At 37.0% G+C, this 40876-nt stretch carries 43 protein-coding genes and 1 pseudogene (1 of these 44 running past the window's edge); 15 read left to right on the top strand and 29 right to left on the bottom strand.

The genetic code is table 11. The features are described from left to right. On the top strand, positions 1–306 hold a 306-nt coding region (locus tag ACIP9W_RS16190; RefSeq protein WP_400791428.1), incomplete at its 5' end, for an integrase core domain-containing protein. A gap of 222 nt (positions 307–528) precedes the next feature. Here the strand turns inward: ACIP9W_RS16190 and ACIP9W_RS16185 are convergent. From ACIP9W_RS16185 to ACIP9W_RS16170, 4 genes are all read right to left on the bottom strand, one after another. Next, positions 529–999: a hypothetical protein gene (locus ACIP9W_RS16185; protein ID WP_400791426.1), complete on the bottom strand. Its 471-nt coding sequence runs from the start codon at positions 997–999 to the stop codon at positions 529–531. A gap of 77 nt (positions 1000–1076) precedes the next feature. After that, a complete protein-coding gene (locus ACIP9W_RS16180; protein ID WP_400791424.1) occupies positions 1077–1469 on the bottom strand; it encodes a hypothetical protein in 393 nt (130 codons plus the stop codon). Positions 1470–1482: 13 nt separating this feature from the next. Continuing rightward, positions 1483–3537, bottom strand: coding sequence for a ribonuclease YeeF family protein (locus ACIP9W_RS16175; protein WP_400791421.1), 2055 nt, complete (start codon positions 3535–3537; stop codon positions 1483–1485). A gap of 335 nt (positions 3538–3872) precedes the next feature. Continuing rightward, entirely contained in the window at positions 3873–4043 is a 171-nt protein-coding gene (locus ACIP9W_RS16170) for a hypothetical protein (protein ID WP_282245487.1), read from the bottom strand. 209 nt (positions 4044–4252) lie between these two features. On the opposite strand from ACIP9W_RS16170, the gene ACIP9W_RS16165 reads away from it, so the two are divergent. The 6 genes from ACIP9W_RS16165 (at position 4253) to ACIP9W_RS16140 (ending at position 10645) form a co-directional block, all read left to right on the top strand. Continuing rightward, positions 4253–5443: a branched-chain amino acid ABC transporter substrate-binding protein gene (locus ACIP9W_RS16165; protein WP_400791418.1), complete on the top strand. Its 1191-nt coding sequence runs from the start codon at positions 4253–4255 to the stop codon at positions 5441–5443. A gap of 79 nt (positions 5444–5522) precedes the next feature. After that, on the top strand, positions 5523–6509 hold the full coding sequence (locus ACIP9W_RS16160) for a branched-chain amino acid ABC transporter permease (protein ID WP_400791415.1): 987 nt from the start codon (positions 5523–5525) through the stop codon (positions 6507–6509). 9 nt (positions 6510–6518) lie between these two features. Further along, positions 6519–7799 carry a branched-chain amino acid ABC transporter permease gene (locus tag ACIP9W_RS16155; protein ID WP_400791412.1) on the top strand — a complete coding sequence of 427 codons (1281 nt, stop codon included), beginning with the start codon at positions 6519–6521 and terminating at the stop codon, positions 7797–7799. Between the two features lie 10 nt (positions 7800–7809). Continuing rightward, entirely contained in the window at positions 7810–8586 is a 777-nt protein-coding gene (locus ACIP9W_RS16150; protein WP_400791409.1) for an ABC transporter ATP-binding protein, read from the top strand. A gap of 14 nt (positions 8587–8600) precedes the next feature. Continuing rightward, positions 8601–9308 (top strand): ABC transporter ATP-binding protein, encoded by a 708-nt coding sequence (locus ACIP9W_RS16145; protein ID WP_400791406.1) that lies wholly within the window; start codon positions 8601–8603, stop codon positions 9306–9308. Between the two features lie 146 nt (positions 9309–9454). Continuing rightward, positions 9455–10645 (top strand): M14 family metallopeptidase, encoded by a 1191-nt coding sequence (locus ACIP9W_RS16140; protein WP_400791403.1) that lies wholly within the window; start codon positions 9455–9457, stop codon positions 10643–10645. A gap of 106 nt (positions 10646–10751) precedes the next feature. On the opposite strand, the gene imm47 is transcribed toward ACIP9W_RS16140, so the two are convergent. The 11 genes and pseudogenes from imm47 to ACIP9W_RS16085 all read right to left on the bottom strand — a co-directional run bounded on the left by imm47 (position 10752) and on the right by ACIP9W_RS16085 (position 17943). Beyond that, positions 10752–11546, bottom strand: coding sequence for an Imm47 family immunity protein (imm47, locus tag ACIP9W_RS16135; protein ID WP_400791400.1), 795 nt, complete (start codon positions 11544–11546; stop codon positions 10752–10754). A 73-nt stretch (positions 11547–11619) separates the two neighbouring features. Further along, the gene (locus ACIP9W_RS16130; protein WP_400791436.1) at positions 11620–11751 is read right to left on the bottom strand and encodes an Imm70 family immunity protein; all 132 of its coding nucleotides are present in this window, start codon (positions 11749–11751) and stop codon (positions 11620–11622) included. Positions 11752–11801: 50 nt separating this feature from the next. Then, positions 11802–12040 (bottom strand): annotated as a pseudogene (locus tag ACIP9W_RS16125) (Imm70 family immunity protein). 10 nt (positions 12041–12050) lie between these two features. Further along, positions 12051–12467, bottom strand: a complete 417-nt coding sequence (locus ACIP9W_RS16120) for an immunity 70 family protein (RefSeq protein WP_400791397.1) — start codon at positions 12465–12467, stop codon at positions 12051–12053. Positions 12468–12720: 253 nt separating this feature from the next. After that, on the bottom strand, positions 12721–13041 hold the full coding sequence (locus ACIP9W_RS16115) for a DUF6572 domain-containing protein (protein WP_400791394.1): 321 nt from the start codon (positions 13039–13041) through the stop codon (positions 12721–12723). A 214-nt stretch (positions 13042–13255) separates the two neighbouring features. After that, positions 13256–13492 (bottom strand): hypothetical protein, encoded by a 237-nt coding sequence (locus tag ACIP9W_RS16110; RefSeq protein ID WP_400791391.1) that lies wholly within the window; start codon positions 13490–13492, stop codon positions 13256–13258. Between the two features lie 606 nt (positions 13493–14098). Further along, positions 14099–14494 carry a hypothetical protein gene (locus tag ACIP9W_RS16105; protein ID WP_400791388.1) on the bottom strand — a complete coding sequence of 132 codons (396 nt, stop codon included), beginning with the start codon at positions 14492–14494 and terminating at the stop codon, positions 14099–14101. A 112-nt stretch (positions 14495–14606) separates the two neighbouring features. Continuing rightward, entirely contained in the window at positions 14607–15434 is an 828-nt protein-coding gene (locus ACIP9W_RS16100) for a MetQ/NlpA family ABC transporter substrate-binding protein (RefSeq protein ID WP_400791385.1), read from the bottom strand. 16 nt (positions 15435–15450) lie between these two features. Further along, positions 15451–16113: a methionine ABC transporter permease gene (locus ACIP9W_RS16095; protein WP_400791382.1), complete on the bottom strand. Its 663-nt coding sequence runs from the start codon at positions 16111–16113 to the stop codon at positions 15451–15453. Further along, on the bottom strand, positions 16106–16855 hold the full coding sequence (locus tag ACIP9W_RS16090; protein ID WP_400791379.1) for a methionine ABC transporter ATP-binding protein: 750 nt from the start codon (positions 16853–16855) through the stop codon (positions 16106–16108). Before ACIP9W_RS16090 ends, ACIP9W_RS16095 begins: the two co-directional genes overlap by 8 nt. Before the next feature lie 149 nt (positions 16856–17004). Further along, complete coding sequence (locus tag ACIP9W_RS16085) at positions 17005–17943, bottom strand: Gfo/Idh/MocA family protein (protein WP_400791376.1); 939 nt, start codon at positions 17941–17943, stop codon at positions 17005–17007. 148 nt (positions 17944–18091) lie between these two features. Here ACIP9W_RS16085 and ACIP9W_RS16080 point away from each other — a divergent pair, with 148 nt between their 5' ends. The 4 genes from ACIP9W_RS16080 (at position 18092) to ACIP9W_RS16065 (ending at position 22226) form a co-directional block, all read left to right on the top strand. Next, a complete protein-coding gene (locus ACIP9W_RS16080) occupies positions 18092–18364 on the top strand; it encodes an alpha/beta-type small acid-soluble spore protein (RefSeq protein ID WP_282245508.1) in 273 nt (90 codons plus the stop codon). Positions 18365–18479: 115 nt separating this feature from the next. Next, positions 18480–19289, top strand: a complete 810-nt coding sequence (locus tag ACIP9W_RS16075; protein WP_400791373.1) for a YgaP family membrane protein — start codon at positions 18480–18482, stop codon at positions 19287–19289. A gap of 201 nt (positions 19290–19490) precedes the next feature. After that, on the top strand, positions 19491–20879 hold the full coding sequence (locus ACIP9W_RS16070) for a TldD/PmbA family protein (protein ID WP_400791370.1): 1389 nt from the start codon (positions 19491–19493) through the stop codon (positions 20877–20879). A 3-nt stretch (positions 20880–20882) separates the two neighbouring features. Next, positions 20883–22226 carry a TldD/PmbA family protein gene (locus ACIP9W_RS16065; protein ID WP_400791368.1) on the top strand — a complete coding sequence of 448 codons (1344 nt, stop codon included), beginning with the start codon at positions 20883–20885 and terminating at the stop codon, positions 22224–22226. Between the two features lie 100 nt (positions 22227–22326). Here the strand turns inward: ACIP9W_RS16065 and hprK are convergent, their stop codons facing one another. Then, complete coding sequence (gene hprK, locus ACIP9W_RS16060) at positions 22327–23244, bottom strand: HPr(Ser) kinase/phosphatase (protein WP_400791365.1); 918 nt, start codon at positions 23242–23244, stop codon at positions 22327–22329. Positions 23245–23404: 160 nt separating this feature from the next. Between hprK and ACIP9W_RS16055 the strand changes: the two genes are divergently transcribed. Continuing rightward, positions 23405–24079 carry a DUF421 domain-containing protein gene (locus ACIP9W_RS16055; protein WP_400791363.1) on the top strand — a complete coding sequence of 225 codons (675 nt, stop codon included), beginning with the start codon at positions 23405–23407 and terminating at the stop codon, positions 24077–24079. Between the two features lie 49 nt (positions 24080–24128). Here the strand turns inward: ACIP9W_RS16055 and ACIP9W_RS16050 are convergent, their stop codons facing one another. Continuing rightward, positions 24129–25019 (bottom strand): LysR family transcriptional regulator, encoded by an 891-nt coding sequence (locus tag ACIP9W_RS16050; protein ID WP_400791360.1) that lies wholly within the window; start codon positions 25017–25019, stop codon positions 24129–24131. Between the two features lie 122 nt (positions 25020–25141). On the opposite strand from ACIP9W_RS16050, the gene ACIP9W_RS16045 reads away from it, so the two are divergent. Together ACIP9W_RS16045 and ACIP9W_RS16040 are read left to right on the top strand one after the other, a co-directional pair. After that, positions 25142–26332, top strand: a complete 1191-nt coding sequence (locus ACIP9W_RS16045; RefSeq protein WP_400791357.1) for a coenzyme F420-0:L-glutamate ligase — start codon at positions 25142–25144, stop codon at positions 26330–26332. Between the two features lie 174 nt (positions 26333–26506). Next, on the top strand, positions 26507–27040 hold the full coding sequence (locus ACIP9W_RS16040; protein WP_282245529.1) for an ECF transporter S component: 534 nt from the start codon (positions 26507–26509) through the stop codon (positions 27038–27040). 134 nt (positions 27041–27174) lie between these two features. On the opposite strand, the gene ACIP9W_RS16035 is transcribed toward ACIP9W_RS16040, so the two are convergent. From ACIP9W_RS16035 to ACIP9W_RS16020, 4 genes are all read right to left on the bottom strand, one after another. Then, entirely contained in the window at positions 27175–28245 is a 1071-nt protein-coding gene (locus ACIP9W_RS16035) for a sensor histidine kinase (protein WP_400791354.1), read from the bottom strand. Next, positions 28242–28919: a response regulator transcription factor gene (locus ACIP9W_RS16030; RefSeq protein WP_400791351.1), complete on the bottom strand. Its 678-nt coding sequence runs from the start codon at positions 28917–28919 to the stop codon at positions 28242–28244. Before ACIP9W_RS16030 ends, ACIP9W_RS16035 begins: the two co-directional genes overlap by 4 nt. A gap of 20 nt (positions 28920–28939) precedes the next feature. Then, a complete protein-coding gene (locus ACIP9W_RS16025; RefSeq protein WP_400791349.1) occupies positions 28940–30688 on the bottom strand; it encodes an ABC transporter ATP-binding protein in 1749 nt (582 codons plus the stop codon). 392 nt (positions 30689–31080) lie between these two features. Next, positions 31081–31668 carry an NAD(P)H-dependent oxidoreductase gene (locus ACIP9W_RS16020; protein WP_400791433.1) on the bottom strand — a complete coding sequence of 196 codons (588 nt, stop codon included), beginning with the start codon at positions 31666–31668 and terminating at the stop codon, positions 31081–31083. Positions 31669–31787: 119 nt separating this feature from the next. On the opposite strand from ACIP9W_RS16020, the gene ACIP9W_RS16015 reads away from it, so the two are divergent. Then, positions 31788–32216, top strand: coding sequence for a MarR family winged helix-turn-helix transcriptional regulator (locus ACIP9W_RS16015; protein WP_400791347.1), 429 nt, complete (start codon positions 31788–31790; stop codon positions 32214–32216). Between the two features lie 74 nt (positions 32217–32290). Here the strand turns inward: ACIP9W_RS16015 and ACIP9W_RS16010 are convergent, their stop codons facing one another. The 8 genes from ACIP9W_RS16010 to ACIP9W_RS15975 form a co-directional block, all read right to left on the bottom strand. Then, positions 32291–32599: a hypothetical protein gene (locus ACIP9W_RS16010; protein WP_400791346.1), complete on the bottom strand. Its 309-nt coding sequence runs from the start codon at positions 32597–32599 to the stop codon at positions 32291–32293. A 362-nt stretch (positions 32600–32961) separates the two neighbouring features. Further along, entirely contained in the window at positions 32962–33594 is a 633-nt protein-coding gene (gene pyrE, locus ACIP9W_RS16005) for an orotate phosphoribosyltransferase (RefSeq protein WP_400791343.1), read from the bottom strand. Further along, a complete protein-coding gene (gene pyrF / locus ACIP9W_RS16000) occupies positions 33591–34301 on the bottom strand; it encodes an orotidine-5'-phosphate decarboxylase (RefSeq protein ID WP_400791340.1) in 711 nt (236 codons plus the stop codon). Before pyrF ends, pyrE begins: the two co-directional genes overlap by 4 nt. Beyond that, entirely contained in the window at positions 34298–35212 is a 915-nt protein-coding gene (locus ACIP9W_RS15995) for a dihydroorotate dehydrogenase (protein ID WP_400791337.1), read from the bottom strand. The genes pyrF and ACIP9W_RS15995 overlap by 4 nt, the downstream gene beginning before the upstream one ends. Next, positions 35209–35985 carry a dihydroorotate dehydrogenase electron transfer subunit gene (locus ACIP9W_RS15990; RefSeq protein ID WP_400791334.1) on the bottom strand — a complete coding sequence of 259 codons (777 nt, stop codon included), beginning with the start codon at positions 35983–35985 and terminating at the stop codon, positions 35209–35211. The genes ACIP9W_RS15995 and ACIP9W_RS15990 overlap by 4 nt, the downstream gene beginning before the upstream one ends. Beyond that, positions 35982–39179, bottom strand: coding sequence for a carbamoyl-phosphate synthase large subunit (gene carB, locus ACIP9W_RS15985; protein ID WP_400791331.1), 3198 nt, complete (start codon positions 39177–39179; stop codon positions 35982–35984). Before carB ends, ACIP9W_RS15990 begins: the two co-directional genes overlap by 4 nt. After that, a complete protein-coding gene (locus tag ACIP9W_RS15980) occupies positions 39172–40272 on the bottom strand; it encodes a carbamoyl phosphate synthase small subunit (RefSeq protein ID WP_400791328.1) in 1101 nt (366 codons plus the stop codon). Before ACIP9W_RS15980 ends, carB begins: the two co-directional genes overlap by 8 nt. Further along, positions 40272–40876, bottom strand: the final stretch of a protein-coding gene (locus ACIP9W_RS15975) for a dihydroorotase (RefSeq protein ID WP_400791325.1). Its footprint extends 673 nt past the window's final position; 605 of the gene's 1278 nt are visible here — the last part of the coding sequence; the start codon falls outside the window, past its right edge; it ends in the stop codon at positions 40272–40274. The genes ACIP9W_RS15980 and ACIP9W_RS15975 overlap by 1 nt, the downstream gene beginning before the upstream one ends.

Raw genomic sequence — 40876 nt, 5'->3', positions numbered from 1 at the left:
ATTTTACATACAGATTTAGGCAGCCAATACACTAGTGCAGACTTTGGAAAAGCAGTGAAAGAAGCAAAAATCAACCATTCCTTCAGTCGTAAAGGATGCCCATATGACAATGCTTGCATCGAGTCTTTTCATGCGATTTTAAAAAAAGAAGAAGTTTATCAAACTTCTTATGTCGACTTTGAAACTGCCCGATTGGCCCTATTTCACTACATTGAATCATGGTACAACCGAAAACGGATTCATGGAGCGATTAACTATTTAACGCCTCAACAACTAGAGGACTTATGCCGGAGTGAGGCAGTTTGATAGAAAGGTAGCTTGGCTATGAGATTTACCCTACCTATACATTTTTTCAGGACGACATCCATGGGTTATATTTCCTGTATCCAGCGAAAGCTGTCAAGTGCGGTCTATCACTTGACTGGTTTCGCTGGATGCAGGACACTCCAGAAATGGATGCCGTTCTGAAACGGACTTAACTTTTTTGTGTCCAAGATATTGACGTAAATCCATTGGATATATTATTCTTTAACTAAAATTACCTAAGTACTCCTTAACTTGATTACTCGGTATCACTTTTCTTTCTTCTGGAAAATTGAAGAATTCCAATATTGGCTCCATAATTTCTACTAATGCATCAATCTCATATATACTGACTTCTTTCGTAAAAACAAATTGCTCTTTTTTTTCAAAACCATTACTTTCATAATCTTTGTAATCACTACTAAACAAAGTAATTTTTCCATCATCAATTACTAGTTCTCCTATTGAAAAGGCTTCATATTCCTTTCCTTTAAATATTATCCTATGTCTTAACTCAAATAAAAAATCGATTTCATCTAATGTTACTTCTTTTATAAAGATATCATGATGAACATTTCCACCTAAATCAATTAATTCTTTAAAACCATTTTCCTGTTCTTTACTCTTTAATCTATACTTATCATTACGAATATTTAATGAATAAATTTTATTATTATGTTTAGCATATTTCCTCAAAGTAACACCACTCCATAAACTTTCCTGTTTAAAAACAATTCAGAATAGTGTCTTGCACAGGGTCCATTCATAAATGTTTATAAGTCTTCTGGATTAATAGGCGTTATCTCTTCAATGAGCATAACCTCACTTTTTGATACCCACCCAAGCCATGAATCCCTATCTATTCTAGGTAGATTTAATTTACTTCCCACCAGTAATGAACCAGTGGCAACTTGGTATTCGTTTTCTTTTTCTTGTAAAATTTGGACTTTCTCCTCTTTAATAATTCCAAATGGAGTAATACTTACACAATCCTCTATTTCGTTTGGTTTCACTATCTTAGTGTATACTCCATTTTGATAAGTATCTTCAAAAGTTGCATCTATTTTCTCTTTATTTTCTGTCATGATTTTCAAATTATTATCCATATCAAAAGTTATACTAAACTCGACTCCACCATAAATTCCATATAAGCCTTTTCTCAACACACTATTCACCTCATTAATCTTTCAAAATAAATTCTTTACCGTTAAATATTCCTATAACCTCATCTTTCCCATCAACTACTCTGTGTAATTTTGCTCCTACCTCTAATTCAATAAACTTTTTAGATGTCCATTCTGGTATAACATCACCATTTCTAGAAGCGGTAAACCCATTTCCAGTCCATGGCCACTCGTTATTTTCCCAGCCACTATACGGTTTTTTCATATTATGGCCGTAAGGAATCTCTAAGTTTTCAGGAGAAAGCAATTCTGGGTTTTTTACTTTAAATTCAATATAACCATAACTATTGCCATCCTCAGGATAAGGTTTTACTACTTTTCCATTATATTCATCGTAATAAGAGTAATCTAATCTCATAGACTCTCTAACATGAGAATAATCATGTATATGGGAACTATCTTCAGCTTTTGCCACAAAACCTCTAACAGTGATATACTCTCCATCAAGATATTTTTGAATATCATTGGCATGAATGTTTTTTATTAAAGTTGTTTTATTATCTGGCCTTGGGACAGATTCTCGAAAATCTTGAATTATCATTCTTTCACTGTCATTTAGCTTGTAGTATGGTTTTAATCGTAAATCTCTAAATTGATCGTAACTTAAATTATGCTCTTTTAATTTGTTTGGAAGGATACTATTCATAAAACTATTGATGTCCATTCTACTAGCTGCAAATCGAGCTTCTCTATCCATTCCTACAGCAACTTTATCACGAAATTGAGCGTATCGTTTTGCATCATCAAAGTCCATTAATTCATTTAAATCGCTAATTTTTCCTACGTTTCTAGTACTTACACCAATTTCCGTTTCCCTAGGAATTCCCACACTAGACTTAGTTGGCGAAGTTATCAATTTTCCACCCCCCAAAATGCTTGTAGCTAACCCGAAGCTATTTTGCCAATGTTCTTTGGAAAAAGCGTCTTCTGGTAGAACGGCTTCTTTAACCATACCGCTAAAACCGAATGTAGCATAGTTAGCAAAATCAGTTTTGGAGTCGAACATTTTGTCTGCTCTCTCTTTGGCCCCTGACCAGATTCCATCTGTAGCCCCGAGTGTTACATAATTTACAAAATCATATGGTGAATCTAATGACTTATCAGCTCGAGTTTGTAGTCCATTCCAAAAATCTTTTCCCATTTCTGTGAAGCTATTAATCGACTTCATAAATGGATTTACATCTTCTTGTTGATCGTCATCAGGCTCAGGTACTGGACATGAAAGGGCGATCATATCAGAACCAACAAAGGGACTTTCTTTGCTAATAGTACCACCGAAGCCAAACTTAATTGGTTTTGCATAATCCAATAATGTTTGATAAATCGACTGTAACTTTTCCCAACTAAGTACATGGGAAAGGTTTTTAAGACTGGCTTGCCGTGCCTCCAGCTCTACTTTCAATCTACTTTGAGAAGTTAAAGCTGCCCAATTATTTTGTTGGAAATGGACATCCGTTAATCCCCCAATAAACAATCCTTCTATATCTGACAACCATTTATCCATCGCATGTATATCCATTTCTATCGGATTCAATGCAATCGTCTGATTCGCATCAAATTCGTAAAGCCGTGAAATCGTATCATCCCGTTTCCTTTTTGAATGATGGACCCCTTCTTGCACTCCGCTATCATCAAGATGCGGTAACCCAATAATGTCACTTACCTCATCCATCACACTGTTTGTCTCATCCGTCAAACTGGCTGTGAGCCGACCGATGAACGTCAACCCCTGTTCCAGTTCACCCTCTAGAAATTGTTCTAGTATGTAACCTGCTGGATCAGGTTCGAGGGAGAAAAGGGCTGCCTCCATTTGGTGAAGCACTTGTTTAAATTGCATGGAAAACAACTGAAAAAATTGAAGGAATGGCAAATGACATTCTCCATAAAAGGAGCGAATCGCATTTCCTCCTTCCCCTTTCAGCATTTCATCCATTTGAACAAGTCCTTCGACTGAACGAAGAATAACTTCTGTTTCATATCTTAATCTTTCTAGCATTGCTTTATTTCGCTGTAGTCCAGCTTGAAATAAATCTACATCTAAAATTTTCATATGTAATACCTCAACGAGGAACTAGAAATTATAACTTTATTAAGTTCTTTATTATATAACAATACTCCAAAAGTGAACATTCTTCTCCTCCTCTAGTAAACTATCCATAGTTATAATATTCCATTTTTACATATGAAGGTAAAGAGAGAAGTAATAATATTTATAAAAATGAACCCTAAGCAACGATTATAAATAAATATTTTATAACTCTTATCCTAATACATCATGAAAATAGTAGTTATTTAGATAGGAGTGAGCATTTATTCAACTAGTATGTATCTATATGTTTTTTGAAAAAAGGTGAGCATTCATACACTCACCTTTCATTTACCGACCTAATCTCTTTTTTTAGGTTTATTTTTATTCAATTCTTTGGTCACCTTGTTTTTAGATATCTCCACAAATTCTTCTCCAAATTCCTCGTCAGGATTATTCGTAGGATTTTTATACAGTTCGTAACTATTATGCGTTCGAACATTCATGGTCCTATTATTATTTTTACTCATTGATCATCACCTCCTAAATTCTAATTTGCTCTATATATAGGTTTTTATTCTTCAGAAATCCATCTAGCAATAGACATGCCAAAGGAACTAAAGATAAATAGTATGTTAGAATACCTAATATTTTTTCTGTTTTTTAGTAATTTTAAATTTATAAATTAATATACTAAATCTAGTAGCTAAACTAGTGCTAAAAAATAGGGAGGGTAAATATGCGTCTAAAAAAATCGGTTGTCTTGCTTTTAAGTAGTGTGCTGAGTATTGGAATGTTGGCAGCTTGTTCATCTAAACCTAAAGGAAATGAATCAGCAAGTGGATCAAATGTTATCAAAATTGCTACACAAACACCTTTATCTGGTGGATCAGCAATCATTGGTGAATCCATTCGACTAGGTGCACAAATGAAATTAGAAGAACAAGCAGAGAAATTTAAAGAATTAGGTTATACATTACAGCTTGAATCTTATGATGATCAATCGGATCCAAAAAAGGGTGTATCCAATGCCAATATAATCGGGGCTGATAAGTCGATTTACGCAGTAGTCGGTCACTATAATTCTGGCGTTGCTATCCCTTCTTCTGAAGTGTACGAGAAATACAATGTTGCTATGGTGTCACCCGGAACCACCGCTGTTACGGTAACTGATCGTAAGTTAAAAACAGTGAATCGCATCGTAGGACGAGACGATGCACAAGGTCCAGCCGGGGCAAAATATGCGATTGAAACTTTAGGGGCAAAGCAAATCTTTATTATTCAGGACAAAACAGCTTATGGCTCGGGTATTGCAGATGCATTCAAAGTAGCTGCTGAAGAAGCAGGTGCTGAAATTGTAGGATATGAAGGAATTACGGTTGGAGAAAAAGACTTTAATGGTGTGATCAATCAAGTATTAACAAAAAATCCTGATTTAATTTATTTTGGTGGAATATACTCCGAAGCAGGAATCATTATTAAACAAGCTCGAGATAAAGGCATTGATGTACCAATCATGGGTGGAGATGGAATGGACGCTTCAGGTTTAGTTGATATTGCAGGTGATGCGGTGAAAAATACGTATATCACATCAGTTGCCGGTGATAGTACAGCAACAGAATCTGGTCGGAAGTTCGTAGCGGATTATAAAGCCAAATTCAATAAAGATGCAGAGGCTTTCTCAGTCTATGGTTACGATACTATGGGCGTAATCCTTCACGCTATTGAGAATTCTATTAAAGAAAATAATGGTAAAATTCCTTCTAAAGAAAAAGTAGCGGAAGCTGTCCGATCCGTTAAGGACTATGAAGGTGCATTAACAAACGTTACATTTGATGAAATAGGTGATAACACGAACGCTAAGATTTATTTATACAAATTTAGTGAAGCGAGTTATCCAGGTGTTCTAGAAGGCGAAGTTGGAAAATAGGTTAAAGATTTTGATAGAGTGTTGGGACTTATTTTTCTCAACACTCTTTCTTTACTATTAAAAATTTGGGAGGGTTAATATGCTTCTAGAAATGTTACAAAGTTTACCCCAGGTACTAATTGATGGACTTGCATTAGGTGCTGTGTATGCTGTTGTAGCCCTCGGTTATACAATGGTTTACGGAATCTTACAACTCATCAATTTTGCACACGGAGAAATTTTTATGACGGGTGCATTTATCGGCACCGCATTTTTTATCTTGTTAATGGGAATGAGCTGGGTTTCTTCTGTTCCTCAAATTGTCGTGCTTATAGTAGTTTTAGTTGTCACTGCTTGTTTAACCGGACTTCTTGGGATGGGTATTGAAAGAGTGGCATATCGCCCTCTTCGAAATGCTCCGAGGCTTATACCGCTTATTACAGCTATAGGTATTTCTTTTATCTTACAAGACGTTATTCGTTTTATCGCTGAACTATCTTCTGGAAACTATATTGTTACAGGGCCATCTTTATTTACAAATCAATTGACGATCAATTTCTCTTCCCTATCCAGTATTTTTAATGATGCTAGCTTCAAAACTTCCTTCCTTATCGTATTAGTTACTGCTGTTATTTTAATGATTTCGCTAGATTACTTTATTAACAGAACAAAATGGGGAACGGCGATGCGCGCAGTGGCGTTAGATCGTGAAACTGCCTCCCTTATGTCCATTAATGTCAATAAAACAATCTCTATTACATTCTTTATTGGGTCTGCTTTAGGTGGTGCAACAGGCGTATTATTTGCTGTTCAATATGGCACAATCGATCCATTTATCGGATTCATCTTAGGCATGAAGGCATTTATCGCTGCAGTTTTAGGTGGGATTGGTAATATTCGTGGAGCCATGCTTGGTGGGATTTTGTTGGGGTTACTAGAAATGTTTGCATCTGCAAATTTATCCTTATTAACTGGTGGCGTATTTGGAGCAGAATATAAAGATGTTTTTGCGTTTTCTATATTAATATTAGTTCTTATTTTCAAGCCAGAAGGTTTATTGGGTAAACCTACTGCTGAGAAAGTGTAGGTGGATATCTTGAAGGAATCTTTAGCGAAGTTTTTACAATATAAATGGTCGCAAGTTATCTTATTTACTGTTTTCGTAGCGGTATCATCCGCTGCATTATTTTTCTCCCAAAAATCTGTCACCGCCTTTTTACTATTATTATCTTCTTTGTTAATACTACATTATATGAAATTAAAGAACATCACAAAATGGATGATTGCTCTCGGATTATTATTTATACTCATTCCGTTAGCATCCAGTGGAGGACCTGCTTTCCAATCGTATATGGATGTAGCTACGATGGTAGGAATCTATGTATCTATGGCATTAGGTCTTAATATTGTTGTTGGTATGGCTGGATTGTTAGACTTAGGTTTTGTTGCTTTTTTTGCAGTCGGTGCCTATTCCTACAGTATTTTTGCAACACCACAAGCCGCAAACTTTATGCCGTTTGGAACTTACCCGCTTGGTGGAGAAAGTTTCTGGATTTTCTTAATCATTGGCGGGGTAGTTGCTGCAATCGCTGGAGTTCTTATTGGGATCCCGGTCCTTAGAGTGAAAGGCGATTACTTAGCTATTGTTACATTAGGGTTTGGAGAAATTATCCGAATTTTATTTAACAATGCGGACAAGCCGGTCAATATTACAGGTGGCGCAATGGGTATTCCATCTGTAACCCCTCCTGAAATTTTTGGAGTTCCACTTATCTTTCCAAATCAATTTTATTTCGTAACGCTTGTTATCTTAATTTTCACCATTTTTACCGTGTTACGATTGGAACGCTCTAAACTTGGTCGCTCATGGAAAGCTGTTCGGGAAAATGAAATAGCAGCGCAAGCGATGGGTATCCCTCTTGTCAAAACGAAATTGTTGGCTTTCGCTCTTGGTGCTTCGTTTTCAGGAATGATGGGCGTTGTGTTTGCAGCAAAGCAAGCGTTTATCGATCCGACAAGTTTTACTCTTTTAGAGTCATTCACGATTCTTGTAATGGTTGTACTAGGTGGAATGGGCAGTGTCCCTGGAGTTATTCTTGGTGCTGCAGTTATCACCATTTTAAATTTGCAAGTATTAACAGAATTAGCGACTTGGGTGAATCAGCTATCCTTTAGCGGAATCATTTCAATTCCAGAAGCCTTATCCCCCGCAAAAATGCAAAAATTCATATTCGGCGCTTTACTGGTAGCATTTGCTTTGTATAGACCAAAAGGGTTAATTCCTGCAAAAAATAAAATCTTTGATGAAAAGAGATTAAAAGAAACGCAGGCCCATTCAGACATGAACGCTACTGATCAGAAAAAGATGCAATCGTAGGAGGATATAAATGTCGATACTAGAAGTCACAAACTTAACTAAAAAATTTGGTGGGTTAACTGCCAATCAAGATGTAACGATGAATATTGAGGCTGGCTCTATTACTGCAGTAATCGGACCAAATGGAGCAGGTAAAACAACTTTTTTCAATATGATAACAGGCGTTTATCAACCTACTTCAGGTGACATAAAATTAGAAGGAAAATCACTGCTAGGGCTAAAACCTGATGAAGTAGCCAAAAGAGGTATCTCAAGGACCTTTCAAAATATAAGATTATTTGGTGAAATGTCCGTGATCGAAAATGTACTAGTGGGAATGCATACTGGATTGAAAACGGGTCTATTAGGTATCTTTTTAAATTTACCTACTACTAAAAAAGAGGAATTATTAGCAGAAAAGGAAGCATATCGTTTACTAGAACATTTCGAGCTTGCTCCCTTTTTAAACGAAAAAGCTTGTAATCTCAGTTACGGTGCCCAAAGAAAACTAGAGATTGCTCGTGCCCTTGCAACGAAGCCGAAGTTACTATTATTAGATGAGCCAGCAGCGGGGATGAATCCTGCTGAAACGAGAGAATTAACGGAAATCATTAAGAATATGGGCAAAGAATTCAATGTCTCTGTCCTATTGATTGAGCATGACATGAAATTAGTAATGGAAATTTCAGAGCATATCTTTGTTTTAGATCATGGAGAAAAAATTGCAGAAGGAAATCCAGAAGAAATTAGAACGAATACAAAAGTAATTGAAGCATACCTAGGCTCAGGTGCTGTTCAAACGGTCTGAAGGAGTGAAACGAGATGCCTATACTAGAGGTAAATAATATCGAGACATTTTATGGTGGAATTCAAGCATTAAAAGGAATTAATGTTCATGTAAACGAAGGTGAAATCGTTACCCTAATAGGAAGTAATGGCGCTGGGAAATCTACCACATTGAAATCAATAAGTGGACTGGCAAAGGTAAAGACAGGTTCCATCCTTTTTAAAGGAAAAGAAACAATGAATAAACCGGTTCACGAAACAACCTTACTCGGTATGGCACATGTACCAGAAGGAAGAAAAATTTTTTCTACTTTGACGGTAAAAGAAAATCTATTAATGGGTGCTTTCTCTGTAAATAATAAGCAGTTAATAGAAGAAAGAATGGAAATCGTGTTTGGTCATTTTCCAATCCTTAAGAAAAGACTCGAGCAAAAAGGCGGAACAATGAGCGGCGGAGAACAACAAATGCTTGCTATTGGACGAGCTTTAATGATGGAGCCAGAATTATTAATGCTGGATGAACCATCGATGGGACTCGCTCCAATAATTGTGGAACAAATTTTTGACATCATTAAAAAGTTAAATGAAGACGGGATTACCATTCTATTAGTGGAACAAAATGCGTATCAAGCATTAAATATCGCACATCGTGGTTATGTTATACGAAATGGCGAAATTGTACTAAGTGGAAAAGGTTCCGAGCTCATTGAAAATAGCGAAATTCGAGATGCGTATTTGGCATAACTCTCCCCTGCCTCTTGTACAGTAGACAAACTAGTAGTGAGCTTGTCTACTGTCTTTTGCTAAGGTCGAGTTCAATCTATTAATAACAAGCTTAAAGCACACATATACTTTTATATTTGGAGTCTTCAATGACGAGGAGGAAGTACATGGAAGTTCATGTAAGACGTGGTGATTCCCTCTATTACTATAGCCAATTATTTATAATTCCGTTGCAATTAATTATTCATTCGAATCGTAATGTTAATGCACAAAAATTGTCAGTTGGTCAACTCATTCAAATTCCTGGATTTGTTACGGTCACTTATCAAATAACACCAGGTGACACCCTATGGAGATTGGCTGGTAGTCGTGGACTTCCTTTAGATGCCATTTTACTTCTAAACCCCAATCTGAATCCGAACTTTTTGCAAATTGGGCAGACGATTCAGCTTCCACTAAGAGTGGACTGGCGAATTGTTAGCGGGAAACAAGATTATGATTACGATACGATGATATTCGATATTAGACGGTTACAGGCTATCTATCCATTTTTGCGAGTTTCTTCTATAGGCAATACTGTTTTAGGTAAGGATATCCCGGAAATAGAAATTGGAAATGGAGAAAAACGAGTGCATTACAATGCCTCCTTTCATGCTAACGAATGGATTACAACTCCAATCCTTTTAACCTTTTTAAATGATTATTTACTGTCCTTAACGAATCAACGTCCAATCCGCGGACTCGCTACTTCTCCGCTGTATATTCAAACAACTCTTTCCATTGTTCCGATGGTTAATCCGGATGGTGTGGACTTGGTATTAAACGGTCCTCCTATTGAAGAGCCTTCTAGAAGCAATGTGATTGAATGGAATAATGACAGCTTAGACTTTTCAGGATGGAAAGCAAATATTCGCGGAGTAGATCTGAATGATCAATTTCCAGCTGAGTGGGAACGGGAACGGGAACGAAATCCTAAAACACCCGGTCCAAGAGATTATGGTGGTGAAAGTCCTTTATCCGAACCAGAAGCGATTGCGATGGCCGATTTAACAAGAAATAAGGATTTTGCAAGAGTATTAGCTTTTCATACACAAGGAAGAGTTATTTATTGGGGATTCGAAAACCTCGAACCACCGGAGACCGAAGCGATGGTCACTGAATTTAGTAGAGTTAGCGGATACGAACCCGTTCAAACAATCGAAAGCTACGCCGGTTATAAAGACTGGTTTATACAAGACTGGCGAAGACCCGGTTTTACGGTGGAACTTGGATCAGGAACAAATCCACTACCACTTACCCAGTTTAATGAAATCTATGAAGAGGCGTTGGGGATATTCTTAGCGGGGTTATATTTATAAATATTTATATAAAAAACAGCTGCTTTCGGATTCTCCTAATCCTTTAGCGGCTGTTTCTTTTTGCGTTTTGTATTTGGTTTTTACACCCGTTACCATTTTCTAATGTCTAAAGCTTATATCCGTAAAAATATTTATTTCCTTTACCCCATTCTTTGGTTGAAAATCCATCTATATAGTCGATAAAACTTTTATAATTGCTATTAGTAATGTTTGTATTATATTCCCAAGGTACTTTTTCACCAGACCAAATGGATAATAAGAATGGTATAAACTCCATTCTTAATGGCTCTTGCTTATTTGCTGCAATTATCACTCTTTGTAATAATTTTTTGGCTAAGTCTCCAGGAAAAGCTAAGTTTTGTTGAAAGTAATAACTTTCCGTATCATTCTCATGAAAATATTTAATATAAAATTCGCCTATTTCATCCAGGGTTGCCTCTTCCCCCAATTGCTCTTCAAAATCAAGAAAAAAATCAAGAGAATCTCTTATAATAAGAGCGGTATCACTAACTTCCTCCCACTCTTCCAGCAATGCCAATAAGTAAGGAATTACATGAAGAGAAAGTGATATAATAGCCGCTGATGCAAAGGTATTTACCGTTTCTTCTTTTCCGTCACTAAGAAACCGAAGATTATTTGAATCCTTAAAATCATCATGAGTTGCGATAGATAAAAATACTCTAATACATAAATTCAAAACAGCGTCATCTTTCGTCTGATTCATTAACTGAATCAATAAGGTTTTTTGAGTAAAATCCCCTATTTTATATAACTCTATTAAGTTAAATAAAACTTCTTTTTCTGTAACAGCATTTAACATGTTTTCTTTAATTTCAGATTGGGATAGCGTTGATATTTCTCCAAACCATTTACTTTTCATGAGATTTTCTGTTCCATTCATGCTTCCACCTACTTTCAATCCTTTGGCTGTACTCCGATATTATCCTGCTCAAAAAACGTTAAGATTCTCATGGTTATAATTTATGAACTTTTAAATCACATTTATCTTCCGCCGCAATATTCATCGCAGTATGTATTACTTCAAAAAATGTTTTTCCTTCAGTTGTTGCAAAATAATTCGCTAGACTTGTTACTTTCGGATTTATTTTATTCCCCCAAGGAGCTTTTTGTAATAAGTTTTTTATATCCCATATTACTAGATTGCTAGATTGCTAGAGTGTTTTGATAATTTCCGCTCAACCTCAATTAAATTAGCTTTTGCTACAGAAACATCATTCCAATTTAGTTTGTTATTATATAAATTATCAACAAAGGGGATCTTGTTCCCCATCCTTCTTTTTCTAAATGATAGGAGATAGTAGAAAAAAAGGAATATACAAAGTCCCTATGCCCTAGTTCATAGTAAAAACAATCTACCAATATTCCAACTGCCATCTAATATTGTTTACAAGTTTTCTATATAAACATCTGAATTAGTTTTCAGCCCTTTCCTCAAAACCTTCATTAACATATCTATTAAATCTTCGCCCTCACTTGTTATAAAGTAATTAGATAAGTTGCTGATCTCCTTACTAATATTATCCTCCCAAGGTGGTCTTTTAGATAAGTCATCAATATCCCATATTACTTGAGATGGATTATAGTTTTTTAGCTTATTTTTAATTATTTCTAATTCATTTATTGCAATATCAATATTCTTATTCTCAAGTTTCCCGCTGTAGAGTTCATTTAATAAGAAGGGATACTCAGTTCCCCATCCATTTTCCTCTAAATGATAACTTATTGTAGAGAAAAAAGAATGTAAGAAATCGCCACATCCGACTTGATACCAGTAATATTTCACTTTAAATCCCACAGCCATTCTTCTCACCACTGTTTTAGATTTTTATAATAATGAATCTGACAATATTTTTTCAAGCATTCCTTGAAACTATTAAACTCAACCATTTCTCGTCCTGACGGATTATCCAACTCAATATATTGCTCTCCTGGACTTCATTTCCCTCCGAATATTTCCAAAACAGTTCTTGCTATCAGTTTATTCTCCGTCGTAATTGTAATAGTGGACCTCCTAAATGAAATAGTTCTCTAGCTTTCTTGTTGCGCAGAAACTATTAATCTTCATTTTTCAATACACGGATTTTATACTCACTTAATTGGGGATTAATAACTGCAAAAAAGTTCGAACAACTTTCTGGAGTTTCATATTTAAACCTTACATCAATAACGTAATATTTAAATGTTACACCTGGATAGATATCTGCATATTGTTTCATTTCAATAAAGCCTAAATACGCATTAATTTTATCTTGTAATAGAGTTAGATGCTTTATTTCATTTTCCCAGTCCAAATGGTCTGCAAGCATTAACTTCAAGCCCTTCCCGTCTTTACTTATTCCCAGAGCATCTATTTTATCTGTTTCTATTATAGACATATCGATCTCCTCTCTATTCCATTCTAACAATCTCAATATTTGCAGGAAATAAAGGTGTACCTCCTTAACTATTTTGAAAAGCTGCCTCCGTTTGCTAAATCATCTATTCGAATTATTTGTTAAGAATATGATGAAATACCAACCGAAAAATTCACAAAAAATAAGGGGTGCAACGTGAGTGTAAAGGTTCTATTCTCAATTCTTAGGATAAGCCCTATCTCCACCTCCAATTAATTTCATCATTCGGATAAACAGCCGGTATGTATATTCCCTTTTTTCTATTTTCATCATCAACAATGAACCAATTGCTATCATCTAACCATTCTGGACTAAAACAAGCTTCATCAAAGTCATTTTCTTCATTAATAATTGCAGTAAAAAAACTCTGGAATTTCTTCATATTTTTTGAAGGGCTAATCTCAGCATATATCCACGTTCCTTCAACATTCATATTACGGATCACTCCTAAAAACTCGTTTAATAAGTATAGTTCCAAATTATCTCTCCTAAAGTGAAACCTTCACCATTTATGTTCAACCCAAGCACCATGATTTACACTATCCCATCGAATAGTCTTTCGTCATCTGAACTAACTATTAATATAAATTCTTACGCCTATTAACCGAGCATTTAACACATTATGGTCGTACGACGACATTGTCTCTCCACCCCCGCCATAAAAAATCATAATAAACGAATAGCTGAATTTCATAAAAAACACCAAATTGAAATACAACGTGGTGTAAATTGCCATAGGTGAACATTCTACTCCACCTCTTGTAAGCGATCGACAGTTATAATATTCCATTCTTTAACCAGAAGGTAAAGATAAAAATTATAACTTTCAAAAAATAATTCCTACGAAGTAATATGCAAAATTAAAATAATGACTCTTAACCTATCATTCAAGTAAATAAATAGTTATTAAGATAGGTAGGAAATTATATTATGAATTATTACAGATCAATAATTAATTACACGACAAATACCCTCAAGTGCATAACACTGAGGGCTTTAATTTTGCATACTTACTGTTACTTGTGAAATCAGAATTATATTAACTTCTAATCTTCTTGAGAATACCACTAGGCATTTTGAATTTAAATTTTTTCTTTATATTTTCTGATGTTATTGCTTTTCTTAATGCTGTATAACCCTTCCCAAATAGTTCACTGTTTTTTACAATATCAATAATCACTGTCTCTAATAAAGCAATACTACCTACAACAATAAGTATAATAAATGCAATCATATCGTAAATACCATCAAATGAATTCGGTTTATAAGAAATAAAATTAAGTTTGATATAATAAAAAATAACACCAGAAATAAAAGAAAAGACGGGAATATACTTTATTAAACTATAAGCGAATTTTCTGCCCAAATAATAAGTAATACCAGCTATAAAAATCATGATGATTAAACAAATGAGAATACCAATCTTAAAGCTCATTTCTTCACCTCTTTCATTTTAACAGTATATTCATATTCCCTGTTTAATATACAAATAAGACACAATTCAGAATCGTTTCCGAATTGCGTCTTATACAGGGAATGTATTTTATTTAAAATGCTGGAATTGCCGTTTCCTCATAATTTTCTTCTAAAAATTTGCGTACTTCTGGACTTGTCATCGCTTCGGCTAATTTTTGAATCGGCTCCCAGTCCTTGTTGTCTTCTCGTGCAATTAACGTAATCGCAAAATCATTTTCTGTTCCTTCTGTAAGGAGTGCATCACTTTTTGGCGTCAATCCTAGTGGTGCCGCATATGCAGGCGTCATGACTACTGCATCTGCATCATCGTACATTCTCGCTAACATTAACAAATCTACCTCTTCAAACTTCAAGTTTTTAGGATTATCCATAATATCCGCAAGCGTATAATATGTATCTGTTTTTTCTTTTAATGTAATGACATCATGTTGTGCTAACAAAGTCAAAGAACGATCAATATTCGAAATGTCATTTGCGATTGCTACAACAGCACCTTCTGGCAGTTCATCCATTGAATCATATTCCTTCGCGTATACACCGTAATTTGCAAAATAAATTGGTACAATCGGAACTAGTTCCGCATTATTGTTGGCATTGAATTGCTCCATATATGGGACATGTTGAAAGAAGTTTGCATCTACTTCATTTGCTGCTAGTGCAGTATTTGGTTGCACATTATCACCTAATACAACCATTTCTAGATTAATCCCTTCTTCAGCAAGTTTTGGTTTTACTAGCTCCAGAATTTCTGTCATCGGTGGTATTAAGGAAGCTACTTTCAGTGTCACTTCTTCATTGGCATTATTTTGCGGGTTTTCATTTGTCGCCTCTTTATCTTCTTTCCCACAACCAGCCAAAATAAGTAGTAGAGTGGTGATTAAAACGAGTATTTTTTTCATAACTATTTTCCTCCATTTATCTTTTATCTATTTTTCTTGATACAGTAGTTCCGATAAACTGAATGAGCTGCACAAGGATGACCATAATAATGATCATATACATCATTAAGTCTGTTTTAAATTGTTGATAGCCATACCGTATTGCGAAGTCTCCTATTCCGCCGCCTCCTACCACGCCCATTATAGTCGAATAGGAAATAAAACTAATGATAGAAGTTGTCAAACCTAGAACGAGACCAGACCGAGCCTCTACATAAAGGAATTTATAAATTATTTCTTTTACAGACGCACCCATTGAAATCGCTGCTTCCAGTACCCCTTTTGGCACGTCCAGTAAAGATTGTTCGACCAATCGAGAATAATGCGCAATAGCTATTATCGCTAATGGAATGGTAGCTGCCGCTGTGCCAATCGCAGTCCCAATGATAAATCTTGTGAATGGGATTAAAAACACAACTAACAATAGGAAAGGAAAAGACCGTATTATATTTACCAATAAATTCAAGGATGAGAAAATCACTTTATTCTCTAGTATTTGTCCCTTCCTACAAAGGAAAAGTAATGTTCCAACTGGGAGTCCCAATATAATCGCAGCTAAAATAGAAACACCAACCATTACAAAAGTTTCTCCAATAGACGACCAAATTTCGGCTTCATATTGAACTAATATTTCAGGCATGCTCCATCCCTCCATCCTTTGTCAGTTGTTCCACAAAGTACTTTGGATTATTGTCTGTACCTAGCATCCTTGTTGGTTCAATTGAGATTGTGTCATATATTTCTCCATCCGCCATTACCGTTACACGATTACATATACTCTTAATCACGTCCATTTCATGACTTACGAGAACAATGGTCACACCAAAACGTTTGTTCACTTTTTCTAATACATCTAATATTTCCGAGGTTGTATGAGGATCAAGTGAAGAGGTTGGTTCATCACATAACAAAACCTGCGGGTTATTCGCTAGTGCCCTTGCAATTGCGACACGCTGCTTTTGGCCACCACTTAATTGCGCTGGATATTTGGAAATAAAATTTTCTAGCCCAACAAATTGAAGACATTCCATTACGCGATTTCGAAGATCTTTTTTCGGAAACTTTGCCAGTTCTAAAGACACGGCTACATTTTCAAAAACGGTTTTATTTGCCACTAGATTAAAATGTTGAAAGATCATTCCAATCGATTTTCGTGCTTCTCGTAGATGTTTGTTTGTCAAATTAGTTAAGACTTGACCATTTACTTCCACTTCTCCTTCATCGGGAGTTTCCAGCAAATTCATTAGTCGCAGTATGGTGGACTTTCCCGCTCCACTTGCTCCGATAATTCCATAAATTTCTCCTTTATTGATCTTCAGAGTCACGGAGTTAACAGCCCGAAAATGTGCAAAATTTTTCGTTACCTTATGTAATTTAATCATAAAAAAATCCCCTTTCTATTATTTGAAGGGCGATTGCGACGTTACTTATTATAGCTTAAAATATTGAGGCTGTCATGGTTGTTGTTCCCTGTATGATGGACAATTTAGACATTACTTCATCTAAATTGTCCGGTACACAAGGTAAGTATTTAATACAATAACTGGTCAATCCATTCTTGCACCTTTAATCCTTCTTCAAACGAAACGATGAATGATTCTTGACCGTTTACTGTTTGATGACATGCATCTAACAGACTATTGGGTTGGAGCTCCGTGTTGATCCGAAAAGCTTCTTGATCTTTTTCACTAACCCAAAGTTCTGACCAATTTCGGATAGTCATTACTTTCTTTGTTCCGAAAACTTTAAACTCGAGACGTTCCTCCTGCCCGATTCCTGACAAACCATTTAGAACAATTGGTATTCCATTTTCTGTTTTAGCTAATGCAGATACACCCGTCTCACACAGCTCTACCTCTGCCGGATAAGTCGTCGTATGAGAAGTAATTGTAAAGCTTCCGAAAAGATGATACATAAGTTGAACATAATGTGGAAATATCTCTCTTATAAAACCACCTTGTTCCCTTGTACCAATCCAAGGATTTTGTTGCCATTTTCTCGGCCAGTTTGGTAAGTATGTATGTAATTCAATACGAACGATATCACCGAGTTCTTCTGCAGCCAATGCATTCTTGAGACTATGTACAACCGGACTATACATTAACGGAAAATGCATTGCTGTTTGAACTTTTGTCTCTGCTGCTACTTTTACCATCCGTATACCATCCAACACATCATGAGCGAGTGGCTTTTCTGAAAGAATATTTAATCCGTGTGCTGCTATTTGTTCTGTTAGCGGCGCGTGACTGACAGGTGGAGTACCCACATAAACCCAATCTGGACGTGTTTGTAAAAGAGCTTCTAACGATTCTGCAACCGAAAGCTGATACTTAGTGGAGATTTCTTCTAGCCTTATTTTATTTTCATCAAATACCGATACAATTTCGCAATTAGGATGAGCTAAAATTTGATTGATAATACGTTCTCCCACAACTCCTGTGCCGATTATTGCAAATGTCGTTTTCGTCATTTTTTGCACTCCTTAAACATTCTATTTTTCAAGCTATGTAACTAGTTAATCATAATCATCTGTAGAATGAAAGATTATTCATTCCCTGATAAAAATACGCGTAACCATTCATTTTTCGGAAATACTAACAGGCAAAGGAGTGAATAAAATGGCAAACAGAAATAAAATATTAGTTCCCTCTGCTCGAGAAGAATTAGACAAACTTAAAGCACGAGTGATGAAAGAACAAGGCTATGCTGTAAATATGGACAAACCGAATGATGTTAAATATGAAATTGCAGAAGAACTAAGTATTCCATTAAAAAAGGGATATAACGGCAAGCTTACATCTGAACAGGCTGGCAAAATCGGCGGACCAATTGGCGGTAGCATGGTAAAAGAAATGATTAGAATGGCACAAGAGCAGATGTTGAAAAAATAATTGACCTCATTATTCACAAAGTGAAAACACATAATTTATTTAGGTTGGGGGATTCTAAAGTTGAAACGGAAAAGGAAAAAACATTGTTAAACTACAGATTGGAGGATTTACACAGATGACAAAAAGTCAACAAAACCTGAGTCCTAGTGCTGCCTTTGCCCGTTTCATGTTGGGCTCTGTCCTAACCGCTTATGGTACGGTTAGAATGTTACGTGAACCAAAGAGCAGAAGCGGAAAAATGCTTGTTCTATTTGGTTCCATGAAAGTAGCGGAAGGTGCCACTAAATTTTGCCCTACTAAAGCGATGAGTAATGTGATGGACAAAATGATGAGTGAGAACACTTCGCAAGCATCTTCTACAGGTACCAGTGCATCTATGAGTAGTGGATCAGGGTCTCAACAAAATGCTTCCAGTAACAGTTCGGGTCAAATGGGTGGAAACCTTATGCAGATGGTTGGTAGTCTTGCTCAAAAGCTAACCGGTGCAAGTGCGACTCAACAAATGGCTAGCGGAACAAACGCTCAAACTATTGGCAACATTGCTCAAACGGTAGCACCTAAAGTTGGTCAATTCGTGACCGATGTAGCATCCACCATGGCGGGATCACAAAACGCTGCTGGAGGAAATAGCAACGGAAAACAAGCTACTGCGACAAGCGGAGCATCGAGCAAAGCAACAACTTCTAATGCGAATGCGAATACCCAGAATGCTACAAACGGATCCGCAAACGGGAACAAAAATGCTTCTGCAAATGCAGACAATACGAAAACGGCTTCGGCTACAAACAGCACGAAGAAGCAAACCACCTCAACAAATAGCAAAAGCACACAAAAAACTGACACTGCAACAGTTGATGCTTCTGTAATTAACGCTACGTCCAAATCAGCTGCCAATAACTCAAATATCCCCAATATTCTTCAGTAAGCAAAAACATGTCACCGTAATTGCGGTGGCATGTTTTTTATCCTTAGAATAACAAGGAAGCCCCTTCTATCGATATTAGCTATACTACTGAAAAAAATTAACTTAATCAGAGGTAAATGACTGAAAATACTAAATCATTTTTCTAGTAAGTGTATTCTTAAAAACCTTAAGCTATAATTATTAGTTGAAGGGGGAAAAAATATGATTAAACAATCCATTATTGAAAATGTGTTAGAAGCCGCACTCTCGAATGGCGGTGATTTTTCAGAAGTGTTCATTGAAGATAAATATGTAAACAGATTGGAATTACAAAGCGGAAAGATAGAAAAAAGTATATCCGGTCGAGATTTTGGTATTGGTATCCGTATTTTTTCAGGTTTGCAAAGCATTTATACTTACACGACCGATTTTACAGAAGAAGGCTTGTTACGAGCTGCGAAACGAGCTGCGCATGCTATTAAAAATGGAACAAATGGAACTATCCATCCGCTTCGAAAAGAAATGGTCCTTCCTATTCATCAAATTGGACAAATGCCAAAAAATGTAGAGCATGCTCGAAAAGTAGCCGTTCTGAGAAAGGCAAATGAGATTGCTAGAAATTATGATGAACGAATCCGACAAGTCGGACTACGTTATATCGACGAAGAACAGCATGTGCTAATAGCCAATTCAGAAGGCAAATTTGTGGAAGATACTCGTGTCCATAGTAGGCTATCCATACAAGCGACCGCTTCTGACGGTGTGGAAATGCAAACTGGATTTTATGGACCGGGAGCGCATGCAGGATTTGAATTTATTGAGAATTTAAATTTGGAACATTATGCAGGTGAAGCTGCACGTATTGCTATAACAATGCTTGGTGCGGATGAATGTCCAAGTGGTAAATTCCCTGTCATTATTGATAATGAATTTGGCGGCGTTATTTTTCATGAAGCATGTGGACACGGACTGGAAGCCACTTCTGTCGCCAAAAATAATTCTGTTTTCGCAAATCGAATAGGCGAAAAAGTTGCACCTGATATTGTGACATATATCGATGACGGTACTCTACCAAATGAATGGGGTTCCTTAAATATCGATGATGAAGGCGAAAAAACACGCAAGAATGTCTTAATAGAAAATGGGATTTTAAAAGGTTATCTGATCGATAAATTTAATGCCCGTCGTATGAATGCAGAAGCAACAGGATCTTCTCGACGTGAGTCTTACCGATTCAATCCAACTTCTCGTATGACAAATACGTATATTGCTCCGGGGACGTCGACACCAGAAGAAATTATTGCATCGACTGAAAATGGCCTATATGCAAAATATATGGGTGGTGGTTCTGTTAATCCAGCTACAGGCGATTATAATTTCGCTGTTTCGGAGGCTTACCTCGTGAAAAACGGAAAAATTGACCGACCTGTTCGAGGTGCAACCCTTATTGGAAATGGGGCAAAAACATTGCAGCTTGTAGATAAGGTCGGCAATAACTTAGCCCATGGAGCAGGAATGTGCGGCTCTATAAGTGGGAGCTTACCAGTTAATGTCGGGCAGCCCATGATCCGTATCAGTGAAATTACAGTCGGTGGGACAAAGGGGGAATAAAACATGCAAATCACTGAGTTTCAAGAAGAACTACTAAGTAAGGCAATAGATGCTGGTTTCCAGGAAGCGGAAGTGTATTATGAGCGTTCGGAATCATTCCAATGTATGATTTTTGAAGGAGAAATTGATAGCTACGAAACGTCTGAAGAAGGCGGTCTTGGACTTAGAGGTCTTTACAACGGAAAAATGGGCTATGCCTATACGGAAAAAATCGATGAAGATTCCATCCCTTTTTTAATTGAAAGTGCAAAAGCAAATGCAAATGTCCTTGATGAAGATGATGGTTCGGATATTTTCGGTGGGAGTAAAGATTATGCTAATCATACGTTTTTTAGCGAAGAGCTTGCAAATATTCAAGTCCCAGAAAAGATTGAACTCATTAAATCTATTGAAAAGAAAGTGCTCGCATACGATCCACGGATTGTAACGCTCAATTACTGCGTTCTACAAGATTTTTCTGGTGACCGTATACTAGCTAATAGTAAAGGCCTTTCATTGAAAGAAACAAAGAATGGTATAGTTATCTTCATTTCCGCGGTTGTCAAAGATGGTGAAGAAATGAAAACAGGTAGTTTTATTAAGTTAACTCGTGATTTCGGTTCTCTCGATGCCGATAAAATTGCAAAAGAAGCAGCAGAAGAAGCATTGTCTTATCTCGGTGAACAGTCCATTCCAACTAGAAGGTACCCGATTATTATGCGACATGATGCAGCAGCGTCGTTACTTGCGACATTTACACCCATTTTCTCAGCTGAAAATACACAAAAGGATCAGTCGCTTTTGAAAGGCAAAGTCGGGAAAAAGGTCGCGTCGGATATCTTTACCTTGCTGGATGATCCCTTCCACCCTGACGCCGTTGCGGGATCTAATTTCGATGGTGAAGGTGTTGCAACTAAAACAAGAAGCATCGTTTCAAACGGGACTCTTGAAACATTACTTCATAACCGAAAAACGGCAAAAATCGATGGTGTAGAGACAACAGGTCATGCACATAAAACATCTTATAAAAGCACACTTACTATAGCACCACTAAATATGTTCATTGCACCAGGTGAAAAAAGTCAGGATGACCTAATTGCTTCTTTAGATAACGGGGTCCTCATTACGAACCTGGCCGGACTTCATTCCGGAACAAATACGATTTCCGGAGATTTTTCGGTTGCGGCTACGGGCTTTCATATAAAAGACGGAAAGATTTCCTCTCCCGTTAAACAGATGACGATTGCTGGTAACTTCTTCGACCTTATAAATGATATTGAAGAGATTGGATCCGATTTACATTTCCGTCCAGGCGGTTACGGTTCTCCTTCATTACGAGTAAAAGAACTCTCCGTTACAGTCGATTAAGTAAAATACGGGACACCCTCCACTTTCGAGGATGTCCCGTATTTTAAAGAATAGATCGACTTTTTCTAAAAACTCTTACCGTATCAAAGATAGATTCACTTTAATTATCAAAATCCTGCTCCAGCCGTTTCACGAATTCTTCAGCTGCACTATAGCCTTGCTGCTTCAAATACCAGTTATTTGCCGCGGCTTCTATTAAACCAGCAACATCTCGACCTGGCTGTAATTGGATTTGGATATGTGGAATTTGTACACCCATATATTCCGTAAATTTCATTGCTAATTCAAGCTCGTTATTGAGTGTATTGTCCTCCCATTTGGTTAACTCGATATCTAGTGCAATTCTTGTTTCATCTTGAAATGCGGCTCTTCCGTATAACCGCACGACATTTAATAAGCCAATACTTCGTAAAGCAAGAAATTCTTTGTTTTTTTCATTATGCGAGCCTAGCAATGTTTGGGGGCTCAGCTTTTTCAAAACGACAATATCATCTGCTACTAAACGATGTCCGCGCCCGATTAAAATATGGGCAGTTTCGCTTTTTCCGACACCTGATTTACCGCGCAACAAAATCCCGATTCCAGCTACATTCACACAAACACCGTGGATTGCGATTTCTTCTGCCATTGCTTTTACCACATAAGCATCTAACTTTGCGCTTACCTCACTTGTTGAGTCCTGGGTACGCAATACTGGAATCTTTTTTTCCACGCAATATTGGATTAATCCAAGTGGCTCATCTTGATTGGATGTGATGATAATACATGGTGGATCATATTGAACAATGTTACCGATACGTAATTTGCACTCTTGATCTGAAAGGGTATGTAAATAATTTATTTCATTTTTCCCTAAGATTTGGACATGCTCAGTCGCAATAAAATCAAATTTATCCATAAATTCTAGTCCAGGTCGACGAACTTTCGATTTTTTCAGTACACGATGTAACTGATCCTGCCCTGTTAACACATCAAATGAAAATGTACGGACGATATTTTCAACTGTTATGATTTTCATATTATCTCTCTCGCCTTCTAAATTCCCCGTTAAATATTAGTAATAATACCTTATTAAAGTATACTTCACAAGTGTACAAAACATGAATATTAAACAAGTGCTTACTTAGAAGAGAAAGAGGGTATACCATTGTATACTATCCGAATGGAGGAGATCTTAAGTGTATTTAGATACATTAGTGAAACTTACAGTCGGACTTGCCGCATTAATGATTGTTATCCGCCTTCTTGGTAAAAAAGAGCTTGCTCAACTGACACCGTACGATTTTATATACACACTCGTGCTTGGTGGAATACTAGAAGAAAGTTTATTTGACGAGAAAATAAAAATCACTCATTTTCTGTTTGCAATCGCTTTGTGGGCAGTCCTTATATTTCTTATTGAAAAAGCAGCCAAACAATGGAACCCTGTTCGGATACTACTAAAAGGAGAACCCGTTCAGCTGATAAGTAATGGTGAGTTAGACATGAAGAAATTTAATAAGCATAATCTCGAAATGGAACAGCTTCGTTCTGCGCTAAGAAAACAAGGTGTCTTCTCTCTTCGTGAAGTACGCGATCTGTTTCTGGAGCCCGGAGGAGATATAACGATTAATAAATATGCGGATTATGAAGCAGTAAAAAATGGAGATATCCAAACAGATGCAAGCGATCAGGAACCGACTTCACTATTGATCGATGAAGGGGAAGTAAAAGATGATATATTAACTTCAGTCGGAAAAGATCGTACATGGTTAATAACCAATCTATCTGAGCAAGGGTATACAAATCTTAAAAACATCGCTTATTGCGATTGGTCCGAAACAGAAGGATTTTTTGTAAGGCTTTATGAATAGAGGCTATCAAACAATTAAGTTTGATAGCCCATTTTCTTCCCTAACTTTATTAAGCTTGCCCATTTTCAATAATCTCTACAAATTTTTTGGACGCTTGAGATAAGGATACACTCTTTAAAAAACATACCCCAACACTTCTCTTTGGTATTTCTTCTACTAAAGGCACTTCATATAATAACCCTTTTTTTATATATTCTTGTGAGAATTCCTTTGTAACACATGCAATACCTAAATTTATTTTAGCGAATTCTAATAACAAATCATGAGAGCCTAATTCAAACTCAGGAGCTATCTTTATCCCTTTAGAAAATATATAATCCTCTACGTACTTTCTAGAAATCGAACTGGGCTCCAATAATATGAGTGGAAGTTTCACCACTTCTTCTAGGTTTGTTGGCTGAGAGAATAGATTTTTATATTTTTCACCACAAACAAATACATCGTGTATATCCATACATGGAATTTGTTCTAATGTTGGATCATCGATTGGAAAATTACAAATCGCAATATCAATTACACCTGATTTTAGCATCGAACAAAGCTCTAGTGTTGTACCGTTCTCAATCTTGAATTTTATATTCGGATACTTCATATGAAAGGCTTCTAAATAGGGAAGTAAATAATATCGCGAGATCGTATCTCCTACCCCTATTGTCAATTGCCCAGCTGTTAAATGCTTAAATTCAAGCATCTTCTCTTCCCCAACATCGATTAAATTCAAAGCTGAGCTCACATACTCAAAAAGTAGGCTTCCTTCATTTGTTAAAGAAACCCCTCTTGGTGTTCTATTAAAAAGACGGATGTCTAACTCTCTTTCTAGCTGCATGATCGACTGGCTAACAGCCGGTTGTGTCATATAAAGTTCCTTTGCAGCCTTTGAAAAACTTTTACTAAGGGCAACCCTCCAAAACACTTTGTATAAATCTAATTTACTTACCATATAAGCACCTCTTATACCAGCTATTTGATATATTCATTTTACTTATACCATTAATAACCTGTATAGTACAAGTAGGTACGATTTTAAAATAAATTTTTTGTGCTTATTAAGGAGCGATCATTTTGGAAAGAGTTGTAGGAACAGTTGTAAGAGGACTTCGTTGCCCTATCATCAATCAAGGAGATAACATCGAAGAAATCGTTGTAGATAGCGTATTAAAAGCTGCAGAGGTAGAAGGATTTACAATTCAAGACAAAGATATCGTTACGTTAACAGAATCCATCGTTGCACGTGCGCAAGGAAATTATGCAACGATTGAACATATCGCAAAAGATGTGGAAGCAAAATTTGGAGAGGAAACTGTTGGCGTTATCTTCCCTATATTAAGTCGTAATCGCTTTGCAAACATTCTTCGCGGTATAGCAAAAGGTGCTAAAAAAGTTGTATTAATGCTAAGCTATCCATCGGACGAAGTTGGCAATCACTTAGTAGACATTGATTTACTTGACGAAAAAGGAGTAAATCCTTGGACAGATGTTCTAACAGAAAAACAATTCCGTGATCATTTTGGCTATATTAAACATACGTTTACTGGAGTCGATTATATTGAGTACTATAAATCATTAATCGAAGAATTTGGTGTGGAATGTGAAGTAATTTTCTCTAATAATGCAAAAACTATTTTAGATTACACGAAAAATGTTCTTACTTGTGATATCCATACAAGATTTAGAACGAAAAGAATTTTGAAAGCAAATGGCGGAGAGAAAATTTACGGCCTGGATGATATCTTATCTACATCTATTGATGGTAGTGGATTTAATGAGGCATATGGTCTCCTTGGATCAAACAAATCAACAGAAGATAGCGTGAAACTTTTCCCACGTAATTGTCAGCCTCTTGTTGATAAAATACAACAGATGCTAAACGAAAAAACAGGTAAAAATGTAGAGGTTATGGTATACGGAGATGGAGCTTTCAAAGACCCAGTCGGTAAGATTTGGGAACTTGCAGATCCAGTTGTATCTCCTGCTTATACAGCCGGACTTGATGGCACACCAAATGAAGTGAAGTTAAAATACCTTGCGGATAATAACTTTGCTGATTTAAGAGGCGAAGAACTGAAACAAGCTATTTCAGAGTTTATCACAAATAAAAATGAAGATCTTGTCGGTGCAATGGAAGCACAAGGGACAACTCCGAGAAAACTGACAGATCTAATCGGCTCTTTATCTGATTTAACTTCTGGAAGTGGCGACAAAGGAACACCAATTATCTTCATTCAAGGTTATTTTGATAACTATACAAAATAAAACATACTGCTTATAAGATGAGATATTCGACAAGTTAATTGTCGGATATCTCATTTTTTAATCCTAGAACAATAAAACTGACCCTTAAGTTTTGTCCTAAACTGACGCTTTTACAAGTGCCATAATTTTGATAAAGTTATCGACAAATACATAAAGAAAGACAGGTATAAAATTATGAACTCAATTAATAGTTATTCGAGAACGAATACGACCGATTTAATCATCACTTCGATGTTAATTGCGCTCGTGTTTGTTGCAACAGTTCTTCTAAATATTAAACTACCTATCTCAGCAAACGGCGGTTTAGTTCATCTTGGTACAGCTATGCTCTTTATCGCTTCTATTTTATTTGGTCCTAAAAAAGGGGCAATTGCCGGAGCTGTTGGTATGGGGTTATTCGATTTAATGATGGGATGGACTTTGTGGGCGCCATTCACAATTGTTGCTCGAGGTCTACAAGGATATATTGTTGGAAAAATTGCTTGGTCAAATGGTCGTAAAGGAAACAGTTATGTCTTCAATCTAGTTGGAACAATCTGTTCAGTTCCTGTTATGTTAGCTGTGTATTATATTTGTGAACGGGTTATATTTGGTAGCTGGATTATTCCATTAGCTTCTATTCCCGGCAATCTCGTTCAGATTGTTGTAGGTATGGTTATAGCTCTTCCAGTTTGTGTTGTGTTGAAAAAAGTGCCTATTTTTAAATAATCATTTTAAAATCCCTCTTCAAAATAGGAAGAGGGATTTACCTATTGTATTAACCATAAAATTCTTTGATTGCTTCTAATTGAAGTAACCAAAGACTTTTACCGCCGTAGTCTATCGGAAAATGACTAGAATAATCACACCAAATCGCTTGGACGCTGCTTTAAAGGCATTATTGTAATAAATTCTGTGCTTTCCGCAAGCTTACTTTGAACCGTTATACTTCCGTCATGCATATCTACTATTCTTTTCACTATGGAAAGCCCTAAGCCGCTCCCTCCATTTACCGCTGTTCTCGATTTATCCGATTTAAAAAATCGTTCAAAAACATGCTTCTGATCTTCTTCTGTCATTCCTATTCCATTGTCTTTGACAGAAATAATCGCTGTTTCGTTTTGTTTCCTCATATGAATGCGAATGGTTCCTCCATTTGGCGTAAACTTAATACTATTATTAAGTAAATTCATCCATACCTGATTCATCAAGTCTTCATCCGCTACTATAGTCACTTCATCTAGCTGTATATCCATTTCAATATTTTTACTTAACCAGCTTGGCTCACAAGCTAACACAACGCTTTTCAATTGTTTATCTAGCCTATATGATTTCGGTTCGAATGGATGATGCTGCGATTCTAATGACGTTAGTTTCAATAAATTATCACTAATCTTTGATAATCTACTACTTTCCATTTCGATGATTGTTAAATAATGAAGTCGTTTTTCATCGGTCATATCAATATTTTTCAACGCTTTCGCAAAACCATTAATAGATGTTAACGGAGACTGAATTTCATGCGAAACATTGGAAATAAATTCTTGGCGCATCTTCTCCATCTCTCCTAGTTCAACCGCCATATTATTTATCCCACTAATGAGCTGGCCAAACTGATCACGTTCATTTGCTTTAAAATCTAATTTTACATTAAAATCACCAGTGGCCATTTGTCGCAAAGCCCCTACAATCGAATCCCAATAAACCCGCTGTCTTTTAGAACCGAACAGAAAAGTAATGATGGCTGTACACCAAAAGAAAATTATTACCCCTATTACAGTGATGAGTTGCTGCCAGTACCCTTGAGGATACTTTCCAATCCAATCATAAAGAAAAGAGGTTAAATGAAAAGAAAAGAACGAAAAAACAGTAGTAGCGACAAGAAATATTACAATCACCGCTAGAATTTTCCCAATGAACTTCCAATCCTTCATACTTCTAGCTCCAATCGATAACCCAGGCCGCGAATCGTGCGTATCGTAAATCCACTTTCTTCTTCCGGGAATCTTTCACGGAGCCTTTTAATATGCACATCTACGGTTCGCTCATCCCCTTCATAATCGAATCCCCAGATTTCTTCTATTAATTGCTCACGTGAAAATGTTTTTCCAGGGTAACTTGCTAATGTAAATAAAAGCTCAAATTCCTTTAATCGCAGCGTAATATTTTCATCCAAATACACTAGCTCATACGTATTGCGATTCATCTGAAGATGGCCAACTTCAACTGTTTGTGATAAAGAAATACGGTAACGCTTTAAAATGGATTTTACCCGTACGATTAACTCCGCTGGTTCAAAAGGTTTCACCATGTAATCATCTGTACCAAGATTAAATCCTTTTACTTTTTGAGTCGTTTCTCCTTTTGCCGTCAGCATAAGAATCGGTAAATCCTCCTGATACATTCGTATTTCCTTACACAACTCCCATCCGTCCATGTTCGGCATCATAATATCCATAATAACCATATCAATCTTTTCCGACTCAAGCTTGGACAGTGCATCCACACCATCCACCGCTTCTAGTACGCTAAATCCCTCATTTTGCAAAAACACTTTTATCAGCTCTCTAATATGTTCCTCATCATCTACAACTAATAGCTTTGTCATAGCAACAAATCCCTTCGCACTTATTCCTCAATTCGCAATTGTTGTTTGGCAAACTCTCGGTACATGGCATGTGTTTGAAATAGTGTATCATGTGTACCACTTCCCGTAATATGCCCTTTTTCCATAAATAAGATATTATCCGCATCCACAACCGTAGAAAGACGATGAGCAATTACTAGTGTCGTTCTGCCTTTCATTAAATTATCGAGTGCTTTTTGCACATAAATTTCTGATTTACTATCCAGGCTTGAAGTTGCTTCATCCAGCATTAAAATTTGAGGATCACGTAATAACGCTCTGGCAATTGCAATTCGTTGTCGTTGGCCACCGGAAAGTTTAATCCCTCTTTCCCCTACTTCTGTATCAAATTTATCTGGAAGCGCTTCTATAAATTGATCGGCATATGCCATTTTCGCTACTCTTTCAAGCTCTGCATCATCCACATCCTTTTCAATTCCATAACAAATATTTTCGCGTATTGTCCCAGATAATAGAGCACTTTCCTGTGCAACATATCCAATTTTACTTCTCCAAGAATGTAAGGAAAACATATCAACTGGAGTGTCCCCAAGTTTAATACTTCCTTTTGTCGGTTGATAATACCGCTCTAAAAGAGAAAATGTTGTCGTTTTCCCACCACCACTTGGTCCTACTATAGCCGTTACTTTACCCGGTTCAATCGTAAAATCGATATCCGATAAAATGTTCTCTTCTCCGTATGCAAAGTCTACATGATGCACATGGATTGGTTCATTAACTACTTCTAGCTTCTTACCTGCATGTACATTTTCTTCTTCATGTTCTAGTACTGTACTAATGCGTTCCGTTGCCCCCATTGCTTTTTGAAGCTGCGTAAAGAACATCGTTAACTGTGTCATCGGAATAATTATTTGGATTAAATATAAAATAAACGCGACCATATCACCAGCAGTTAGCTCTCCTGAAGAGACACGTACACCGCCATATCCAATTATTGCAACGAGTACAATCATTAGAACGAAGGAAATTAAAGGACTGATCAGCGCATGTATTTTCGCTTCTTTTAATCCAAATTGAAATAGATTGGTAATCCCTTTTTTTCCTCGCTTATATTCCAAATCCTCTGCATTGGAAGCTTTCACTAAGCGTGTTTCCGGTAAAACTTGATTCAACACAGCAGTAAATTTTGCTGTTTCGTCTTGCATCCCTTTTGAAATTACATACATCCGTTTACCGAGTAGCATTAAAATAACCATCGCAATCGGGACTGCGATCAGCATTACTAATGTCATTTTCCAATCCAAAAATAGTAAAATCGTAACAGAACCGATAATTGCAATAATTCCTGTTAAACAATTCGCAAGATGTTCTGTAATAAGCTCTTTCACAACAAAAGTATCATTGGTCACACGACTTAACGTCTCACCGGTATCGTTCTCGTCATAATAAGGTATCGGTAAATGGAGTAATTTTCTCCATAATCGATCTCTTAAATTGGCGACGACATGATGCCCAACACGATTTAATAAATAAATCGAAAGACCACTTGCGATCGCTTGCGCAACAAATGCAATCACTAACAAAATAATTTGCCAATAGTTTAGAGAATCAATCGAAAATCCGTCTACTAATTGCTTGGTGAATAATGGGACGATAAATCCTACCCCCGTTGTTGCAAAGCTCATACAAAGTGCAATAATTAATAGAAGCTTAGGTGGTTCCGTTTCTTTTATTAATTGAAAAAATTGTCGCCAATTTTTTAATTTGTTTTCACTTTTTTCTTCTTTCATTGTTTTCTTCCTCCTAACAAACTCTTTTACAAAAGTTACTTTAACATCTCTTTATGAACTGAATATGAAATATAAAAAAGAAGAGACATCTTCGTTGCATGATGTCTCTTCTTGTAGTTGTTTTTATTAAAGAATATTACAGTTGAGTTCATATCCTAACGGCAGCCAATGTACTTCCTGTTTCAACAACGAGTGAATGTCTTTTCTTTTTATTTCCCCAATCTTTCTTTTAAGTATAACATAATGAAAGTTTTATAAATCTCCTTCTACAATAGTTCCTACTACTCTTTTAATAATAGGTTTTTAAAAGTACCTCTCGCTTCAAATATTCCATAATAAAATATTAATTGAAATTTATTTTTAAATGTACTTATTTTAAACAGTAATATTATTTAATCCTTCACTTTTTTAAAATATCGATATATCTTGTTTAGTTTTTTAATTTGCTTTCCATTGGCATTTTCCATGTTACCGAATTCAAAAAACTTCACTTTTTTTATTCCAACAAAACTGAATAGGGCCCGTTTCATTAATATTTTATGTGTATTATTTAACCAAACAAATATGTAGTTTGTAGGTCCCTTCATAGTGGATACACATACTACTGATTTTCCTTTTAATAGCTCCTCGGGTATGAGACCCTTCTTATCCCTGTAGGCAAAATTTGCAGCGAATAATTGATCAATATATCCCAGTAGCATCGCTGGAGGTCTACCCCACCAAATCGGATAAATAAAAACTATCTTGTCGGCCCAAGTAATTTGGTTTCTATATTTTTCAAGTTTCGGATCACAGTACATGTCACGTCTACGTTTATGCTCATTAAATTTGAGAAGTGGATCAAAGCCCTCTTCATACAAATCTAATAACTGTAACTCTTTTATATTAGGATTTTCATTACTACCTTCCATTACTTTCTGTAAGAATGCATAATTTAAACTTTTATGATTGGGATATGTGTAAATCACAAGGGTATTCATCATTACACTCCTTTTACTTATCATTTGATAAGTAAATGATAGCACGATTTTTTTAGTTGTCAATTGATAATTGTTTTTAGATAACCTTTTTGTTATGTTAGCATTACGAGGTGAAAATTATGGACAAAAAAATTCTTTTTAATAAATGTATAACATTATTAACTTCTGTACATCGTGTGACCCATGAGTTAACACAAAACGCCAAATCGGAGTCCATCACACCAGTTCAATATAAAATTCTTGAATATATAACCGTTAGTCAGCCTGTTACTCCTAGCGATATTAGCGATTGTCAGCATATGTCTATGTCTAATACAAGTCGTGAGTTGAAAAAGTTAAGTGAAAAAAACTTAATCGAAAAAATAAGTGATACGGAAGATCGTCGAAAACAATATATTTGTCTTTCAAAAGATGGGGAGGCGCTGATGAATGAAGCCTTTGCAAAAGTTGAGTTACGTTTTCTAGATCGAATACGAAATGCTTCCAAAGAAGATTTACAAGAAATTGATCGAGCTCTCGATATACTTCAAACAAAATTATTTTATTAACCGAATATAAAAAAGTCCATCAGAAATCGATGGACTTTTTCTTTGTTTATAAGATTCGTTTTTCTATCACTAAGTTATACAAAATCAGTTTTGTTAATTTCCGGTTTTGCAGCATCAATCATTAGAAAAATTGCTGAAATGATATGCATAATCATCCCGACAAATGGGATCCAAGCAATGCAAGAGGTAACAATCCCTAATACACTGCCAGTAATTGAACCCCCTTCGTTCTTAGTAAGTACAAGTGTAGTAATATGTAGTATCAGCATTACAAGTAAAGGCAACCATAAGAAGCTAATCACTATAGTGGCTCCTAATATTGGTACACCTAAAATCGCCTCTAAACCACCAGTTACCCACTTTAACACTCTGGATGACGACATCCTCATACATCCCCTTTTAGATAATATTTTTAATCGGATATAATTTCCATTAAACATACCATATATTAACCATTATGTCTGTAAACTTTCATAATTTTAGCGTCCAAAAAGTGTTTATGAACAGATACAGAAAATGGATAAGGGCAATTAAACTGTCAAGCAAAGCAACCAGTATTAGACGGAAAGCAATCAGTTTAGCGTAAGAGCAACCAAATCTTAAAATAACAAGCTTACTTGGCGTGAGACGCCTATGACTGTGACTCGTTTTTTTGTTTGGTGTTTTGGCGAGAATTTGCTGCGCTCTCCTAACCAAAAAAACACAAGCAAGTAAATTTATCGTTTACCTGCTTGCGTTTTCACTTTTATTTCAACAATCCTTCTTTTAAATCATTATGCCACTTCGAAAGCATTGGCAAATCTGTTTCTGCAATAGTTCCCGCTTCTTTTGCTGCATTTGTCAGTGCATCATAATTCGTTAAACTTACAAAGGAAATGCCTGCTTCTTTAAATGCTTGCTCTGCTTTCGGAAGTCCGTATGTAAAAATGCTTACTACTCCTAATACTTTAAAGCCTTCATTTTGCAATGCTTCTACAGCGACTAAGCTGCTTCCACCTGTGGAGATTAAATCTTCGATAACTACTACTTTTTGTCCCTCGACAATTTTACCTTCGATTTGATTGCCACGACCATGTTCTTTTGCTTTTGAACGAACATACATCATTGGAAGTTCAAGGACGTCACTTACCCATGCAGCATGTGGTATACCTGCTGTTGCCGTTCCAGCCACAGCTTCTGTGCCTGGGAAGTTTTTTTCGATTGCTTCTGCTAGTCCTCTTGCAATTTCTTTTCGAATTGCTGGTGATGACATCGTAATGCGGTTATCACAGTATATTGGTGATTTGATGCCGGATGCCCATGTGAAAGGATCATTTGGTTTTAATTCGACTGCTCCTACTTCGAGCAATGCTTTTGCGATTGTATTTTCTAATGTCATGCTAGTTCCTCCCACATTTTGAATATGTTTTTATAAGATTCTACTGGGTTTTCTGCTTTTGTAATTGCTCGTCCTACGACGATATGTGATGAACCTAGCAATCTTGCATTAGAGGGAGTTGCTACACGAATTTGATCGTGTGCCTCTCCTTCTGCTAAGCGAATGCCTGGTGTTACTCGCAAAAATTCATTGCCGCATGCTTCTACGATTTGCTTAGCTTCAAGCACTGAGCAAACAACTCCGTCTAAGCCAGCACTTTTTGCTAGTTTTGCATAATGGACAACAGATGCATCGATAGACGTTTGGATCAGCTGCTCTTCCTGCATTTGTTTTTCTGACGTAGAGGTTAGTTGTGTTACAGCGAGTATAGAAGGTCTTTTATTGCCAGCAGATGTTCCTGCTTCTAATCCTTCACGTGCGGCAACCATCATTGCCGCACCTCCTGCAGCGTGGACATTAACTAAATCTGCTCCTAATCTTGCTAGTCCTTTCATGGCCTGCCCGACTGTATTAGGAATATCGTGCAATTTCAAATCCAGAAATACATCATGTCCCATTTCTTTCAATCTATAAACAATAGCAGGTCCTTCTTGTAAATAAAGCTCCATTCCTACTTTCACAAATAGAGATTGTTCAAAAGGTGATAAAAAGCTGTAAGCATCATTTGCTGAAGCAAAATCTAACGCAATAATTGGGCTATTTTTCATAATCGATGACTCCTTCCAATTAGTTCTGAAACTGTTTCAAATCCAAGTTCATCCAGCTTTTCTGGAAGCTGCTCGATTAAATTTGGGCAAACAAATGGATCCACGAAGTTTGCCGTACCTACAGCAACTGCACTAGCGCCAGCAGATAAAAAGTCAATTACATCATCAATCGTTGAAACACCGCCCATTCCTATAATTGGAATTGACACTTGTTTTGCCACCTCATAGACCATACGCAGGGCAACGGGTTTAATCGCTGGACCAGATAATCCGCCTGTTACGTTTGCGATGACAGGTCGACCTGTTTTCGTATCAAAACGCATACCAAGTAATGTATTAATCATCGTGATTCCATCTGCTCCGCCTGCTTCTACTGCTTTTGCGATTTCATTTACATTTGTGACATTCGGAGAAAGTTTTACGTATATAGGTACAGAAGAAACTTCTTTTACAGCACGAGTTAACTCTTCTGCAACTACTGGATCTGTTCCAAATGTAATGCCACCTTGCTTCACATTTGGACAAGAGATGTTTAATTCTAGAGCATGCACATTTGGTGCTTGTGAAATGCTTTTGGCAACTCCCACATAGTCTTCCATTAATGTTCCAGCAACATTTGCGATAATTGGCACATCATATTGCTCTAACCAAGGGAGTTCATTTTCCATTACTTTCGTTAAACCGGGATTTTGTAGCCCTATGGCATTTAACATACCTGCAGGTGTTTCCGCTACACGAGGAGTCGGGTTTCCTAATCTTGTTTCTAATGTTGTAGCTTTAATCATAATAGCTCCAAGTTGCGATAGATTATACAATTTCGCATATTCTTTCCCAAAACCGAAGCAACCAGAAGCCGGCATGATGGGATTTTTCAATGAAAGTCCTGGTAATTCAACCGCTAATCTATTCATACACGAACCACTCCTGACTCGAACACTGGACCATCTGAACATACCTTCACATAATCAGCTTCCGTTTTTTCTGTCGTTTCACATACGCATGCAAAACAAGCGCCAATTCCGCAGCCCATTCGCTCTTCGAATGATAAGTATCCTTCTTTTTCTGGATACATTTTTTCTAAAGCAGAAAGCATTGGCGTTGGTCCACAGCTATAGTAAACAGCAAAATCTTCCTCTAAGTTTTCTAGCACATTTGTAACAAAACCTTTGTATCCATGTGATCCATCTACCGTGACAATATATGTATTTCCCAGCTGCCCAAATTCCCTTTCGTAAAATACAACATCCTTTGATTGGAATCCAAGCACATGAATTGGTTTTACTCCTTTTTCTACAAGTCGTTTTGATAACTCATAAAGTGGTGGTACGCCAATTCCTCCTCCAACAAGTAACGCAGTTTGACCTGCTTCTATCTTATCTATCGGAAATCCATTTCCAAGAGGACCAAGTACATCGACTTGGTCTCCTGGTCTCTTTTCAGAAAGAAGTGTAGTTCCTCTACCATCTGCACGATAAATCATTTTAAACTCCAACGTTTCTTTATCTATTGACGAAATACTAATCGGTCTTCTAAGTAATGGCTCCATTTGATCAGACAATCGTAGATGGACAAATTGACCTGGTTGCTTCATCTCTAATACTTGTTGTCCAATTAATGTTAGCTCGAAAATGTTCGTCGCGATTTGTTGTTGATTTACTACTTGCATTTGTTCCTGTCTAATCATGAACGAACCTCCTCACGTTTCATCGTATTTGTTGAAAAAGCCATTGATTCAATAACTCGTAGCATTGCTTCTGCAGTATCTAAGGATGTAAAACATGCAATGCCATTTTCAACGGATTCTCTTCGGATACGGAAGCCGTCGCGTTCTGGCTGCATCCCCTTTGTTAGTGTGTTGATAACAAATTGTGCGTCGCCTTTTTGTATCACATCTACTATTGTCGTACCTTTTGATCCAATTTTATCTACGATATCTACTGGAATTCCTGCTGTTTGAAATGCTGCTGCAGTTCCGGCTGTGGCAATTATGCGGAAGCCGATATTATGGAATCGTTTAGCAATTTCCGTTCCTTCTGCTTTATCTTTATCCGAAATAGTCATTAATACAGAGCCATGATCCTTTATTTCCATTCCAGCAGCCACTAAGCCTTTGTATAATGCTTTTTCTAAAGTGATGTCTTTCCCCATCACTTCCCCAGTCGATTTCATCTCTGGACCAAGTGTAATATCTACACGACGAAGCTTCGCAAAGCTAAATACTGGCACTTTCACGTATACGCCTTGACTATTCGGAGCGAGTCCTGGTTTGTACCCTTGCTCTATAATAGATTGACCTAAAATTGCTTTGGTTGCGATATTTGCCATTGGAATAGAAGTGATTTTACTTAAAAACGGTACTGTTCGGCTGGAGCGTGGATTTACTTCAATCACATATACTTCATCTTTTGAAATGACGTATTGGATATTCATCAATCCTACAATTTTCAATCCTTTTGCAAGTCTAGTTGTATAGTCCACAAGCGTATCAATATGCTGCTGCGAAAGTTTCTGTGGTGGATAAACTGCAATCGAGTCACCAGAGTGCACTCCTGCGCGTTCAATATGCTCCATAATTCCTGGTATTAATACGTTTTCTCCATCACAAATGGCATCTACTTCAACTTCCGTTCCAGTTAAGTAACGGTCGATCAACACTGGTTTTTCTGGACTTGCCTCTACTGCATGCTCCATATAATGTTTAATCTCTTCTTCGTTATAGACGATTTGCATTGCTCGACCACCTAGCACATAAGAAGGTCTAACAAGTACTGGATAACCGATTTCGTTTGCAATTGCTACTGCTTCTTCTATTGAAACTGCCGTTTTACCAAGTGGTTGTGGAATATCAATTTCATGTAGAGCAGCCTCAAATTCGTTGCGATTTTCTGCACGGTCGATATCCTCTAGTTTAGTACCTAGAATCTTAACGCCTCTTTCTTCTAAAGCAGCCGCTAAGTTGATCGCAGTTTGACCGCCAAATTGTACGACTACCCCTTTTGGTTGTTCTAGGTCTACGATATGCATTACATCTTCCACCGTTAAAGGTTCAAAGTATAATTTATCGGAGATAGAGAAATCAGTCGAAACCGTTTCTGGGTTGTTATTTATAATAATCGCTTCGTACCCAGCTTCTTTAATTGCCCAAACTGAGTGAACCGTTGCGTAGTCGAATTCCACCCCCTGACCGATACGAATAGGACCTGATCCAAGCACGATAACACTTTCTTTGTTTGTACGGATGGATTCGTTTTCTTCTTCATACGTTCCGTAGAAGTATGGCGTTTCTGATTCAAATTCTCCTGCACAAGTATCAACCATTTTATAAACTGGAACGATGCCATTTTCTTTCTTAAAGTTGTATACTTCTATCTCCTGTACATTCCAATATTTCGCGATTGTTTTATCGGCAAAGCCCATACGTTTTGCTTTGTAGAGCACTTCTTGATCAAATGGATTTGCTTGAATCACTTTTTCGTACTGTACAATATTTTGTAGTTTATTTAAGAAAAATAAATCGATTTGACTCCACTCATGAATTTGCTCTACTGACACTCCTCTGCGTAGCGCTTCTCCGATGAAGAATAATCGCTCGTCACCAGCTCGACGAATACGTTTTTCCATCCACTCATCTGTAATAGATTCTGCATTTTTCATTTCGATATGGAAATGACCAGTTTCCAGGGAACGAACTGATTTTAAAATTGCTTCTTCAAACGTGCGCCCTAGCGACATTACTTCTCCAGTAGCTTTCATTTGCGTTCCTAGATTACGTTTAGCTAACTCGAATTTATCGAATGGCCATCTTGGAATTTTCGCTACAATATAATCTAGCGCAGGTTCAAAGCAAGCATAAGTCTTTTCTGTTACTGGGTTCATCATTTCGTCTAATGTTAATCCAACAGCAATTTTGGCAGCAAGTTTTGCAATTGGATATCCCGTCGCTTTAGAAGCAAGTGCAGATGAACGACTTACACGAGGGTTCACTTCGATAATATAGTAATTGAAGCTGTGCGGATCAAGGGCTAATTGTACATTACATCCGCCTTCTATTTTTAATGCTCGAATAATTTTAAGTGAAACGTTACGGAGCATTTGGTTTTCACGGTCTGAAAGTGTTTGTGTTGGGGCAACCACAATCGAATCTCCTGTATGAATTCCAACTGCATCTACATTTTCCATATTACATACCACAATTGCGTTATCCGCAGAGTCGCGCATTACTTCGTATTCAATCTCTTTGTAACCGGCAATCGATTTTTCCAATAAACACTGCGTTACGGGGCTATATTTTAAACCGCTTGTCACAATTTCTTGCAAGTCCGCATCATTATGACATATACCGCCCCCTGTTCCACCTAGCGTGAAAGCAGGACGCACGATTACAGGATATCCGATTTTTTCTACGAATGCTTTTGCTTCATCCATATTATGAATAATGTCACTTTCTGGTACAGGCTCCCCTAGTTCATTCATTAAAGTACGGAATAAATCACGGTCTTCCGCTTTGTGAATTGCTTCAAGCTTCGTACCTAAAATTTCAATTCCTAGTTCGTCTAAAATACCTGATTCATCTAGTGCAATGGCCATATTCAATCCTGTTTGACCACCAAGTGTTGGTAGAATCGCATCGGGACGTTCTTTACGAATTATTTTGCTTACAAAAGGTAAAGTGAGTGGTTCGATATATACTTTATCTGCTATTTCCGTATCTGTCATAATTGTTGCAGGGTTTGAGTTTACTAGAATTACTCGATAGCCTTCTTCTTTCAATGAAATACAAGCTTGTGTTCCAGCGTAGTCGAATTCAGCTGCTTGACCAATGACAATTGGACCTGAACCAATTACTAATATTGTTTCAATATCTTGACGTTTAGGCATGTGAACTCTCCTTTTGCTCGTTAGCATTCATTAACTCGATGAATTGGTCAAATAAGTGAGCGGAATCCTCTGGACCCGATGAGCCTTCTGGGTGGAACTGCACAGAAAACACTGGATACTTAGTATGTTTGACACCTTCCACAGTACCGTCATTTAAAGCGATATGTGTTATTTCCAAATCAGTACTTGCAATCGAATCTGCATCAATTGCGTACCCATGGTTTTGAGAGGTAAGTTCTGTTCTACCAGTAGTTAAATCTTTTACTGGATGATTCCCCCCGCGATGTCCAAATTTCAATTTGAAAGAGGTCGCACCACTTGCAAGAGAAATAAGTTGATGTCCTAGACATACGCCCAAAATAGGTACTTGCCCGATAATCTCTTTTACCATTTCGATTGCTTTTGGAATATCCGTCGGATCTCCAGGACCGTTTGAAAGCATAACTCCGTCAGGAGACATGCCTAAAATTTCTTTTGCAGATGTGTTGTACGGCACGACTATAATGTCACAATCCCGTTTATTTAATTCTCTTAAAATGCCATGTTTCATGCCAAAGTCAACTAATACTACTCTTTTGCCACGACCTGGGCTTGGATATGGACGCGTAATAGAGACTTGTTCTACTACATTTTTGAGGATAATAGTAGCCTTAAGTTTTTCTATTTCCTGTTCGATATTCACTTCTTCTCCGGCTTTTGTAAGCTTCCCTTTTAAAGATCCATGATTGCGGATGATACGCGTTAATTTTCGTGTATCGATCCCTTCAATACCCGGGACATTTTTTGTCTTCAAAAATTCGTCTAATGTACGTTGGCTTCTAAAATTGGATGGCTGTTCTGCAAGCTCTCTAATTACTACTCCTGAAAGAGCAAGCTCGATTGATTCAAAATCATCTGGGTTAATCCCGTAGTTTCCAACCATCGGATACGTAAATGTCAAGATTTGACCACAGTTCGATGGGTCTGAAATGGATTCTTGATAGCCTGTCATTGCAGTAGTGAATATTACTTCTCCAATTGATCCTTCTTCGCTTCCAAATGCATTTCCTTTAAATACAGTCCCGTCTTCCAGCAGCAAATATCTTGTTTTCATCAGTTCTCCTCCTGCCAAACGATTTCTCCATTATAAATAGTTACTTGCGGCCATCCCGCACAATTCCATCCGTCAAATGGTGTGTTTTTCCCTTTGGATAAAAATGCTTCCTTATCAATTGCTTGCTCTTTTTCTAAATCTATTAAAACTAAATCTGCAGGTGCTCCGACTTCTAGCTTCCCAAATTCAAAGCCGAAAACTTCAGATGGTTTAGTCGTTAAAGAGTCAAGTAATTGCTTTAAAGTCCACTCACCTGTTTTTACGAAATGTGTATATAAAAGTGGGAAAGCTGTTTCAAGTCCGACAATACCGAACGGAGCTTTTTCAAAGCCAGCTGCTTTTTCTTCCTCTGAGTGTGGTGCATGATCTGTTGCTACGAAATCGAGTGTGCCATCTAGCAAGCCTTCACGCAGAGCAAGCATATCCTCTTTCGCTCGGAGCGGAGGATTCATTTTCCAAATTGCCTCATTAGATGGAATATCGTCTTCACATAGCAATAAATGGTGAGGACTTACTTCTGCTGTGACATGAACCCCTGCTCTTTTAGCATCTCTTATAACACGCACCGATTCTTTTGTGCTTACGTGACACACATGATAGTGTG

Origin of the sequence: Psychrobacillus sp. NPDC093180 (assembly GCF_044754065.1) — a bacterium.
GTDB lineage: Bacteria > Bacillota > Bacilli > Bacillales_A > Planococcaceae > Psychrobacillus.
The sequence above is the reverse complement of the archived record's forward strand: the minus strand, read 5'-3'. Positions and strand labels throughout refer to the sequence as shown.

Excerpts from the sequence above, each read along its gene's own strand:
- ACIP9W_RS16175 (WP_400791421.1), bottom strand. The coding sequence starts at position 3,537 with ATGAAAATTTTAGATGTAGATTTATTTCAAGCTGGACTACAGCGAAAT.
- ACIP9W_RS16170 (WP_282245487.1), bottom strand. The coding sequence starts at position 4,043 with ATGAGTAAAAATAATAATAGGACCATGAATGTTCGAACGCATAATAGT.
- ACIP9W_RS16165 (WP_400791418.1), top strand. The coding sequence starts at position 4,253 with ATGCGTCTAAAAAAATCGGTTGTCTTGCTTTTAAGTAGTGTGCTGAGT.
- ACIP9W_RS16160 (WP_400791415.1), top strand. The coding sequence starts at position 5,523 with ATGCTTCTAGAAATGTTACAAAGTTTACCCCAGGTACTAATTGATGGA.
- ACIP9W_RS16150 (WP_400791409.1), top strand. The coding sequence starts at position 7,810 with ATGTCGATACTAGAAGTCACAAACTTAACTAAAAAATTTGGTGGGTTA.
- ACIP9W_RS16145 (WP_400791406.1), top strand. The coding sequence starts at position 8,601 with ATGCCTATACTAGAGGTAAATAATATCGAGACATTTTATGGTGGAATT.
- ACIP9W_RS16140 (WP_400791403.1), top strand. The coding sequence starts at position 9,455 with ATGGAAGTTCATGTAAGACGTGGTGATTCCCTCTATTACTATAGCCAA.
- imm47 (WP_400791400.1), bottom strand. The coding sequence starts at position 11,546 with ATGAATGGAACAGAAAATCTCATGAAAAGTAAATGGTTTGGAGAAATA.
- ACIP9W_RS16120 (WP_400791397.1), bottom strand. The coding sequence starts at position 12,467 with ATGGCTGTGGGATTTAAAGTGAAATATTACTGGTATCAAGTCGGATGT.
- ACIP9W_RS16115 (WP_400791394.1), bottom strand. The coding sequence starts at position 13,041 with ATGTCTATAATAGAAACAGATAAAATAGATGCTCTGGGAATAAGTAAA.
- ACIP9W_RS16110 (WP_400791391.1), bottom strand. The coding sequence starts at position 13,492 with ATGAATGTTGAAGGAACGTGGATATATGCTGAGATTAGCCCTTCAAAA.
- ACIP9W_RS16105 (WP_400791388.1), bottom strand. The coding sequence starts at position 14,494 with ATGAGCTTTAAGATTGGTATTCTCATTTGTTTAATCATCATGATTTTT.
- ACIP9W_RS16100 (WP_400791385.1), bottom strand. The coding sequence starts at position 15,434 with ATGAAAAAAATACTCGTTTTAATCACCACTCTACTACTTATTTTGGCT.
- ACIP9W_RS16095 (WP_400791382.1), bottom strand. The coding sequence starts at position 16,113 with ATGCCTGAAATATTAGTTCAATATGAAGCCGAAATTTGGTCGTCTATT.
- ACIP9W_RS16090 (WP_400791379.1), bottom strand. The coding sequence starts at position 16,855 with ATGATTAAATTACATAAGGTAACGAAAAATTTTGCACATTTTCGGGCT.
- ACIP9W_RS16085 (WP_400791376.1), bottom strand. The coding sequence starts at position 17,943 with ATGACGAAAACGACATTTGCAATAATCGGCACAGGAGTTGTGGGAGAA.
- ACIP9W_RS16080 (WP_282245508.1), top strand. The coding sequence starts at position 18,092 with ATGGCAAACAGAAATAAAATATTAGTTCCCTCTGCTCGAGAAGAATTA.
- ACIP9W_RS16075 (WP_400791373.1), top strand. The coding sequence starts at position 18,480 with ATGACAAAAAGTCAACAAAACCTGAGTCCTAGTGCTGCCTTTGCCCGT.
- ACIP9W_RS16070 (WP_400791370.1), top strand. The coding sequence starts at position 19,491 with ATGATTAAACAATCCATTATTGAAAATGTGTTAGAAGCCGCACTCTCG.
- ACIP9W_RS16065 (WP_400791368.1), top strand. The coding sequence starts at position 20,883 with ATGCAAATCACTGAGTTTCAAGAAGAACTACTAAGTAAGGCAATAGAT.
- hprK (WP_400791365.1), bottom strand. The coding sequence starts at position 23,244 with ATGAAAATCATAACAGTTGAAAATATCGTCCGTACATTTTCATTTGAT.
- ACIP9W_RS16050 (WP_400791360.1), bottom strand. The coding sequence starts at position 25,019 with ATGGTAAGTAAATTAGATTTATACAAAGTGTTTTGGAGGGTTGCCCTT.
- ACIP9W_RS16040 (WP_282245529.1), top strand. The coding sequence starts at position 26,507 with ATGAACTCAATTAATAGTTATTCGAGAACGAATACGACCGATTTAATC.
- ACIP9W_RS16035 (WP_400791354.1), bottom strand. The coding sequence starts at position 28,245 with ATGAAGGATTGGAAGTTCATTGGGAAAATTCTAGCGGTGATTGTAATA.
- ACIP9W_RS16030 (WP_400791351.1), bottom strand. The coding sequence starts at position 28,919 with ATGACAAAGCTATTAGTTGTAGATGATGAGGAACATATTAGAGAGCTG.
- ACIP9W_RS16025 (WP_400791349.1), bottom strand. The coding sequence starts at position 30,688 with ATGAAAGAAGAAAAAAGTGAAAACAAATTAAAAAATTGGCGACAATTT.
- ACIP9W_RS16020 (WP_400791433.1), bottom strand. The coding sequence starts at position 31,668 with ATGAATACCCTTGTGATTTACACATATCCCAATCATAAAAGTTTAAAT.
- ACIP9W_RS16015 (WP_400791347.1), top strand. The coding sequence starts at position 31,788 with ATGGACAAAAAAATTCTTTTTAATAAATGTATAACATTATTAACTTCT.
- ACIP9W_RS16010 (WP_400791346.1), bottom strand. The coding sequence starts at position 32,599 with ATGTCGTCATCCAGAGTGTTAAAGTGGGTAACTGGTGGTTTAGAGGCG.
- pyrE (WP_400791343.1), bottom strand. The coding sequence starts at position 33,594 with ATGACATTAGAAAATACAATCGCAAAAGCATTGCTCGAAGTAGGAGCA.
- pyrF (WP_400791340.1), bottom strand. The coding sequence starts at position 34,301 with ATGAAAAATAGCCCAATTATTGCGTTAGATTTTGCTTCAGCAAATGAT.
- ACIP9W_RS15995 (WP_400791337.1), bottom strand. The coding sequence starts at position 35,212 with ATGAATAGATTAGCGGTTGAATTACCAGGACTTTCATTGAAAAATCCC.
- ACIP9W_RS15990 (WP_400791334.1), bottom strand. The coding sequence starts at position 35,985 with ATGATTAGACAGGAACAAATGCAAGTAGTAAATCAACAACAAATCGCG.
- carB (WP_400791331.1), bottom strand. The coding sequence starts at position 39,179 with ATGCCTAAACGTCAAGATATTGAAACAATATTAGTAATTGGTTCAGGT.
- ACIP9W_RS15980 (WP_400791328.1), bottom strand. The coding sequence starts at position 40,272 with ATGAAAACAAGATATTTGCTGCTGGAAGACGGGACTGTATTTAAAGGA.